The 56,450-nt window shown below is 70.8% G+C and carries 53 protein-coding genes and 1 tRNA gene; 31 read left to right on the top strand and 23 right to left on the bottom strand.

Annotated elements, in window-relative coordinates; all coding sequences use genetic code 11:
- Window positions 1-21: 21 nt before the first annotated feature.
- The 5 genes from grpE to CG740_RS05070 all read right to left on the bottom strand — a co-directional run bounded on the left by grpE (window position 22) and on the right by CG740_RS05070 (window position 5,519).
- Window positions 22-660 carry a nucleotide exchange factor GrpE gene (gene grpE / locus CG740_RS05090; RefSeq protein ID WP_100573742.1) on the bottom strand — a complete coding sequence of 213 codons (639 nt, stop codon included), beginning with the start codon at window positions 658-660 and terminating at the stop codon, window positions 22-24.
- Window positions 660-2,513, bottom strand: a complete 1,854-nt coding sequence (gene dnaK, locus CG740_RS05085) for a molecular chaperone DnaK (protein WP_100573741.1) — start codon at window positions 2,511-2,513, stop codon at window positions 660-662. Before dnaK ends, grpE begins: the two co-directional genes overlap by 1 nt.
- A 204-nt stretch (window positions 2,514-2,717) precedes the next feature.
- Window positions 2,718-3,488 (bottom strand): FkbM family methyltransferase, encoded by a 771-nt coding sequence (locus CG740_RS05080; RefSeq protein WP_100573740.1) that lies wholly within the window; start codon window positions 3,486-3,488, stop codon window positions 2,718-2,720.
- Window positions 3,489-3,611: 123 nt separating this feature from the next.
- Window positions 3,612-4,649 (bottom strand): MraY family glycosyltransferase, encoded by a 1,038-nt coding sequence (locus CG740_RS05075; RefSeq protein ID WP_100573739.1) that lies wholly within the window; start codon window positions 4,647-4,649, stop codon window positions 3,612-3,614.
- Between the two features lie 12 nt (window positions 4,650-4,661).
- Window positions 4,662-5,519, bottom strand: a complete 858-nt coding sequence (locus tag CG740_RS05070) for an NAD-dependent epimerase/dehydratase family protein (protein ID WP_159030229.1) — start codon at window positions 5,517-5,519, stop codon at window positions 4,662-4,664.
- Between the two features lie 250 nt (window positions 5,520-5,769).
- Here CG740_RS05070 and CG740_RS05065 point away from each other — a divergent pair, with 250 nt between their 5' ends.
- Window positions 5,770-8,061, top strand: a complete 2,292-nt coding sequence (locus CG740_RS05065) for a (Fe-S)-binding protein (protein ID WP_100573737.1) — start codon at window positions 5,770-5,772, stop codon at window positions 8,059-8,061.
- A gap of 103 nt (window positions 8,062-8,164) precedes the next feature.
- On the opposite strand, the gene CG740_RS05060 is transcribed toward CG740_RS05065, so the two are convergent.
- On the bottom strand, window positions 8,165-9,289 hold the full coding sequence (locus CG740_RS05060; protein ID WP_100573736.1) for a hypothetical protein: 1,125 nt from the start codon (window positions 9,287-9,289) through the stop codon (window positions 8,165-8,167).
- Between the two features lie 296 nt (window positions 9,290-9,585).
- Here CG740_RS05060 and CG740_RS05055 point away from each other — a divergent pair, with 296 nt between their 5' ends.
- Window positions 9,586-10,554 (top strand): Yip1 family protein, encoded by a 969-nt coding sequence (locus CG740_RS05055; protein ID WP_100573735.1) that lies wholly within the window; start codon window positions 9,586-9,588, stop codon window positions 10,552-10,554.
- Between the two features lie 70 nt (window positions 10,555-10,624).
- On the opposite strand, the gene CG740_RS05050 is transcribed toward CG740_RS05055, so the two are convergent.
- On the bottom strand, window positions 10,625-11,131 hold the full coding sequence (locus CG740_RS05050; RefSeq protein ID WP_189766314.1) for a phosphoribosyltransferase: 507 nt from the start codon (window positions 11,129-11,131) through the stop codon (window positions 10,625-10,627).
- A 2-nt stretch (window positions 11,132-11,133) separates the two neighbouring features.
- Window positions 11,134-11,709 (bottom strand): dCTP deaminase, encoded by a 576-nt coding sequence (dcd, locus tag CG740_RS05045; protein ID WP_100573734.1) that lies wholly within the window; start codon window positions 11,707-11,709, stop codon window positions 11,134-11,136.
- Between the two features lie 499 nt (window positions 11,710-12,208).
- Between dcd (CG740_RS05045) and CG740_RS05035 the strand changes: the two genes are divergently transcribed.
- A tRNA-Gly gene (locus tag CG740_RS05035) sits at window positions 12,209-12,282 on the top strand.
- Between the two features lie 290 nt (window positions 12,283-12,572).
- Window positions 12,573-13,277 (top strand): hypothetical protein, encoded by a 705-nt coding sequence (locus tag CG740_RS05030; protein ID WP_100573732.1) that lies wholly within the window; start codon window positions 12,573-12,575, stop codon window positions 13,275-13,277.
- A gap of 56 nt (window positions 13,278-13,333) precedes the next feature.
- Here CG740_RS05030 and CG740_RS05025 read toward each other — a convergent pair whose 3' ends face one another.
- The 3 genes from CG740_RS05025 to CG740_RS05015 all read right to left on the bottom strand — a co-directional run bounded on the left by CG740_RS05025 (window position 13,334) and on the right by CG740_RS05015 (window position 15,188).
- The gene (locus CG740_RS05025; RefSeq protein ID WP_100573731.1) at window positions 13,334-14,491 is read right to left on the bottom strand and encodes a tyrosine-type recombinase/integrase; all 1,158 of its coding nucleotides are present in this window, start codon (window positions 14,489-14,491) and stop codon (window positions 13,334-13,336) included.
- Window positions 14,491-14,706 carry a helix-turn-helix domain-containing protein gene (locus CG740_RS05020; protein WP_100573730.1) on the bottom strand — a complete coding sequence of 72 codons (216 nt, stop codon included), beginning with the start codon at window positions 14,704-14,706 and terminating at the stop codon, window positions 14,491-14,493. The genes CG740_RS05025 and CG740_RS05020 overlap by 1 nt, the downstream gene beginning before the upstream one ends.
- A 230-nt stretch (window positions 14,707-14,936) precedes the next feature.
- Window positions 14,937-15,188: a helix-turn-helix domain-containing protein gene (locus CG740_RS05015; RefSeq protein WP_100573729.1), complete on the bottom strand. Its 252-nt coding sequence runs from the start codon at window positions 15,186-15,188 to the stop codon at window positions 14,937-14,939.
- Window positions 15,189-15,823: 635 nt separating this feature from the next.
- Here CG740_RS05015 and CG740_RS05010 point away from each other — a divergent pair.
- The 5 genes from CG740_RS05010 (at window position 15,824) to CG740_RS04990 (ending at window position 21,398) form a co-directional block, all read left to right on the top strand.
- On the top strand, window positions 15,824-16,789 hold the full coding sequence (locus CG740_RS05010) for a hypothetical protein (protein ID WP_100573728.1): 966 nt from the start codon (window positions 15,824-15,826) through the stop codon (window positions 16,787-16,789).
- Window positions 16,786-17,478 (top strand): ATP-binding protein, encoded by a 693-nt coding sequence (locus CG740_RS05005; protein ID WP_100573727.1) that lies wholly within the window; start codon window positions 16,786-16,788, stop codon window positions 17,476-17,478. Before CG740_RS05010 ends, CG740_RS05005 begins: the two co-directional genes overlap by 4 nt.
- Before the next feature lie 112 nt (window positions 17,479-17,590).
- Window positions 17,591-18,943: a hypothetical protein gene (locus CG740_RS05000; protein ID WP_442802800.1), complete on the top strand. Its 1,353-nt coding sequence runs from the start codon at window positions 17,591-17,593 to the stop codon at window positions 18,941-18,943.
- A 257-nt stretch (window positions 18,944-19,200) separates the two neighbouring features.
- Window positions 19,201-19,710, top strand: a complete 510-nt coding sequence (locus tag CG740_RS04995) for a plasmid mobilization protein (RefSeq protein ID WP_100573726.1) — start codon at window positions 19,201-19,203, stop codon at window positions 19,708-19,710.
- Window positions 19,707-21,398 (top strand): relaxase/mobilization nuclease domain-containing protein, encoded by a 1,692-nt coding sequence (locus tag CG740_RS04990; protein WP_100573725.1) that lies wholly within the window; start codon window positions 19,707-19,709, stop codon window positions 21,396-21,398. Before CG740_RS04995 ends, CG740_RS04990 begins: the two co-directional genes overlap by 4 nt.
- Window positions 21,399-21,482: 84 nt before the next feature.
- Here the strand turns inward: CG740_RS04990 and CG740_RS04985 are convergent, their stop codons facing one another.
- Together CG740_RS04985 and CG740_RS04980 are read right to left on the bottom strand one after the other, a co-directional pair.
- Window positions 21,483-22,043 carry a flavoprotein gene (locus CG740_RS04985; RefSeq protein ID WP_100573724.1) on the bottom strand — a complete coding sequence of 187 codons (561 nt, stop codon included), beginning with the start codon at window positions 22,041-22,043 and terminating at the stop codon, window positions 21,483-21,485.
- On the bottom strand, window positions 22,040-23,302 hold the full coding sequence (locus CG740_RS04980) for a helix-turn-helix domain-containing protein (protein ID WP_100573723.1): 1,263 nt from the start codon (window positions 23,300-23,302) through the stop codon (window positions 22,040-22,042). The genes CG740_RS04985 and CG740_RS04980 overlap by 4 nt, the downstream gene beginning before the upstream one ends.
- A 176-nt stretch (window positions 23,303-23,478) precedes the next feature.
- Between CG740_RS04980 and CG740_RS04975 the strand changes: the two genes are divergently transcribed.
- The 7 genes from CG740_RS04975 (at window position 23,479) to CG740_RS04945 (ending at window position 29,736) form a co-directional block, all read left to right on the top strand.
- Window positions 23,479-23,916 carry an ATP-binding protein gene (locus tag CG740_RS04975; RefSeq protein ID WP_199846344.1) on the top strand — a complete coding sequence of 146 codons (438 nt, stop codon included), beginning with the start codon at window positions 23,479-23,481 and terminating at the stop codon, window positions 23,914-23,916.
- 2 nt (window positions 23,917-23,918) lie between these two features.
- The gene (locus CG740_RS04970) at window positions 23,919-25,241 is read left to right on the top strand and encodes a UDP-N-acetylglucosamine 1-carboxyvinyltransferase (RefSeq protein ID WP_234376079.1); all 1,323 of its coding nucleotides are present in this window, start codon (window positions 23,919-23,921) and stop codon (window positions 25,239-25,241) included.
- Entirely contained in the window at window positions 25,238-26,446 is a 1,209-nt protein-coding gene (locus tag CG740_RS04965; RefSeq protein WP_100573722.1) for a metallophosphoesterase, read from the top strand. The genes CG740_RS04970 and CG740_RS04965 overlap by 4 nt, the downstream gene beginning before the upstream one ends.
- Entirely contained in the window at window positions 26,443-26,982 is a 540-nt protein-coding gene (gene dcd, locus CG740_RS04960; protein ID WP_100573721.1) for a dCTP deaminase, read from the top strand. Before CG740_RS04965 ends, dcd (CG740_RS04960) begins: the two co-directional genes overlap by 4 nt.
- Entirely contained in the window at window positions 26,979-27,515 is a 537-nt protein-coding gene (locus tag CG740_RS04955; protein WP_100573720.1) for a dCTP deaminase, read from the top strand. The genes dcd (CG740_RS04960) and CG740_RS04955 overlap by 4 nt, the downstream gene beginning before the upstream one ends.
- Window positions 27,512-28,609, top strand: a complete 1,098-nt coding sequence (locus tag CG740_RS04950) for a glycosyltransferase family 4 protein (protein ID WP_100573719.1) — start codon at window positions 27,512-27,514, stop codon at window positions 28,607-28,609. The genes CG740_RS04955 and CG740_RS04950 overlap by 4 nt, the downstream gene beginning before the upstream one ends.
- A gap of 83 nt (window positions 28,610-28,692) precedes the next feature.
- Window positions 28,693-29,736, top strand: a complete 1,044-nt coding sequence (locus CG740_RS04945; protein ID WP_100573718.1) for a serine hydrolase domain-containing protein — start codon at window positions 28,693-28,695, stop codon at window positions 29,734-29,736.
- Window positions 29,737-29,785: 49 nt separating this feature from the next.
- Here the strand turns inward: CG740_RS04945 and CG740_RS04940 are convergent, their stop codons facing one another.
- The 3 genes from CG740_RS04940 to CG740_RS04930 all read right to left on the bottom strand — a co-directional run bounded on the left by CG740_RS04940 (window position 29,786) and on the right by CG740_RS04930 (window position 32,878).
- Window positions 29,786-30,904, bottom strand: a complete 1,119-nt coding sequence (locus CG740_RS04940; RefSeq protein ID WP_234376078.1) for a hypothetical protein — start codon at window positions 30,902-30,904, stop codon at window positions 29,786-29,788.
- Window positions 30,905-31,126: 222 nt separating this feature from the next.
- Window positions 31,127-31,687, bottom strand: a complete 561-nt coding sequence (locus CG740_RS04935; protein ID WP_100573716.1) for a hypothetical protein — start codon at window positions 31,685-31,687, stop codon at window positions 31,127-31,129.
- Window positions 31,688-31,741: 54 nt separating this feature from the next.
- Window positions 31,742-32,878, bottom strand: coding sequence for a hypothetical protein (locus CG740_RS04930; RefSeq protein ID WP_100573715.1), 1,137 nt, complete (start codon window positions 32,876-32,878; stop codon window positions 31,742-31,744).
- 568 nt (window positions 32,879-33,446) lie between these two features.
- Between CG740_RS04930 and CG740_RS04925 the strand changes: the two genes are divergently transcribed.
- Both CG740_RS04925 and CG740_RS04920 read left to right on the top strand, forming a co-directional pair.
- Window positions 33,447-33,773, top strand: coding sequence for a hypothetical protein (locus tag CG740_RS04925; RefSeq protein WP_100573714.1), 327 nt, complete (start codon window positions 33,447-33,449; stop codon window positions 33,771-33,773).
- Between the two features lie 155 nt (window positions 33,774-33,928).
- Complete coding sequence (locus CG740_RS04920) at window positions 33,929-35,080, top strand: epoxide hydrolase family protein (RefSeq protein ID WP_100573713.1); 1,152 nt, start codon at window positions 33,929-33,931, stop codon at window positions 35,078-35,080.
- Between the two features lie 52 nt (window positions 35,081-35,132).
- Here the strand turns inward: CG740_RS04920 and CG740_RS04915 are convergent, their stop codons facing one another.
- The 4 genes from CG740_RS04915 to CG740_RS04900 all read right to left on the bottom strand — a co-directional run bounded on the left by CG740_RS04915 (window position 35,133) and on the right by CG740_RS04900 (window position 39,673).
- The gene (locus CG740_RS04915) at window positions 35,133-35,978 is read right to left on the bottom strand and encodes a hypothetical protein (protein ID WP_100573712.1); all 846 of its coding nucleotides are present in this window, start codon (window positions 35,976-35,978) and stop codon (window positions 35,133-35,135) included.
- Window positions 35,975-37,864 carry a GMC family oxidoreductase gene (locus CG740_RS04910; RefSeq protein ID WP_100574233.1) on the bottom strand — a complete coding sequence of 630 codons (1,890 nt, stop codon included), beginning with the start codon at window positions 37,862-37,864 and terminating at the stop codon, window positions 35,975-35,977. Before CG740_RS04910 ends, CG740_RS04915 begins: the two co-directional genes overlap by 4 nt.
- Window positions 37,861-38,340: a hypothetical protein gene (locus CG740_RS04905; protein ID WP_199846342.1), complete on the bottom strand. Its 480-nt coding sequence runs from the start codon at window positions 38,338-38,340 to the stop codon at window positions 37,861-37,863. Before CG740_RS04905 ends, CG740_RS04910 begins: the two co-directional genes overlap by 4 nt.
- A 253-nt stretch (window positions 38,341-38,593) precedes the next feature.
- Window positions 38,594-39,673 (bottom strand): lytic polysaccharide monooxygenase, encoded by a 1,080-nt coding sequence (locus CG740_RS04900; protein WP_100573711.1) that lies wholly within the window; start codon window positions 39,671-39,673, stop codon window positions 38,594-38,596.
- Between the two features lie 463 nt (window positions 39,674-40,136).
- Here CG740_RS04900 and CG740_RS04895 point away from each other — a divergent pair, with 463 nt between their 5' ends.
- From CG740_RS04895 to CG740_RS40230, 5 genes are all read left to right on the top strand, one after another.
- Window positions 40,137-40,490, top strand: coding sequence for an anti-sigma factor antagonist (locus tag CG740_RS04895; protein ID WP_100573710.1), 354 nt, complete (start codon window positions 40,137-40,139; stop codon window positions 40,488-40,490).
- 251 nt (window positions 40,491-40,741) lie between these two features.
- Complete coding sequence (locus CG740_RS40760) at window positions 40,742-41,449, top strand: DUF5994 family protein (RefSeq protein ID WP_234376077.1); 708 nt, start codon at window positions 40,742-40,744, stop codon at window positions 41,447-41,449.
- A gap of 5 nt (window positions 41,450-41,454) precedes the next feature.
- The gene (locus tag CG740_RS04885) at window positions 41,455-41,685 is read left to right on the top strand and encodes a hypothetical protein (protein ID WP_159030228.1); all 231 of its coding nucleotides are present in this window, start codon (window positions 41,455-41,457) and stop codon (window positions 41,683-41,685) included.
- A 73-nt stretch (window positions 41,686-41,758) separates the two neighbouring features.
- Window positions 41,759-42,628, top strand: coding sequence for a slipin family protein (locus tag CG740_RS04880; protein ID WP_100573708.1), 870 nt, complete (start codon window positions 41,759-41,761; stop codon window positions 42,626-42,628).
- A gap of 232 nt (window positions 42,629-42,860) precedes the next feature.
- Window positions 42,861-43,535, top strand: a complete 675-nt coding sequence (locus CG740_RS40230; RefSeq protein ID WP_199846341.1) for a DUF5994 family protein — start codon at window positions 42,861-42,863, stop codon at window positions 43,533-43,535.
- An 85-nt stretch (window positions 43,536-43,620) separates the two neighbouring features.
- Here CG740_RS40230 and CG740_RS04870 read toward each other — a convergent pair whose 3' ends face one another.
- On the bottom strand, window positions 43,621-44,709 hold the full coding sequence (locus tag CG740_RS04870) for a DUF4185 domain-containing protein (RefSeq protein ID WP_234376076.1): 1,089 nt from the start codon (window positions 44,707-44,709) through the stop codon (window positions 43,621-43,623).
- A 652-nt stretch (window positions 44,710-45,361) separates the two neighbouring features.
- Between CG740_RS04870 and CG740_RS04865 the strand changes: the two genes are divergently transcribed.
- From CG740_RS04865 to menC, 4 genes are all read left to right on the top strand, one after another.
- Window positions 45,362-45,781, top strand: a complete 420-nt coding sequence (locus tag CG740_RS04865) for a TOBE domain-containing protein (protein ID WP_100573706.1) — start codon at window positions 45,362-45,364, stop codon at window positions 45,779-45,781.
- Between the two features lie 346 nt (window positions 45,782-46,127).
- Window positions 46,128-47,210 carry a M20 family metallopeptidase gene (locus CG740_RS04860; protein WP_100573705.1) on the top strand — a complete coding sequence of 361 codons (1,083 nt, stop codon included), beginning with the start codon at window positions 46,128-46,130 and terminating at the stop codon, window positions 47,208-47,210.
- Window positions 47,211-47,263: 53 nt separating this feature from the next.
- Complete coding sequence (locus tag CG740_RS04855; protein WP_100574232.1) at window positions 47,264-48,046, top strand: GNAT family N-acetyltransferase; 783 nt, start codon at window positions 47,264-47,266, stop codon at window positions 48,044-48,046.
- A 41-nt stretch (window positions 48,047-48,087) separates the two neighbouring features.
- Entirely contained in the window at window positions 48,088-49,155 is a 1,068-nt protein-coding gene (gene menC / locus CG740_RS04850) for an o-succinylbenzoate synthase (protein WP_100574231.1), read from the top strand.
- A gap of 135 nt (window positions 49,156-49,290) precedes the next feature.
- Here the strand turns inward: menC and CG740_RS04845 are convergent, their stop codons facing one another.
- Window positions 49,291-49,860, bottom strand: a complete 570-nt coding sequence (locus CG740_RS04845) for a histidine phosphatase family protein (protein ID WP_100573704.1) — start codon at window positions 49,858-49,860, stop codon at window positions 49,291-49,293.
- 162 nt (window positions 49,861-50,022) lie between these two features.
- On the opposite strand from CG740_RS04845, the gene CG740_RS04840 reads away from it, so the two are divergent.
- The gene (locus CG740_RS04840) at window positions 50,023-51,036 is read left to right on the top strand and encodes an ATP-binding cassette domain-containing protein (RefSeq protein ID WP_100574230.1); all 1,014 of its coding nucleotides are present in this window, start codon (window positions 50,023-50,025) and stop codon (window positions 51,034-51,036) included.
- Window positions 51,033-51,827 (top strand): ABC transporter permease, encoded by a 795-nt coding sequence (locus CG740_RS04835; RefSeq protein WP_100573703.1) that lies wholly within the window; start codon window positions 51,033-51,035, stop codon window positions 51,825-51,827. The genes CG740_RS04840 and CG740_RS04835 overlap by 4 nt, the downstream gene beginning before the upstream one ends.
- Here CG740_RS04835 and CG740_RS04830 read toward each other — a convergent pair.
- Window positions 51,805-54,966: an ATP-binding protein gene (locus CG740_RS04830; protein ID WP_100573702.1), complete on the bottom strand. Its 3,162-nt coding sequence runs from the start codon at window positions 54,964-54,966 to the stop codon at window positions 51,805-51,807. The genes CG740_RS04835 and CG740_RS04830 overlap by 23 nt on opposite strands.
- A 325-nt stretch (window positions 54,967-55,291) precedes the next feature.
- Here CG740_RS04830 and CG740_RS04825 point away from each other — a divergent pair, with 325 nt between their 5' ends.
- Together CG740_RS04825 and CG740_RS04820 are read left to right on the top strand one after the other, a co-directional pair.
- Window positions 55,292-55,495, top strand: a complete 204-nt coding sequence (locus CG740_RS04825) for a cold-shock protein (RefSeq protein WP_031141049.1) — start codon at window positions 55,292-55,294, stop codon at window positions 55,493-55,495.
- Between the two features lie 394 nt (window positions 55,496-55,889).
- Window positions 55,890-56,450 (top strand): DEAD/DEAH box helicase (locus CG740_RS04820; protein WP_159030227.1); only part of this gene is annotated, 561 nt, incomplete at its 3' end.

Below are 56,450 nucleotides of genomic sequence, written 5' to 3'. Positions count from 1 at the left end.
ACGGCTCTCATGACCGCTGCGTCAGCCCTCGTCGGGGCCACCGCTCTCCTCGTCGCTCGACTTCTCTTCCTTGGCGGTCGCGCCCGGCTGGGGCTCGGCCACCGCGACCCGCGCGGGGCGGATCGTACGCTCGCCGATCCGGTATCCCGGTTGCAGGATCGCCACGCAGGTCGTCTCGGTGACGTCCGGCGCGTAGCTGTGCATCAGGGCCTCGTGGACCGTCGGGTCGAAGGGCTCGCCCTCCTTGCCGAACTGCTGGAGGCCCATCTTCGCGGCGACCGTCTCCAGGGACTCGGCCACCGACTTGAAGCCGCCGGTCAGTTCGCCGTGTTCCCGGGCCCTGCCGATGTCGTCGAGCGTGGGCAGCAGCTCGGTCAGGAGGCCGGCGACGGCGATCTCCTTGACCGTGACGCGGTCCCGCTCCACGCGGCGGCGGTAGTTCTGGTACTCGGCCTGGAGGCGCTGGAGGTCCGCGGTGCGCTCGTTGAGCGCCGTCTGGGCCTGGTCCAGCTGAGCCTGAAGGGCGATGTCCTTGGCTGCGTCCCCGGCCGGGGCCGCCTTCTCCTCCTCGGAGGAGTCGGCGGCCTTCGGCTCGGCGTCTTCCTGAGCGCCGGAGGGGACGTCGGGCTTCTCCTCGAAGCCCGGGGTCTCCTCCGTCATCAGGCGGCGCCGCCCTTCGGCTTCTCGTCGTCGACGATCTCGGCGTCGACCACGTCGTCGTCACCGGCGGGGTGGGCCTGCTCGGCGCCCTCGGCACCCGGGGCGGCACCCTGCGCGGCCTGGGCGTCGGCGTACATGGCCTGGCCCAGCTTCTGCGAGACGGCGGCGACCTTCTCGGTGGCGGTGCGGATCTCGGCCGAGTCCTCGCCCTTGAGCTTTTCCTTCAGCTCGGCGACGGCGGCCTCGACCTCGGTCTTGACCTCGCCCGGGACCTTGTCCTCGTTGTCCTTGAGGAACTTCTCGGTCTGGTAGACGAGCTGCTCGCCCTGGTTGCGGCTCTCGGCGGCCTCGCGGCGGCGGTGGTCCTCCTCCGCGTACTGCTCGGCCTCCTCACGCATGCGGTTGACCTCGTCCTTCGGCAGCGAGGAGCCGCCGGTGACGGTCATCTTCTGCTCCTTGCCCGTGCCGAGGTCCTTCGCGGTCACGTGCATGATGCCGTTGGCGTCGATGTCGAAGGCGACCTCGATCTGCGGGACACCGCGCGGGGCCGGCGGCAGACCGGTCAGCTCGAACATCCCGAGCTTCTTGTTGTACGCCGCGATCTCGCGCTCGCCCTGGTAGACCTGGATCTGCACGGACGGCTGGTTGTCCTCGGCCGTCGTGAAGATCTCGGACCGCTTGGTCGGGATCGTGGTGTTGCGCTCGATGAGCTTGGTCATGATCCCTCCCTTGGTCTCGATGCCGAGGGACAGCGGGGTGACGTCGAGGAGCAGGACGTCCTTGACCTCGCCCTTGAGGACACCGGCCTGGAGGGCGGCGCCGATGGCCACGACCTCGTCCGGGTTCACGCCCTTGTTGGCCTCGTTGCCGCCGGTCAGCTCCTTGACCAGCTCGGCGACGGCCGGCATGCGGGTGGAACCACCGACGAGAACGACGTGGTCGATCTCGGAGAGGTTGATGCCCGCGTCCTTGATGACGTTGTGGAACGGCGTCTTGCAGCGCTCCAGGAGGTCGGACGTGAGCTGCTGGAACTGGGCGCGCGTGAGCTTCTCGTCCAGGTGCAGCGGGCCCTCGGCGGACGCCGTGATGTAGGGCAGGTTGATCGAGGTCTCGGTGGACGAGGACAGCTCGATCTTGGCCTTCTCGGCGGCCTCGCGGAGGCGCTGGAGGGCCATCTTGTCCTTGGACAGGTCCACGCCGTGACCGGACTGGAACTGCTTCACCAGGTAGTCGACGACGCGCTGGTCCCAGTCGTCACCACCGAGGTGGTTGTCACCGTTGGTGGCCTTCACCTCGACGACGCCGTCGCCGATCTCCAGGAGGGACACGTCGAAGGTGCCGCCACCGAGGTCGAAGACGAGGATCGTCTGGTCGTCCTTGTCGAGGCCGTAGGCGAGCGCCGCGGCGGTCGGCTCGTTGACGATGCGCAGGACGTTGAGGCCCGCGATCTCACCGGCCTCCTTGGTGGCCTGGCGCTCGGAGTCGTTGAAGTACGCCGGCACGGTGATGACCGCGTCGGTGACCTTCTCGCCGAGGTAGGCCTCCGCGTCGCGCTTCAGCTTCTGCAGGATGAAGGCGCTCATCTGCTGCGGGTTGAAGCTCTTGCCGTCGAGCTCGATCTTCCAGTCGGTGCCCATGTGGCGCTTGACCGACCGGATGGTCCTGTCGACGTTGGTGACCGCCTGGCGCTTGGCGACCTCGCCGACCAGCACCTCGCCGTTCTTCGCGAAGGCGACGACGGACGGCGTGGTCCTGGCGCCCTCTGCGTTGGTGATGACGGTGGGCTCGCCGCCTTCAAGAACGCTGACGACGGAGTTAGTCGTGCCCAGGTCGATGCCGACCGCACGTGCCATTTCGATTCCTCCAGATGACTACTTGAGTGGATCTGGCTCAAGGATGCATGACGGTTCCCGTCGCGTCAACAGAGCTGAGTGGAGCCGACTCAAGTTTTATCCTGCTCTTATCTGCAAGAGAAGCCATAAGCGCAGGTCAGGAGCAATGTCAGGGCCTACCCGCGGTGCGCAGAAGCATGCCTCATCCCGCCCCGTCCGACGCTCTCACACCACTGCGGCGACCTGCGCGGGCACCTGCTCACCGGGGGCCGGACCGTCCTCGCGCAGCAGCACCAGGCCGCAGTGGAGCAGCCGCCCGTCGCGCGGATCGGTGAAGCCGGGCTCCATCGACATCAGCGTCAGACCGAGCCCCTCGCGGGTGCGCGCCAGCAGCTCGTCGAAGAGCTCGGCGCCCTCGAAGAGCGGCACCAGCGGCGCCCCGATCCGCACCCCGCAGATCTCGTCCGCGAACTGCCCTGCCCCGTCCAGGACTTGGGCCTCGTACCCCTGCACGTCGAGCGCGACGAAGACCCGCTCGCCGGGCGCGGTGACCTGCTCCCACAGCTCGTCCAGGCGCCGCGTCTGCACGATGACGTCGCCGGTGTACGCGGTGCGCGGGGCCGCCGCGCGGTGCCGGGGCAGCATCGCGCGCAGCGAGCTCGCCGGGCCCGAGTCGCCGGAGATGTTGAGCGTCGCGGTGCCCGAGCGGTCGCCGAGCGCGTACGGCAGCACGCTCCACGTGTCGTCGAGGGCGGCGCGGTGGCGCAGCTCGGCGCGGGGCCCGCGCAGCGGCTCGAAGGAGACGATGCGGCCGCGGTAACCGGCCTCGCGCAGCCGGGCGGCGAAGTCGCCGCGGTGCGCGCCGACGTCGAGGACCAGGTCGATCTCGTACCGGGCGAGCAGCCGGACGAGTGCGTGGCCGCCGGGGCGGTGGCGGACCACGTCGATGCCGAGGCTGTGCAGCGCGCGGTGCAGCCGGCGCGGGAGGGTGGTCATCACGGGCGTACGGCTCCCTGCTGGAGGCGGGTTGCGTCTTGTTTGCCGGGTGGGGTGCTGGTGGGGCGGACGGGCGGGGGTGCTGCTGGGCCGGCCGGCGGGGCGGACTGGCGGGGCGGGGGCTCAGCCCCGGCCCGGGGCCAGGTCGACGGGGGCGCCCTCGCTCTGCGGGGTGCGGGCGTGCGGGGTGCGGCGGCGCGAGGCGGGCCCGTACACCGGGACCCGCAGGAGCAGTACGACCGCGAGCGGCACGAGCAGGGCGAGCGGCAGCGCGACCACGGGGGCGATGCGCCCGTCGTGGAACTGGAGCCCGACGATCGTGGCGGCCAGCGAGACGACCCCGAGCACGACGGCCGAACCCTGCGTGGTGAGGCCGAGTTTGCGCAGCCGGTGGGCGATGTGGTCGCCGCCGCCGCGCAGCAGCGGGCGGCCCGCGCGGTGGCGGGAGACCAGGACGAGCAGGGTGTCGGTGAGCACGAGGAGGGTGAGCGCGAAGAGTTCGGCGCCGGTACGCGCGCCGGGCGCCCCGGTGTGCACGGTGACCGCGGACGAGGCGAGCAGGAACCCGGTGAACAGCGAGCCGCAGTCGCCGAGATGGATGCGGGCCGGGTGCCAGTTGTGCAGCAGGAACCCGGTGAGGGCGGCGGCCAGCACGCTCAGGAGCAGCCCGTGTCCGGGGTGCCCGTCGGCGATGGCGCACACCGCGAGGCCGAGCGCGGTGACGGCGGCGACCGCGCCCATCGCCCCGTCGGAGTGGTCCAGGAGCTGGAAGGCGTGGGTGACGAACACGATCCACAGGACCGCGAGCACCCCGGCGCCCGGCGAGAGCCCGGCCAGCGTGACGACGACGGTGGCCGCCCCCGCCTCCGCCACGATGCGGACCCGCAGGCCCAGCGGCCGAAGGTCGCCGAGCAGCCCGAGCAGCGCGACCGCGCCTGCCGCGGCGAGCAGCGGGGCGACGCCCGGCCCGAGTTCCGCGACGCCGAGCAGTGGCCCCGCGCAGGCGACCCCGAGGGTGGCGAGCGCGACGGCGATGCCGCCGAGGTGCGGGGTGGCGGCGCCGCCCCCGCGGCCGAACCGCAGCATCAGGGTGCGGGCCAGGCCGGCGAGCAGTGCGGTCAGTACGAGGGCCGCCGTCGCGGCCGCGAGCCCGTGCAGCATGTCGGCCGCCCCTCAGCCGAGGTGCTGCCCGGCCGGCGACGCGGCGGGCGCTCGCAGACCGGGCAGGACGACGGGGGCCTCGTCGCGGGCCCGGGCGATCGCCGCGTCCAGGATGTCGTCGAGGCCGCGGGCGGGCCGCCACCCGGTCAGCTCGCGCAGCCGGCTCGCATCGAGCGGCCGGTCCGCGGCCCTGGCGCAGCTGCCGTGCGGGACGCGGTCGACGACGTACGGGAAGTGCCGCACCGGCGAGGCGGAGCCGCTGCGGGCCACGGCGCGTTCGGCGAGGTCGAGGACGGCGATCTCCTCGTCCCCCACGACGTCGAACTCGGCGCCCGCCGCGCCCGGGTGGGCGAGCAGGGCGAGCAGGGCCCCGACCGCGTCGGCGACGTCGAGGAAGCGGCAGGCGCGGGTCCCGTCGCCGTGCACGGCGAGCGGTTCGCCCGCGACCGCGCGGCGCACCAGACGGGTCAGCTGGGTGGCGTGCACGGGCGACTGGCGCGGCCCGACGGTGTCGCCGTGGCGTACGACGGTGGCGCCCGAGGCCGCCTCGCCGCGGCCGTCCGCCGCCGCGGTCAGGAGCCGGGCGCCGTGGCGCAGGGCGGCCGCGCCGATGGCTCCGGTGCCGGGCGCGAGATGGACCACCGTGTCGCAGCGGGCCACGAGTTCGTCGGCCAGCCGCTCGTCGAGGACCGAGCCGCGCACGAAGCGCAGCCGCGGATCGGACCAGGCGGCGGCGAGGTTGGCGCGGGCGCCGGTGGACAGGTCGTCGAGCACGAGCACGGTGTGGCCCTGTCCGAGCAGCGCATCGGCGAGGTGCGAGCCGATGAATCCGGCACCACCGGTGACGAGGTACGTGGCGGGAGCTGGCATGGGGACGCCCATTCGGTTCGATCGTCGTGGCCGACAACAAGTTAGTTTGTTATGTCCCCATATGTGGTGAATAACACGATGGATATCCGGCGCCGACCAAGGGCACGCTGAGCGACACAGATCACCGCCTGCGCGGCTACAGTGCGGCCATAGAAGTGGGTACGCTCAGGTGGACTGGATAAGTTACTGCTTAGTAATCCGTTCGAGCCCGTCCCCCGTAACCCACCTCGCAGGCCCGAGGAGCCCCCTCATGCAACTCGCCGCGATCATCGTGTCGCTGGTCCTAATCGCGGTCGGCGTAGCGCTGTTCGGCCGTGCCATCGTGCAGATCTACCGCTTCGTGCGGCTCGGCCAGAACGTCCCGGCCGGCACCCGCACGAACGATCCCACGCAGCGCACGATCACCGTGGTCAAGGAATTCCTCGGCCATACGCGCATGAACAAGTGGGGCATCGTCGGCTTCGCGCACTGGTTCGTGGCCGTGGGCTTCTTCTCGCTGCTCCTGACGATCGTCAACGCCATCGGCCAGCTCTTCAAGGCCGACTGGATCCTGCCGATCATCGGCGACTGGCCGCCGTACAACATGTTCGTCGAGTTCCTCGGGACGATGACGACGCTCGGCATCCTGACGCTCATCGTCATCCGGCAGCTGAACCGGCCGGGCCGCCCGGGCCGCAAGTCCCGCTTCGCGGGCTCGAACACCGGCCAGGCGTACTTCGTCGAGGCCGTCATCCTCATCGTCGGCGTCTGCATCTTCACGCTGCACGCGCTCGAAGGCGCCCAGCACCACGTCGACAGCTACGAGGCCTCGTTCTTCGTCTCGTACCCGGTGGTCGCCTGGTTCCGCGGCATGGACCTGTCCACGCTCCAGAACCTCACGTACTTCTTCGCGGGCCTGAAGATCGCGACGTCGTTCATCTGGATGATCACCGTCGCCCTCAAGACCGACATGGGCGTGGCCTGGCACCGCTTCCTGGCCTTCCCCAACATCTTCTTCAAGCGCGAGTCCGAGGGCGGCGTCGCGCTCGGCGCGCTCCAGCCGATGGCCTCGAACGGCGAACTGGTCGACTTCGAGGACCCGGGCGAGGACGACGTCTACGGCGTCTCGCAGATCGAGCACTTCTCCTGGAAGGGCATCCTCGACTTCTCCACCTGCACCGAGTGCGGCCGCTGCCAGTCGCAGTGCCCCGCCTGGAACACGGGCAAGCCGCTCTCGCCCAAGCTCCTGATCATGTCCCTGCGCGACCACGCGCACGCCAAGGCCCCATACCTGCTGGCCGGCGGCGGCAAGCAGGATCCATCAGCGCCTGGCGGCGCGGGGTCAGGCAACGAGAAGGCGACCGAGGAGCAGCTGGCGAACGTCCCGGCGGCCGCCCTCGCCGAGGCCGAGCGCCCGCTGATCGGCACCCTCGAAGAGAACGGCGTCATCGACCCGGACGTCCTGTGGTCCTGCACCACCTGCGGCGCCTGTGTCGAGCAGTGCCCGGTCGACATCGAGCACATCGACCACATCGTCGACATGCGCCGCTACCAGGTGATGATCGAGTCCGCGTTCCCGTCCGAGGCGGGCACGATGCTCAAGAACCTGGAGAAGAAGGGCAACCCCTGGGGGCTGGCCAAGAAGCAGCGCGTCGAATGGACCAAGGAGGTCGACTTCGAGGTCCCGATCGTCGGCAAGGACATCGAGGACCTCACCGAGGTCGACTACCTGTACTGGGTCGGCTGCGCGGGCGCCCTCGAAGACCGGGCGAAGAAGACCACCAAGGCCTTCGCGGAGCTGCTGCACATGGCGGGCGTCAAGTTCGCGATCATGGGCGGCGACGAGAAGTGCACCGGTGACTCGGCCCGCCGCCTCGGCAACGAGCCGCTGTTCCAGCAGCTCGGCCAGGAGAACGTGGCCATGCTGAACATGGCGTACGGCGAGGACGAAGAAGACGAGTCGACGAAGAAGCCGAAGTCCGCGAAGAAGATCGTCGCGACCTGCCCGCACTGCTTCAACACGATCGCGAACGAGTACCCGCAGCTGGGCGGCGAGTTCGAGGTCATCCACCACACGCAGCTGCTCCAGCACCTCATCGACGAGGGCAAGCTGGTCCCGGTCACCCCGGTGGACGGTCTGATCACCTACCACGACCCCTGCTACCTGGGCCGCCACAACAAGGTCTACACGCCCCCGCGCGAGATCATGTCGGCCGTCCCGGGCCTGCGCCAGCAGGAGATGCACCGCCACAAGGAGCGCGGCTTCTGCTGCGGCGCCGGTGGTGCGCGCATGTGGATGGAGGAGCGGATCGGCAAGCGCATCAACAACGAGCGCGTCGACGAGGCCCTGTCCCTCAACCCGGACATCGTCTCCACCGCCTGCCCGTTCTGCCTGGTCATGCTGACCGACTCGGTCAACGGCAAGAAAAACGATGGCAAGGCCAAGGAGACGCTCCAGGTCGTGGACGTGGCACAGCTGCTCCTCGACTCGGTGAAGACCCCGGCCGACCCGGCGGGCGCCGCCGAGGCGGAGAGCGAGCCGGAGCCCGAGCCGGTCCAGTAGTCCCCCGGCAGTCCCGCACACGGGAGCGGCCGGTTCTGCCCGAGGGCAGAGCCGGCCGCTTTCCGTTGTGCCGGGAGGCCCCGTCGCGACCGGGACCGTCGGGTCAGCGCCGGCTGTCGCGGCGGCGCAGCATCGCGAAGCCGAGGCCTGCGGCACCGGCCGCGGCCAGGCCGCCACCGGCGGCGAGCATCGGGGCCTGGTCGGACGACTCGCCGGAGACGCCCTCGGCTCCGGCCTTGACGCCGCCCTTCGGGACGACGGTGGTCGTGGTCCGGTCCGCGGGCTTCCGGTCCGCGGTGTTCGTGTCGCGCTGCGGCTGCTTCTTCTTGCCGTCCTTCTGGACGGTGTACTTCTCGATCAGCTTGCCGCCGAAGTCGTAGACCCAGCTGTTGCCGCCGCTCCTGCCGTCGATGACGACGAACTTGTAGAAGCCCTTGCCGGCGTTGACGATCTTGTACGTCCAGCCGTCGTTGAGGGCCGACGGGTCCTTGAGGTCGATCGCGCCGAGGAAGGTGCCGTTCGGCATGGAGATCTCGACGCGCGGGCCGTTGCTGGTCTTGATCAGCTTGGCGATCCGGCCGTCGGGCATCGTGATCTTCACGGCGGAGATGACGTCGGACTTCCTGTCGTCCTTCTTGCGCTCGTCCTTCTTGCGCTCGTCCCGCTTGTCGTCCTTCTTCTTCTCGTCCTTCTTCTTGTCGCCGTCGGCCCAGGAGCTGAAGGTGCCGTCCGGGTCCAGTACGACGTGCAGGCCGTTGTTCTGGCCGACGGCCGAGGAGCCCTTGGCCACGAGGGTGTCGAGCTTGCTGCCGTTGGCCCAGATCTCGGCCTCGTAGTGGTTCTGGCCGAGCTTGTAGATCTTGGCCACGGAGCCGTCGGCGAGCTTGACGGACTTCACGAAGGACCGGACGTTGGTCTGGGTGTCGTCCTTCTTGTCCCCCTTGCCACGCTGGTCGACGCCGTCCTTAGTGGCGTCGTCCTTCTTGGCGTCGTCCTTCTTCGACTCGTCGTCCTTCTTCGCCCCGTCGTCCTTGCCCGGCAGCACATCGGGCTTGGGGGTCTCGTCGCCCGCCTGACCATGCGGCTGCGGCTGCGTCTGCGCGTCGGACGGCGCGGTGGACGGCGCGGCGGGCGAGTCGGCGAAGGCGGCACCGGCCGGGAGGGCGAGGGCGGCGATGGCTCCGGTGGCGATGGCGGCGGTACGGAGGGTACGGCGGGTGGCACGCATGAGTGATCTTCCTCGTAACGTAGAAGCGTGAAGCTTGTCTGTTATGTCGCACATGCCGTGCCTGTGGGGCTTTGTGGCGGCGACATCAACAAAGTTACGAGTGCCGTGTTTGGGTCATACGTAGGCAATGTAACGGCTACCTTCTGCTTCACGCGCAGCCGTGTAAATCGGGCGGGATTCAACCAAAACGCCCCGGATTCCCGGGTCCCCTAGGGGATGTCACAGCTCAGCCGCAAAGGCGTCCGGTTCCGGCCGCCCGCCGGTTGGCGTCCGGGCGGACCAGGTACGTTCGATTCGTGGCTGGATTCAGGATCGGACGCGGCGGCCGGGACAACAACCGCCCCCCGCGGCAACCGCAACAGCAAGGGCAGCAGCAGGCACCGGCTCAGCAGTGGCCGGACGGCCGGCAGCAGCCGCAGTACGGGCATGGGCAGGGGCACGCGCAGCAGCAACCGCAGGGTTACGGGCAGGGGCAGCCGCCGCAGTACGGAAACGGGCAGCCGCAGTACCGGCAGCCCTACCCGCAGCAGGACGAGCCGGAGTACTTCGGCGACCCGTACTACCAGGGCCAGGGCCAGGGTCAGGGCCAGCCGCAGGGCTATGCCCCCGCCCAGGACCCGTACGCGAACAACCCGGGCCACACCCAGGCGTTCAGCGTCGGCGAGGACCCGTACGGCGACGGCGCGACCTACCGCGCCGGCGCGGCCCCGGCGCCGCCCAGCGGCCCACGGCTGCCGTGGAAGGAGCTTCTGTCCGGCATCGTGACGCGGCCGGGGCCGACCTTCTGGCAGATGCGGGACTACCCGGTGTGGGGCCCGGCGCTGATCGTCACCTTCCTCTACGGGATGCTGGCGATCTTCGGCTTCGACCAGGCCCGCGCGGACGTCATCAGCACCACCTTCTCCAAGGCGATCCCGGTGGTCCTGGTCACCGGCGTCGTCTTCGTGATCGGCGGCCTGATCCTCGGCGCGGTGACCCACACGATGGCCCGCCAGCTGGGCGGCGACGGCGCGTGGCAGCCCACGGTGGGCCTGTCGATGCTGATCATGTCCCTGACGGACGCCCCGCGACTGCTGCTCGCCCTGTTCCTGGGCGGCGACAACGGCGTGGTGCAGATCCTCGGGTGGGCGACCTGGCTGGCGGCCGGCGCCCTGTTCACGTCGATGGTGAGCAAGTCCCACGACCTGCCCTGGCCGAAGGCGCTCGGCGCCTCGGCGATCCAGCTGATCGCGCTGCTTTCGCTGATCAAGCTGGGCACGATCTAGCGGCGGACACGTGGAAGGGCCCCGCCGGGCTGCGGCCCGGCGGGGCCCTTCCACGTGTCCGCGGCGCGGATCAGGCGTCGAGCACCTGGCCCTCGCGCCGCACCACGGGCGGCTCGACGGACCAGGGGAAGTTGATCCACTCGTCCGTACGCTTCCAGACGTACTCGCACTTCACGAGCGAGTGGGACTTCTCGTAGATGACCGCGCTGCGGACCTCGGCGACGTGGTCGAGGCAGAAGTCGTAGACCAGCTTCAGCGTCTTGCCGGTGTCGGCCACGTCGTCCGTGATCAGCACCTTCTTGCCGGAGAAGTCGATGGCGTTGGGCACCGGCGCCAGCATGACCGGCATTTCGAGGGTGGTGCCGACGCCGGTGTAGAACTCGACGTTCACCAGGTGAATGTTCTTGCAGTCCAGGGCGTAGGCGAGGCCGCCGGCCACGAAGACACCGCCGCGCGCGATGGAGACCACGATGTCGGGCTCGTAGCCGTCGTCGGCGATGGTCTGCGCGAGGTCGCGGATGGCTCCGCCGAACTTCTCGTAGGTGAGGTTCTCGCGCAGGTCGTTCTGGTCGTTCATGATCACACCTGGGTCCGATGGAAATTGAGGAAGGACCGCGAGGCGGTGGGCCCACGCTGGCCTTGGTAACGCGAGCCGTACCGCTCGGAGCCGTAGGGCTCCTCGGCGGACGACGACAGCCGGAACAGACACAGCTGCCCGATCTTCATCCCCGGCCACAGCTTGATCGGCAGCGTGGCGACGTTGGAGAGCTCCAGGGTCACGTGCCCGGAGAACCCGGGGTCGATGAACCCGGCGGTCGAGTGCGTGACGAGCCCGAGGCGGCCGAGCGAGCTCTTGCCCTCAAGACGGCTGGCGAGGTCGTCCGGGAGCGAGATGACCTCGTACGTCGAGGCCAGCACGAACTCACCGGGGTGCAGGATGAACGCCTCGTCCCCCTCCGGCTCGACGAGCCGGGTCAGGTCCGCCTGCTCGACGGCGGGGTCGATGTGCGGGTAGCGGTGGTTCTCGAACACCCGGAAGAAGCGGTCGAGGCGCACGTCGATGCTGGACGGCTGCACCATGGATTCGTCGTAGGGATCGATCCGGACCCGCCCGGAGTCGATCTCGGCCCGGATGTCCTTGTCTGAGAGAAGCACGCCCCGAGGATACGCAAGGCGCGCGGCCCCGCCCCAATCGGACGGTCCGCGCGCCTGTGCTCCACCGCCGTTACCGGCCGGGCCCTACCTCTGCCCGACCGCCACCGGCACGGCATGCCGCAACCGCGCACACCTCGGGCACCGGATCAGCCGACCGGGCCCGATCCGCTCGGCGCCGAGCTGCTGCATTGGAAACGAATCCGTGGTGAAGACGTGCCCCTCGGCGCACCGGACGACGGTGCGCTCCAGCGAGTCCATCAAGTCGCTCAAGTCCCTTCCCCAACAAGCGTGGACGGAGAAAACACCACATTAGGGGATGAACAGGACGCCATCACACGCGGCACTCCGACCCCGCGCACGCCCTCCACCGTACGCCCCAACTCCCGGCACCCGCACGGGGATCCGGGCCCCCGACAGCACGACGGCCCCCGGCGAATCCGCCGAGGGCCGAGCATGGGGTAGAGTGAGCAACGACCGCTCCCCCATGGGGAACGATCTTGCGAGTGTAGTTTAATGGTAGAACATAAGCTTCCCAAGCTTAGAGCGCGGGTTCGATTCCCGTCACTCGCTCCACAAAGAAGGCCCTGGTCGGCGACCGGGGCCTTGTTTGTTGTCTAGACCATTTCGGGGGCGCCGTGCCCTTCGCGTGCCCTAAGTGGCATTGAGAGGCTGGCCCAGAGGGATACTTCCGGGCCCAAGCAGGGCGATCGCGCCGTCGTGTCTCGAATCGCGAGACGCATATTCTGTGACCTGCGCCACCGCACCTTGAGCGTTGTGTGAACTCGCGTTTGCAAAGCCGGAGTTGATGGGACCGCCTATCGGTTCCTGCCAGCAAGGCGAGCCGACCGGGGCACCATGGGCACATGACACTGGTGCGGGAATGGAGCTACGACGGTACGGAGCTGGCCTGGTTGCAGGCCGGGCTCATCGGGACCATGGACGAGGGGCATGTGGTCGCCGAGCTCGTGCCGGACGGGTTCGAGGCGTATCTGCGGGTCTTCCACCGGTTCGAGGCATCGGACGGGTCCGGGCGCACCCGATCGTGGCGCGGGTGGGCCGGGGACAGCGGTGTGCGGTTCCACGGAGAGCTGTCGCACTGGTCGCTGCCGGACGAGGGCCGCCACGAGGGGGCCACCCCACTGTGGCTGGCGCAGTCGGGGCAGCTCGACCAATGCACCGAGCGCGCTCTCGTCCGTGTACTCGGCGAGGTCACCGGAGATGGCCGACCCGTCTCCTTCGCGTACGACTTGGAGGCGCTGCTCTGGGGTGCGGATGCCCCGGTGGTCCGGCGCTCCTCCGTATACGGGCTCGATGAGGTGCGCAAGGAAGTGGCCGCCGAGCTGGGAAGCCTGCAGGGGCCCGAGTTCTGGTGGCCCACGGACCGCAGTTGGGTGGTCACCAGCGACTGCGACCTGCTCTCCACCTACATCGGCTGCTCGGCCGAGACCGCCGAGCGGATCCTGGCCAACCGTGAGATCGAGGCACTGCCAGTGGCTCCGCAGACCCGCGTCGACTGGTACTCGGACCGGCTCAACCCGAACCTCATGCGCGCCACTAACCGCACCTGAGTGGAACGCGCCCCGGCGCTGCGAGGTGCGTTCCACTCAGGTCTACGCCCGTGGTCCTACGCCTGGTGGGCTGACCGCTGCTCGGCAGCCTTGGCCAGCTTGGCCCGCTGGACGCGGACCATCTCGTCGATGCCGACGGCGACCTCCTTCTGCCGGTCCAGCGGGGAGTGCTGGTAGACCATGGCCGCCTTCTCCGAGGACTGGCCGGCGCGGACCATCGTGTCCCTCAGCGTCGCGCCGGAGCGGGTCGAGAGGGTGTGGCCCGTGTGCCGGACGTCGTAGAAGCGGAAGTTGTCCGGTAGGCCGACCAGGGCTCGGGCCTTGCGCCACTTGCGGCCGAAGGACGTGCGCCGGAACGGCGCACCCTTCTCGCCGACGAACAGCAGGCCGTTCCCACCCGGCTCGGCGAACCACCGCAGGTGACGGTCGACCTCCTTGTAGAGGAAGCCGGGCAGGATGATCGTCCGCTTGCCGGCCGCGGACTTCGTTTCGCCGGGGGCCCGTTGGCCGTTCGTGCGCTCGGGCTCCGCCTTGGTGACGTACACGGCGAGGGGGTCCAGGCTGACGTCCGGGCGGCGAAGGGCGGCCTGCTCCTCCGGGCGCATAGGGCCGTACGCGGCGAGGTAGACCATCAGCCGCCAGCGCGGCCCCATCGCGTCGGCGACCGCGTCCACCTGGGCGACGGTGGCGACCGGGCGCTCGTCCGGGGACTCCTTGCCCGCACCCTTGATCCGGCACGGGTTGCGCCGGATCAGCTCGTCGTCGGCAGCCGTCTCCAGGATCGCCTTCAGCAACCGGTACGCCTTCGCCACCTGGGTCGGACCGGTGGCCGTGAGCCGCTCGGCCCGCCACGTCCGTACGTCGGCGGCCTCGATCCCGTCGAGGCGCCACTCGCCGAACGTCGGCAGGATGTGCAGACGGAGGGGGAGCCGGTACAGGTCGAGGGTGGTGATCGCGAGGCCGCGCTCTTCGATCCATTTGAGGGCGAACGCCTCGAAGGGGATCGCCCCTGCATCGGGGTCGCGCCAGACCTTCCGCTCGATGTCGGCCTGAGTGAGGTTCAACCAGGTCTGGGCATCCGTCTTGGTCTCGAAGGTTTCCGGCGCCGTACGCCGTTCTCCGTCCGGTGCCTGGTACCGGGCTTGCCAACTGCCCGAAGGCAGTCGGCGCACCGTGCCGAAGTCACGCCGCCGCTGCGGCCTGCGCGGCGCCATCAAGCAGCCTTCCCGTAGCGCGAACGCCGGGTGCGGACCGGCTCGACCGTCCGCTCCTCTATGTACGCGTCCAGGACGACGTCGGCGATGCGGACGTGCTTGCCGACCTTCACGTACCGGATGCGGCGCTCGGAGACGAGGCGGCGAATGAAGCGTTCGCCCACGCCGAGGCGCTCGGCTGCCTCGGGGACGCTGAGGAGGAGGCGGTCAGCCATGCAGGACCACCTCCTTCGCAAGGCCAAGGAGGAGGCGGGCGTGGTGCGGGAGGGCAGGGGGTATGGCCATTCGGCGCAAGGAGGTTCCTTCTTCGGCACGGCGGGGCGACTTCCGCGTGGGTGTCGGTGTGGGCGTTCAGATGCGGGCGGGGTTCGCGCGATGCGCGAGGTGAAGTGGGCTGCCGGGCGAGGGGTGTTGGCGCACCCGGACGGGGCCGGCAGCCGGGCCGCTACGGGGCCTCGGCGAGAAGGGCCAGCGGAGAGATGCCGAGGGCTGCCGCGATGGCGACGAGATCGTCGATGTCGCAGCGGCGGCGCTTGCGTTCGATGCGGGAGACCGTCGTGACGGTCATGGGGCGGCCCAGCGCGGTCGCGCGGTCGGCCAGCTGACGCTGAGCGAAGCCGCGGGCAGTACGGACCTGCTCCATCGCGAGGGCAGCGCGCTTTCCGGCAGGGCCGATTTCCAAAGGGGTTCGAGGCATGCGTCAGTTGTAGCTCTGGATCGCCGGTTTCGGTAACCGGCGATCTGCTGCTATGTTGCGCCGCTTTGTTGTCAGGTTCCCTACCCCTGGCGAATGCGCAGGGCGCAACATAGACACTAATTTGCCGTTGACCAAATCACTGAGCCCGAGAGTGGCGGCCGTGGTCGAATCATGGGGCCTCCGAGGCGTGCGACCAGCACGTCAACACGTCGGGCGGTATGCGACGGAACCCTGGATCGCACCCTTCCGAGGCTTTGCCCTTTGCCCCATTTTCGTCGCGCTATTTCGGCAACCGGGATTTCGGGTCTACCCTTTTCGTCTACCACAGGGGGCGTTCGCCGTGAGCTGTTTGCTTCTTCGGCGGAATGCTGGACTTCTACCAGGCGGATGTGGCTGTGTTGGCCATACGCCCGGTCACGGCCCAGAGCGCAAGAAAAACCCCGGCGCGCCAACGCCGGGGCCAACGAGTCCCCTACCGAAATCGCCCGCATCTGAACGACTGAGCGGTGGCGGTCGCACGCCACCGTGGGAGGAACCTCTATGCCCCACAGTAGGGCCATCACGGCACTACTCGCACACCCGTCCACCAGCCCCGCCACCTTGCCGGCCTTCTCCCCGAAGGCGGGGCGATAGGCATGGCGCGCATCCGCACCATCAAGCCCGAGGCGTTCATCTCCGAGTCGCTCGCCGCGGTCAGCGTGACCGCCGAGCGGACCTTCTTCGGCCTGCTCACCCAGGCCGACGACCACGGGCGCTTCCGCGACCAGGCCGCCGTCATCACCGGCGCCCTGTGGGCCCTGCGCCCCGAACACGGCCCGCTGGAGGTCGAGGACGACCTCAACCAGCTCGACGGCGCCGGGCTGATCTGCCGGTACGAAGGCGAGGACGGCAAGCGGTACTTGCACATCGTCACCTGGGCCAAACACCAGAAGATCAACCGGCCCAGCGGGAGCCGCCACCCGCACTGCCCGCGCCACCAGGGCGGCCGGTCCGCCGGCGTCGCAGTGCGGGCTCACGACGCCGTACGTGAGCCTGCCGTGAGCCCTCACGGAAGAGGCCGTGAGGGCTCCCGCGATCCGCAGGAGTCGGCCGTGAATCACGAAATCGCAGGTCAGGCGCAATTCAGTGAGCCCTCACCGCAGCCGCAGGGGGGACGCACGGAGGGTGCCGTGAATCCTCACGGTCCGGATCTAGGACCTAGGATCCTGGATCTAGGATCTACTCCGTTGGGAGGCGCAAGCGCCCCCGCGCGCCACACCACCTCGCGTCCCGCACAGGACGCCGACTCCGGTTCGGGTTTGGTGTCGGCCAAGGATTTGGTGGGCGAGTACGTCGCCGCCTGCTCCCACCGCCCGCCCAACGCCGTACTCGGGCACCTCGGCAAGGAGGTCGCCAAGCTGCTCCGCGAGGAGATCGCCCCCGGCCACATCCGGATGGGGCTGGAGCGGCTGCGCACAAAGGGCCTGAACGCCAGCGTGCTGCCGAGCCTGGTCAACGAGGCCATGAACTCCGCACCAGGCAGTGCCGGTTCCACCGTCCACAGGACGTGGACAAACCCCGCCCCCGACGACGTCGAGGCCGCTTACGGGGGCGCGCTGTGACCACAGCCCTCCGCGAACCGCAACGCGTCGGCGCGCTGGCAGGCCGCCTCGAAGCGATCCTCGCCGGGCGCGGCATCGACCCCGCAGCCGATCCCATCGACGTGTCCGACGGGCCGGTGACCGCGCTGGAGCTGGCCGCCGCCCGCATCCCTGCTCGCTACCAACGCGCCTTTGCCGACCATCCTCAGGTCACCGCGTGGGTGGATGAGATCGCCCGTGCCGCCCGGCCGGGCCCCAGCGGCACCCGGGGCATTGCGCTCGGTCCGTCGCTGTTGCTTGCCGGCCCCACCGGGACCGGCAAGACACACCAGGCGTACGGCGCGGTGCGCTCCCTGCTCGGCGCCGGAGTGCGGCTGCGCTGGGAGGCCGTCAACACCCCTGACCTGTACGCCCGCCTGCGCCCCCGCCAGGGCCACGACCCCGAAAGGGACTTGGCCACCCTCTCCCGCTGCCCGCTGCTGATCCTGGACGACCTCGGCGCGGCCAAGCACTCGGAGTGGACCGAGGAGCTGACGTACCGGCTCATCGACCGCCGCTACACCGAGAGGCTCCCGACCCTGATCACCACCAACCTGCCGATCGACGCCCTGCGCGGCGCAGTCGGCGACCGCGTCGCCTCCCGCCTCGCCGAGATGACCCAGCGCGTCATCCTCACCGGCCCCGACCGCAGGCGACAGCCCACCGCGTAACAACCGGCCCTGCGGCCCTCGCCGCGGCCTGGCTCCTCCCTCCCCTTTCCTCGTCCGTACGCACCCGGCCCTCGCCCACCGGCGCGCGACGCCCCCCTCGGAGTACCTGCCTATGCCCTCTGCCGCTATCCCTCCACTCGCCGTCTCAGCATTGCCGTCCGGGTCCGGCACCACGCTGCCGCTCGCCGTTCTGGCCCTCGCGGTCGGCGCGCTGATCACGGGCCTGCTGGCCAAGCGCAGCCAGCGCCGCCCCCATGAGCGTCAGCGGCGCCACTCGACCGCGGTCGTCGTGTCTGCCGTGTCTGCCGTGGTGTGCACCATCTGCAGCGCCGACACCAGCTGGCGGTTCGCCGCCGACTACCTCGCCATGCGCAACACCACCGAGCGGACCGTAATGTTCGCCGCCGCCGAACTGACCCTGTTCGCGATGGCCTTGATGGCCCGCCAGAACCTGCACGGGCCCCGACGCGCCGCTGGCCTGCCCGGAACCATGGTCTGGGTCATCACCGCCATGCAGGCCATCCCCGCCTACGCAGAGTTCGGCCCCGTCGGCGGCACCATGCGCGCCTTCACCGGCCCACTGATGGCCGCAGTCCTGTGGCACCTGGCCATGGGCATCGAGCTGCGCCAGCGCACACCAGAGGCTGCCTCTCGTGGACTCGCCGCCGTGGTCGCCCGACAAGCCCGCGAGCGCCTCCTCGCCAGCCTCGGCATCGTCGAACAGGACCAGGGCGCCGCCCAGATCATCCGCGAGCGGGCGATGCAGCAGGCCGTTGCCCTCGCTGCCCGCCTCGCCGACATGACACCCGCCCAGCGCACCGAGCGGGCGGGCCGACACACCGTACGCCGCCTGTCCAAAGCCCTCGCCCGCTCCGGCATCGACAGCGACCGGCACCTGGACCAGCTTCTGCTGCGCCGACTCGCCACCCGCCGCCAAGCCGCCGCCCTGGCCACCATCGACCTGGCCCCGCGCTGGACCACGCCCGCCCCGCAGCTCGCCAGCCCGCCCGCATCCCAGCACACCCGCCCGCGGGCAGACCCCGCCGAACGACCGGGCATTGCTGGGCGGGCAGACGACAGGCCCTGCCCGCACCCAGCAGATCCGGGCGACGAGCAACCCGAGCGGGCAGCCCGCCCACATCCCGAGCCCGGCCCGAACCCGGCAGTCCGCCCGCAACACGAGAAGCCGACGCCCGCGGGCAGCGGGCCCAATCCGGGCGACGGCTCAGGCAACGAACCGGGCGAGAAGACACCGCTGGAGCCGAAGCAGACGGGCCGCAAACCGCGCGCCACCGACGAGATCCTTCGCGCCCACGCTCACCGCCTGCTCAACGAGTCCGGACGCCTTACCCGCGACCTCCTGGAGGAGACCGTGCGCGGCGAGGGATACACCGTCGCCAGCGACGACGCCGGCGCTATCGTCCGCGCCATCAAGACCGAACTGAAAGCCGCCGCCACCAACTGAGCCCCGCAGTACAGCTGCAGATCCACACGAGCGCCTCACCCAGCGACTCCCCCACCAGCCACACCCCGACATGGAGACTCATGCACGACCCGTACCACGAACTCCCCACCCTCCACCAGGAGATGCCCACTACCCCTGTCACAGCGGGAGCAAGTTGGAGGTTGGGACACTCCCCCGCTGGGGGAGCGCCCCAACCCGGCCCCACCCCGGGGGTGGCGGGGCCCGTCCAGCGCCAGGGGGCGCCGGACGGGAAGGCTGTGACCGAGGGCGGATCGCAGCCGGACGAGCAGGCCCAGCGCCCGCAGTCCCCCGCACCCGGCAAGCCGCGCAGCCGCCCTCGACAGAAGAAGCAGCGTCCCGCTGTCAGCGTGCGCCTCAGCAAGACCGAGAAAGCACTGATCGAGTCCGGCGCGAAGGCAGTGAAGCTGTCCGTGGCCGGATTCCTCGCCCACGCCGGCCTCGCCGCCGCCCGCGACCTCACCCGCATCACCGACGTCACCGCAGCGATCGCCGACAACCGAGCGATCCTGTCCGAACTCTTCGCCGCCCGCAGGGCTCTGACCCAGGGCGGCAACCTGCTCAATCAGACCGCCAAGGCCCTGAACTTTGGCGGGCAGCCCACCCAGCTCGACGACGACGTCGACCGGATGCTCGCCACACGCACCCGGGTCGACACCGCCATCGAACTCTTCATCGCCGCTCTCGAGGGAGGCAGCCCTCCCACCCAGCCGCATCCGGCCCGGGACCAGTTCGACGAGGCCGCGTGATCCCCAGCATCCACAAGCAGGGCAACAGCATCTATGGGCTGCTCAACTACCTCTACGGCAAGGGCACCAAGGAGGAACACGTCGATCCGCACCTGGTCGCCTCCTTCGACGGGACCGCCCCCGACCCCGGCCGCGACCAGGCAGCCACCCTCACCACGCTTCGGGACCTCCTCGACCAACCCCTCCATCTCATCGACGCCGACCAGCGCCCCGCCCAGCACGTCTGGCACTGCTCGGTCCGCGCCGCCCCCGACGACCCGGTCCTCACCGACGAAAACTGGGCGACCATCGCCCGCCGCATCGTCGCGGCCACCGGCATCGACCCTGGCGACGGCGCCGGCTGCCGTTGGGCCGCCGTGCGGCACGCCGACGACCACATCCACATCGTCGCCACCCTCGTCCGCGAGGACGGCCGCAAGCCCGACCATCACCGCTCCGGCCGGCGCGCCCAGACAGAAGCCCGCCGCATCGAGGCCGACTACAACCTTCACCGTGTCGCCGCCGGTGATGGCACCGCTGCCAAGCGCGCCACCAGAGCCGAACGCCACAAGGCCGAACGCCTCGGCCAGCAGGCCGCCTCCCGCGACCTGTTGCGCGAACACGTCCGCCAGGCCCTCGCCGGTGCCGCCGACGAGCAGGAGTTCTTCGACCGGCTCGTCACCGCAGGCGTACTGATCGACAAGCGTCTGGCACCGTCCGGTGACACGCTCGGCTACAAGGTTGGCCTGCCCGGCGACGTGAACGGCGAGCAGGAGCCCATTTGGTATTCCGGCTCCAAACTCGCCCCTGACCTTTCCCTGCCTCGCATCCGCAAGCGCCTCACAGCCACCCCCGACATGCCCGAGCCCCCGGCCGTGCTGGGTCAGGGGGACAGCTCGGCCTCGGCCCGTGCCCGCCGCTTCGCGACCGAAGCCACCGACGGCGCCCTGGTTGTGATCGTCGCGGGGGACGATCCGGTCGTGGCCGCCCAGCTCGTCGGTGTCGGTGAGGTGCTTGACGCTTTGGCCCAGACTTCATCCGGACCGGCGCGCGAGGAGCTGCGTACTGCGGCCCGTGCCTTCGAGCGGGCGACCCGCTCGTACATCCGGGCTCATGAAGCGGAGATGTATGCGCTGCGGCGGGCAGCCCGCCAGATCGCCCATTCCGGCACCTCTCGGGGGCACGGACCGGAGCTGACCACCACTGCCCTCGTACTGGACGTTCTGATCCTGGCCGTGATCGCCGCTGCGCGCTGGCACGCCGCACGCGGCCACGCCCAGCAGGCCGAAGCCGCCGCACGCGCCGCAGAGCATCTGCGCACCACATACCGGGCGACCGCCACCGAGCCGTTGCTCATGATGCGGGCGTACGGCGAGCAGTTGCCCGTCCGTACCCGGCAGCGGCACAGCACGACGCTCCAGTCCGTGCTTCCCCACCTCGCCGACCGCATCCAGGCAGAGCCCGGCTGGCCGGCTTTGGCGGCTGTCCTCGACCAAGCTGAGCACGCCGGCCACGACACCTCCGCCCTGTTGCAGAAGGCTGCGGCCTCCCGTGAGTTGGACAGCGCCGACGCGATCAGCGACATCCTCGTCTGGCGCCTGTACCACCTCGGCGAGACCACCGTGCCGGCCGCGAAGCGACGCCGCCCCACCCAGGCTGCGGGCATCCCGGCTCCCGTGCAGGGGGTGCCCCGGCCACGACGCCGATGATGAGCCCCGTCCGGACACGCTGGGCGTGAGCAGCCCCAGCGCCTACCGGGCCGCCAACGGTCGGGGCATGGTTGGCTACGGGCGTCACTGCGGGGCCGCAGGCAGCTCCGGAGTGAGCAGTTCTAGCGCCTCCTCCCAGCGGTAGCGGTCGGCGCCGCCCCCGGCCTTCGGTTTGTGGGGCTCGTACGAGCCGATGAGGACGCCCATCTCGCGCAGCCGGTCCAGGCTCTGGCTGTACGCGGGGTGGGCGGCCTGGGCCGAGTTCAGGTACGGCAGCACAGCCGTTGGAATACCGAAGCCGTGCGCCTCGCACAGGATGCCCAGCGCGAGGGTGTCGGAGATCCCTGCCGCCCATTTGTTGATCGTGTTGAAGGTCGCCGGCGCCACCGCGATGGCGTCCGCGGGCGGCAGAGGCCGCGGATCGCCAGGCGAGCGCCACGCCGAACGGATCGGGTACCCGATCTGCGCCTCAACCGCCTCGGCATCGATGAAGCCGAGGCCCTGCGGAGTGGCCACCACACCCACGTCCCAGTTGGCCTCCTGAGCCGCGGTGATCAGCTTCCCGACATCGCCGGCGATCCCGGAGGCGCACACGATGACGTAGAGGAAGGGCTTCGTAGTCTGCTCGTCGGGTTGATCGCTCACGTGGGGACTCCCAGTTGACGGCTGAAGTGGTGCAGTTCCGGCAGGGTACGGCGGCGGTCGCGGGCGGCCATGTCGGCGACCAATTCGCGGACGGCCGGGCGACGGACGTCCTGGGCCGCGCAGCTCTCGGCGATGCGGAGGGCCTGGTATCCGTCGGCGAGGCGGCCTTGCTGGTTGTAAGCGCGGGCGGCCTCGACCCAGAGGGCTGCCCGCCGCTCGGGGGCAGGGATGTGGCGGCGCATGAGGGGGCCGGCCGTCTCCAGGGCGACACCTGCGTCGCCGAAAGCATTGGCCGCGCTAACCGCGTGCAGCGCGACGTTGGTCGGGCTGAAGTTGGCCCAGGCGTCGGGGCGGTCCAAGGCCACGTAGCGGGCTACGTCCGTCGCTTCGGTCAGGAAGTCCTTGGCCGCAGAGCGGTCGCCTCCGCTGCTGGCCGCGGTGACGCCGCGCAGGAGCAGCAAACCCAGGGCCGCGAGGTAACGCGGGGAGCGCTGGTCGTAGGCGCCGGTGAGTTGGTCGGCGGTGTGCCGGACCAGAGTGACGGCCTGGGCGGTGTGCCTTTCGCGGGCCAGCAGGTGGGCGTGGACGCGGACGCTGGAGGCGAGGATGACCGGGTCGCCGCAGCGCTCAGCCTCGGCCATGGCGCGGCCGACGGCAAGCCAGGCATTGCCGTGGTCGCTGAGCTTGAGGAGCAGGCTGGCGGAGGTCTGGTACGCGGTGGCCAGCAGCCCCGTCGCGTCAGCCGAGCCAGGCGCCGCGTGGCGGAGGTCGGTGATCAGCGGCGGCAGGGTCCGCTCCAACTCGGCGTAGTCGCAGGTGCAGAAGAGGCGGCGGACCGTGGAGACCCGGCTGCTCAGCTCGGCGACGTCCTCAGCGCCGTCTCTGGCGGGTGGGATCGGGCCCGGCAGGAGGGAGTGGACGAGGTCGCGGTGGCCTGCGGTCGGCGGGGTGGGCGTCGCGATCGCGGCGAGGCTCGCGGCGAGGAAGGTACGGCGGTGCATGTCTTCTGTCTCAGGGTCGCAGGTGTTGGCGTCCTGGAGGGCGGCGAGGCCGACGGCGGGCAGCGGGATGCCCAGTTCCTGGGCGATCGCGCGTAACACTCGGGAGTCCTCGGTGCCCTTGCCCTGTTCGAGGCGACTCACCTTGGACTGGTGGTAGCCCAGGGTTGCGGCGACGTTCGCCTGGGAGCGTTTCGCGAGCACGCGGGCCCGGCGGATCACTTCGCCGATCCGTCTCGCTTCGTCGTGTGCATCGGCCATCTGCGCCACGGCTCCTTCCGCCGCCGCCGATCCTGCCTGCCCAACCGAGCGTAGGCGAAACGCACTTGGAGTTCATGCGCCTCCTGCATAAGCGATGCAGCACCGGCACCTGAGCTGGCCCGTCCCCCGCCCGAGCCGGTTCCTTGGTGGGGCCGCACTCGCTTGGGAGGCAGCCCGTGGATTCGCAGCACCTCAGTTTCTCTGTACCCGGCACGGCGGTCGCCGTCGCGCACGCACGGCACCAGGTCATCGCCGGGATGTGCGGCTGGGGACTTCCGGTCGGCAGCAGCGTCGTGGAGACCGTGGCGCTGGTGACCAGCGAGCTGTTGACCAACGCCGTGCAGCACGCCGGACACGGCCCCATCTCGGTGGCCGCCCGGCTGAAGGACGACACCGTACGCGTCGAAGTCAGCGACTCCAGCCCTGCCCTCCCCACGCCGGGCCTGCCGGACGAAGGCGACGAGCGCGGCCGTGGGCTGTTCATCGTGGCCGCTCTCGCCGTCCGGCACGCCGTCGAGACGACCGAGTCGGGCAAGCGGTGCTGGGCCGAGATCCCCGTGTGTGACGCGCCAACTCCCCATTCGCAACTGCACGTTCCGCTCCCGAGGAGATGACTGTGACAACGACCCAGGTCCCGGCTGTGACGTCGGAGGTGATCGCGATCCGTCCCGGCCCGCCGCTCGCCGGGACGGTGACCGTCGACGGCTCCAAGAACGCCGCGCTCCCCTTGCTGGCGGCGGCTGCCGCCCTGCACCGTCCGGTCCAGCTGGCCAAGGTCCCCGCCAATGCGGACGTGCAGGCCATGCTCACGCTGCTCCAGTACGCCGGGCACCGCATCGCCCGCCCGGTCGGCGAGCCGAACACAGTCCTGGTCCTCCCCAGCGACGGCACTCGCATCGTCCCGGAGCTCTTCGAAGCCGCTGCCCGCATCCGTGCCTCGTACTACCTGGTGCCCGCTCTCCTCGCCGCGCACGGCCGGGCCTCACTGCCCTGGCCGGGCGGTTGCCAGATCGGGGAGCGCGGCATGGAACAGCACTTCCGGGTCTACGAGACCTTCGGCGACCGCTACGCCGTCGACGACCATGGCTACACGGTCGAGGCCCGGAACCCCCACAACGGCTCGGTGTCGGTGGCGCTGCCCTTCCGCTCCCGCGGCGCCAGCATCGCAGCCATCCTCCGGGCCGTGATCGCCGGACGCCCTCTCCGGCTGGGCCACCCGAACCTCTCCCCCGAAGTCACCAGCGTCCTGGAAGCACTACGGGCAGCGGGCTGGTCGGCCCAGGCCAACGAGCGCATCATCGCCCTCGCACCACCGGCCTCCGCCTCGCAGGAGGCGGTGGCATGGACAGTCCCCGGCGACAAGATCGAAGCGGGCACCCTGGCCTGTGCGCTCGCCACCACGGGAGGCAACGGCCGCATTGAAGGCGTACGCAGCAAGGACGTTGCCCCGATGGTCGCGGCCCTGCGCTGGCTCGGCGTCCCCGTCGCCGCCCAGGAGAACGCACTCACCGTCCACGCCGCAGACGCCCAGCCCTCCCATCACCCGTTACGGGCCATCTCCTCCCTGTCCCCCGGTGGTCTGGACGCCGACTTCGAACCCCCGCTGATGGCCCTGGCATTGGGCCTACCTGGCACCCACCTCTTCGCCGACACCATCAATCCCGGCCGCCACGGCAACCTGCTCCCGCAGCTCACGCGCCTCGGCGCCGACATCCACGAGATCTCCCCCACCCAGTGCCTCCTCACGGGACCGCAGCAGCTCACGGGCGCGGGCGTGGAGGCCACGGACATCCGCACCGGCTCCGCTCTTCTCGTCGCCGGTCTCACCGCGCGCGGCGTCACCACCCTCGGCGGCCTCGAACAGCTCCGTCGGGGCCACGCCGACCTCCCAACCAAGCTGCGCGCGCTCGGCGCCGACATCTGCGAGGTCACCCCATGACCCGACAGCTCCAACGGATCATCGCCACCACCGATGTCCACTCCACTTTCGACGATGCCCTGCCGATGCTCACCCATCTGCACGCTGCTCGGCAGGACTCCCTCATCGTGGACTGCGGCGACTTCTTCGAGGGCAGCGGCTACTACCGCCTCGCAGAAGGGCGCATCGAGCGCAGCATCCTGACGACGCTGTACGACGTGATCGCCCCCGGAAACCACGGTTGGGCCCGCCACTTCGAACCCGACCTCCACCGCCTCACCGTGTGCGCCAACGCCGTGGATGACACGAGCGGAGACGCGCTGTTCCGACGCCTCCACCTGGGCGACATCGGTGGCCGGCGCATGGCGGTGACCGGGGTCATCGGCCTCCAGGCGTTCAGCACCATTCCCCGCTCGCAGCGCGCCGGGCACCGCGTGACCGAACCGGTCCACGCCCTGCGGGAGCTGATGCTCGCCCACGATCACGAGGTCGACGCCTGGGTCCTGCTCAGCCACTCCGGCTTCGACGAGGACCTCAAGCTCGCCGCCGCCTGCCCGTTCCTCGACGTGATTTTCGCCGGACACTGCCACAGCAACCAGTACGGGCCCGTCCACGTCGGCGACACTCTCGTCCTGAAGGGCCGCGAACTCGCCGTCGGCTACGCCCAGGCGAAGCCAATCGGCCAGGGCTGGGCCACTCGGACGGACCTCTTCCTCCCGACCGGGACGCCACTCCCTCCTGAACTCGCTTACGCACAGGGGGAGATCGAGGATCTCAATAACCAGCTGGCCGCCCCACTCGGCACGATCACCGAGACCTACCGTTACCGCCTCCCCGATCGTCGCGAACTCCTCGCGGAGGTCGCCGCGCGCCTGCACACCGGCCTCGGTGCGGAAGCCGTCGTCCTCAACGAGACCGCCCTGCGGCCCGTCCAGCTCGGCGACACCCTCACCCTCGGCGACCTGCTGGCGACCGAGCCCTTCGACAACCAGCTCGTCCACGCCCACCTGCCCGACGATCAGCGCGATGTCGAGGGCCTGCTCGCGCGTCTGGCCGAGGAGGTCGGCCCGCTGGTCACCACGCCCGCCCCGCTGCCGACCGGTGCCCGCACCGTGCTGACCACGGACTACCTTGCCGAAGCCTTCCTCGGTGGCCGCACCCAGCAGGCAGCCCTCCGCCTCGGCCAGGCCATCCAGCACGTACTAGTCGAAGGAGTGCAGCCGTGATCCTCACTGGCCCCGAGATCACCACAGCCGCAGCCGACGGGCGCCTGCGCATCGCCCCCTTCGACCAGAGCCAGGTCAACCCGAACAGCTACAACGTCCGCCTCGGGCCCACCCTCCTGACCTACACGACGCCGGTCATCGACGCCCACCACCCCAACCCCACCGCGGAGCTGAAGATCGGAGACGGTGGGTACGTCCTCCAGCCCGGCGAGCTGTACCTCGGCCACACCCTCGAAGAGGTCGGCTCCGACTCCTTCGTCCCGCTCCTGTTCGGCCGCTCCTCAGTCGGGCGCCTCGGACTGTTCGTCGAGATCACCGCGCCGATCGGCGACATCGGCTTCCACGGCCACTGGACGCTGATGCTCTCCCCAATCCGCCCGTTGCGGATCTACGCGGGCATGAGGATCGGGCAGATCATGTTCTTCGTCGCGGTCGGCCCCGTCGACCTCTACACCGGTAAGTACCAGGCCGCCACGGGGCCGCAGCCCTCCGCCTACTGGCGCGACCTCACACCGCTGACGGCGGTGACCGGGTGATCCTCACCGGCCCCGCCATCGCTGCCGCCCGCGCCTCCGGCGAGATCACCATCGAACCGTACGAGTCCGAGCGCCTTTCCCCCAACGCGTACGACTGGCGTCTCGGCGAGACACTGCGCATCTGTGACGGCGACCTCGACGCTGCCGCCCGGACCTGTTGCCCCGAAGTACCCGTCCCAGTAGCCGGGTTCGAGCTCACTCCTGACGTCCTCTACCTCGGCGTCACGTACGAGAGGACGGGTTCCGAGGCGTATGCCCAGTTACTCAACGGCAGCCGCACCATCGGCGCTCTGGGCATCTGGGTCCACGTGTCGGCCCCACTGGGGCACCAGGGCCACGCCATCCGCTGGACCCTGGAGATCCGGGCCGCCCGCCCCGTACGGATCTATCCGCTGATGACCTTCGGAAAGCTGGCCTTCCTCCAGACCTTTGGTGCCCCGGCCAGCTACCAGGAGCACGGTCTCAAGTACCGGTCCAGCCAAGGGATCGAGACGTCCCGCCTGTACGAGGAGATCCCCGGAGGCCGGCCATGAACCCGGCGGTCGCCACCGCGCTCGACCTCCTCTTCCCCAGCCCCGGCGGAAGCGTCGAACTCTTCCTCGACCTCTACACGGGCCCACAACCGCTCATCCCCGCGAGGGCGTTCATGCTCGCCCCGGCCGGCCCGCGCCCCCACACGCCCCACGGGCTGGACCTTCTGAGCATCGACGGGAAGTGCCTGTCTGGCCCGGCCTTCCGCCGGTACGTCTCCGACCTGCGTCACGCGCTGGTGTCCGCGGTTGACCCCGCGCAGGTCAGCGTCCTCCATCTGCACCATCTCGCCTTCGGGGCGACACCCGCACTCTTACGGGCCTTCCCCGAGCCGCCTCGCATCGCCTTCGTGCACGGCACAGACCTGCTGTTCGCCCAAACGCACCCCGACCAACTCGGCGTCCTGCAACAGTCCGCCCACGCCGCGGACCGGATCGTGGTGCCGACCAACGCCATGGCGGACCACCTGCTGAAACTCGCCCCCAGGACCGACCGCAGGAAGATCGAACAGATCCCGTGGGGCATCCCCGACCGCCTCATCGACAACCCGCCTTCACGAGCGGGACATCGCACGACGAGCCACCTGAGACTGCTCTACGCCGGACGCCTGACCGAGGAGAAGGGCGTGGAAGCGCTGCTGCACGCGGTTCTCCTGGCGCCGGCGGTGGAGCTGAGCATCGCCGCCCCTCCGACGGAGTTCCACGCCCTGTCTCCGCCGATCCGGCGACCGGGCATCCACGTCAATTACCTCGGCTGGCTCCGCCGTCCACAACTGTGGAAGACCTTCGCCGATCACGATGTTCTCGTCATGCCCTCCACCACCCTGGAGGCGATGGGCCTGGTCGCCCTCGAAGCCCAAGCCTGCGGCCTGCCCGTCCTCTACCAGCCCGTTCCCGGACTGAACGAGACGCTCGGCGCGACGGGACTGGCCACCGACTTCACGAGCCCCGCCGCCGTCGCGCGGGACCTGAACCGGCTCCGCTCGACGCCTGGCCTACTGGCCGCCCTCCGAGCGGCGGGCCGGGCGAACGTCGCGCGCTACCCCCTGAGCAGCACCGCAGCCGCTCTGTCCGACCTGGGCAGGCAACTCAGCTGACCCGTCCGTGGCGCAGCCGGACCCGCCCCGGCCACGTCACTACCCTGACCGACGGGGAACTCACGGCACACGATCGGGAGACCATGACGCTAGACACCCACCGCATCGACCAGCTCTTGCACGACGGAGTCCGCGACAAGGTCTACCCCGGTGCCGTCTGGGCCGTCGGGGACGCTACCGGCACGTCCGCGAGTGGAGCCATCGGCCTGCTGGACCCCGACCAGCCCGACGAGCCCATGCGGCTCGACACCGTCTTCGACGCCGCCAGCCTCACCAAGATCCTGGCCGTATGGTCCTCGATCGGCGCCCTATGGGAGGACGGCAAACTCGACCTCGACGCCCCGCTCGGCGCCTTCTGGCCGGAGGTCGAAGGCCACGCGCTCGGTGCAGTGACCGCCCGGCACCTGCTGACCCACACCGCCGGTGTCCCTCTGCGAGCCCAACTCAAGAACCTGTACGGCACGGACCCACAAGACATCCGTGACGGCGTCCTGCACGAGGCTCTCCACCGCCCACCCGGCGAGGCCGTCGAATACACCGACCGAGCCGCCCTCATCCTCGGCTACCTCGCCGAGCACCTCGCTGGTCAGCGCCTCGATAAGCTCGCCACGGAACGGACCTGGCAGCCACTGGGCATGGACCTCACCCGCTTCGGGCCGCTGCCCATCGAGATCGCCACGCGGTGCGCCCCGACCGAACTCGACCAAGCCACCGACATCCACCTCAAGGGCATCGCCCACGACTTTTCCGCCCGGCTCTTGGGTGGAGCGTGCGGCATCGCCGGCGCCTTCACCGTCCTCGCCGACCTCGTCGCCTTGCTGCGCTACATGCTCGACACCACAACTGTGCCCGGTCGGGCGGGATTCGGCCCCGTCTGGACTACGGAATCGTTGACCATCCAAACCGGCGAACTGGAGCCCGTACGCGGTTTCTTCTGGCACCCCGCCCCCGGCACCGGTCCTGCCGACGACGTCTGGGTTCACTACGGCTTCACCGGCACCGGCATGTGGATCTCGCCTCGTCAGCGACGATGGGCGGTCCTCCTGACCAACAAGCTGTACTACACCCGCGACCGTCAGCCCCTTACAGACGTCCGGAATGCGTTCCGCCAGCAGTCCTTCGCCTAAGAGCACAAGACCTCATCAGCGCGAGCACTAACCCAATCGGCCTGTGGCATCAATGACGCTGCGGAAAGGCGTCGCCAATCGGCCAGTCCTTCGGCAGGCCCAGCACGGCGTGGATGGGATGAGCCGGTGGCTGGCGTTCGACGTGGGCACCAACCAGTTGCGCGGCTGCCCATGCTGGGAGCACGGGAACTGGGAGCGAGTCTGGATCAGGGCTTCGCCAAAGGGCCGGCAAGTTCTTCGTCCAGGTCCACGGCGCCGGATTCTTGACGACGAGCACACCACCGACCTGGCTGTGAGCATGATCGTAGGCAGCATTCCAGTAGCCGCCAGGCCGCCGACCAAAAATCCGTGATTCGTTGTGGACATACTCGACCGAGGACCCGTACAGCGCAGTCTCGACCTCGCTGTCTTCAGGGAACAAGGCTGCGTGTCCCACTGCCACAATAAACGGCATCCCTAGCTCGCCATACTTGCTCCCCTTTTCCTTGACCGCGTCGAGCACCCGGTCCGACTCGGCACTGAACCAAGCAACCGGAGCGTGGATGCCGATAGCTCTGCTCGTTGAATCACCCCGTTTGCCCGGGCTACGAGGGATTGCCTCGAACGAGAGGTCCCAGCCAGCCTCGGCCCAAGTATGCTCGGGCAGCGCCAACTTATGTTCGCGGTCAGCGACTATCTGATCCGGATCCAGGCCGGCGAGCCACGCAATCAGACCGGTCTTCAGCCGCTTCTGCGGCGGTGTCGTCGTTCCCGCCCGGTTGACCCTGTAGGACAGGAAAAAGTTGGGACTCGGCACGCTATCGATAGCATCGACAAGAAGAGACGGCAGCGTGTCGGACACGGTTCCGCCCAGACGCTGGGTCTTCCAAATCGCCTCAACGACGAACCGTTCGCCCCCGCGCGTCACCAGGAAGTCCGGGTTCCTCCCACGATTGCCCACCCCCAGCTCGACACTCACCGTGCAGCCAGAACCCAACAGCATCTCGTGCAGGTACAACTCCCACAGAGCGGAGTAGACATTTGTGTCGGAGTTTCGGTCCAGCAGTCTGCTGCGCAGACCTGCCTGGGCCTGGCTCGGAAAATGTGACCACCAGTCGTTGATCACCTCTCGAACCTGATCCCAGAACGGACCCGCGATCCGCTCGAAGAACTCGGACTGCGATTCCACAGCCCGCTTCGGCGAAGGGTCTGTACGGTTCCTGCTCGCGTATACGCCCATGGCCAACGAGCGTAGAGTGTCTGGGCGTAACTCGCTTGCCCACCGTCACAGTTGTAAGCTCGCGGCTCATAAGCGAGAGGATTGCTCTGGATAGCCGGTTGCACCATCAGCTCGACGGTCAGTGATCACGTTCCGCCCCCACGCACAGGATGCTAGAAGTCAGCGCGTAGTTCATTGACGCCATGGCGGATTCCAGCCCTGTTCGCGACAGAGCTCGTCGAACGGTTTGTCCACGGATCGGAGCATGGGATGTTGGTAGAGGTCGTTGATGCGCATACCCAGGAAGTGCTTCTGGTCGATAGCCGTGTCCGGATACCCCATGTCCCTGCGAGCTGCAATCACAAAGTCCGCGTAGAGCCTCATCAAGATGGCTGGGGGAGGATCCGCGTAAGCCGCCTGCATGAAGTCATGGAAGGCTTTCACCGCACCATCCGAACCATAGATGCTCACCCAAGTCGCGAACTCTGAAATGCTCGCACGCAGTTCGTCCTCCGCAGGCTGCCGCCGGTCAAGGATGTCACGGAAGAGATTGATCATCGGGCGATAGACCCCATACTTCTTTTCCGCGATCCTGCCCTCTAGGTCGCGGATTCGCTGGGCCTCATTCTCCGCACGCTTCGTCGCTTTGGCAGAACGAGCAGCAACGGCCGCTGCCGCTATTGACAGCGCTCCCGAGACCACCGCCACGGAAAGAGGCAGGCCCCACGTCTGCGCAGAGCTCGCCAGAATCATACGTTTCAGTCCTCATCGTTTGGCGGGACTCCGCCTTTTGAGCCCCGTCTCTAGTCACTTAACCGTTGTTGCGCGGTATTTCACCGCATACGGATGAACGTAACGGCCAGCATTGAATGGGGTGAACCACGAGCCGATCGACATGGGCGCGATGCCCAGGGCCTCCCCGACGGGGCTCTCGTCGATCCCGTCCATCGAGTCGTCGTACAGCCACTCGTGGTCCATGTCCTCGTAGACGTTCGCAGCGAACGATTCGAGCGCGTCCGACACCCCGGAATCAAGGAGACCGACCACGTCCAAGCAGACCTTCGCCTCGCGCAACAGGAGGCGGAGAGCCAGCTCCTCCGCGACACAACTGAGCTGTCCGAAGATGCCGTTGGTGAACCGAGTCGTCATGGCAATCGCTGTCACCAGGAAGCGGCGCGCGAAATGGGCGTCGTACTGGAGGGCGTACCGCTCGGGCAAATCGTCCAGCAGCCAGAACGGCCGCTCGCACTCGGCGACGTTGGTGCGCTCCCGGCTCAACGTCTGCACGTCCTGGAAGAGCTCGTCCACCAATACGTGCATCCCGTACACCAAGGCGCCGGCAGCGAGCTTGGCATCCTCCGGCAACGCACCAAAGTCATGCTCGTCGCCTTCTTCGTCCTCGTCGTCGAGCACGCCGAACATGACGGGCGAAAAGGAGCGCAGCTCAGCCGCCATGGCCAGCATTCGGTCACGTGTGGCCGCAGCATCAGCTGCCGCGTCATAGTCGTCCCCGCCGCTCCCGGCTGCAGCCTGTGCGGCATGGCGGGCCTTGCGGGAGGCCGGATCATCGGGCGGAGCGTCCGGGCCGTCAGCGGCGGCGAGGCTCTCCTGGGCCAGGTCGGGGTGGAGCTGGACCTCGCAGCGGTCGACCGTCCACTCGGCCAGCAGCTCGGACCGCTCCAGCAACTTTCCCACCACCGAACGGACCGCCTCCTCGGCGAACTCCAGCGCCGGAGCGTCCACGAATATCCTCAGCAACGCCCCACCCGGATAGACCGCCACGATCGTCTCGTGGAGGTCGGCCTCCATCCCGTCCGGGCCTTCGATGCCCTCCACCGAGTCGAGCCCGGATTCAAGGATCGCCACCGCGCCGGCGCGTTGCAGGGGGTCCATCTCCGGAGCCCCCTCCGGGATGTGGGTTTCCACGCTCACGACGTATGTCACGACGATCAGCGTGGCAGGCCAGGACCACTCCGCGGGGGAAAACGGCCCATTCCCGAGCGCCCTTGCTTCCGCAACCCGGCTCTCCCATCACACGAGCGCGCGCACGCCACGAGTGGAGCTGAGAGGCCATCGCGCCTCCCTCCGACCGCCCCGGCCACCGCGTGCCCCAACCGTGCCCTCCAGACCGGAAAACCCCGGTCAACAACGGTGCAACCCAGTCCGCGCCAGGGAATCATCGAAGCCCCGTTTTCGCAGGTCAGGCGACACACTAGCCCCGCAGCACCCGTTGATTCCCAAGCTTAGAGCGCGGGTTCGATTCCCGTCACTCGCTCCACAACGAAGGCCCTGGTCAGCGACCGGGGCCTTGTTCGTTGTCCGGGCGGGTACGGGCCGCATGCCATTCGCGCGCCCTAGGGGACGCTCGGCGCGGGGCGTAACCCACACAGCGGGGCAGGATCGATTCGCCGTTGCTTCAACCGGGTTAAGTGGAGTGGTCGCAAGCTTGGGCGAGGCGGAACAGCGGCAGGCTCGGGCCGAATCGCTCCCCTCACCAAAGGACATCGAGCTCATGCGTCTCCACCAGACCCTCGGCGCGGCCGCCGGCGCGCTCCTGCTGGCCCTGGCCGTACCGTCCTCCGCCCACGCCACCACCGGCGACTTCCTCTACAAGACCAGCACGGGCCAGGAGGCCGGCGTCGCCGACCCGGCGAGCGGCCGCTGTATCGACCTGCCCGGCACCTCGGGGGACGCCCCCGGCCACTCGCCCCGGAACTTCACCACCTCCACCGCGACCGTCTTCCTTGAGGCCGACTGCGAAGGTGACACCTACTACGTCATGAAGCCCGGCACCAAGCTCGGCGACAAGCTCAAGCTCAGCTCCGTCGTCTTCTCCTGACGGGGGCGGCAGGGGCGGTCGCCGGTGCCCGTGCGTGACGAGCGGGCACCGGCGGCCACCCCTGGGCCCGCGATCCCGGACGTATCGCATCCGGCACGCCCCCCCCCCCCGATCATTCATGGCGGCCTGTCCGGAATGCCCATATATTCGCGATCATGTGCGCTGACATCAGCCCCTTCCGGATCCACGTCCCGCAGTCCGACCTCGACGACCTGCGTGAGCGTCTCGCGCGGACCCGCTCGCCGTATCCGGTGCCCGGCGCCGAATCGGAGTGGGATCACGGGATCCCGCCGGCCTACCTCCACGAGCTGGCCGAGTACTGGGCGGACGGATTCGACTGGCGGGCCCACGAGGCGAGGCTGAATGCGTTCCCGCACTTCCTGACCGAGATCGACGGGCAGACCATCCATTTCCTGCACCTCCGTTCCCCCGAGCCGGACGCCACGCCCCTGCTGCTCAATCACAGCTACCCGACCTCGTTCGTGGAGTTCCTGGAGGCGAGCGGGCCGCTGACCGACCCCCGCGCCCATGGCGGAGATCCGGCCGACGCGTTCCACGTCGTCATTCCGTCGCTGCCCGGCTTCGTCTTCTCCAGCCCGCTGTCAGCACGCGGCTGGAACCTGGAACGCACCGCCACGGCCTACGGCGAGCTGATGGCCCGGCTGGGCTACGAGCGCTTCGGCGTGGAGGGCGGGGACCTCGGGGCGGGCGTGACCGGCCGGGTGGTGACGCTGCTGCCCGACCGGGTGATCGGCGCGCACACCCATGGCGACCGGCTCCAACTCGGCATGGCAGGCGAGGATCTCCCGGTGCCGGACGGCTTGAGCCCCGAGGAACGGGCCGGACTGGAAGCGGCGCAGCGCCGCTGGGCCCAGATGAAGGGCTACAAGGTGCTGCACTCGACCGCGCCCAACGCCCTCTCTGCGGGTCTGGCCGATTCACCGATCCTGCAATTGGCCTGGATCGCCGAGAAGTTCGTGCAGTGGGCGAACCCCGCCACACCGATCAGCCGCGAGAACGTACTGATCACCGCGAGCCTCTACTGGTTCACCCGCACGGGCCCCGCGGCCGGCGACTTCTACTGGGAACTCGCCCACGCCGACAACCCGGGGTGGGGCAGCCCGTCGAGCGTGCCCATGGCCTCCTCGCTCTTCTACAGCGACCCACTGGTCCGCAAGGTCCTCGGGCCCGGGGACAGCCAGACCTTCTTCCGGGAGCACGCCGAAGGCGGCCACTTCCCGGCCTTCGAGGTTCCCGACCTGTTCGTCGACGACATCCGCGCCTTCTTCCGGACCCTGCGCGGCTAGGCGCCGCCGGTGCGTCAGCCCCCACGACCGCCGCGCCCGCACCCCGTCCGGCCTACGCCAGGTAGTACGGCCGATTGTGCGCGGCCACCGGAGGTGACTGGTAGGTCCAGGCGCCGGCGGCCGGGGCGTCGCCGACCAGGCGGGTCAGGTCACGGCCGACGTCGGTGGCGGGGTCGTGGACGGTCAGGCGGGTGCGGCCGGCGGCCGGGCCGGACAGGTCGTACCAGTGGTAGGGCTGGTAGAGGTTCATCGGGCCGGCCAGCGCCCGGCCGTCGGAGTCGGTTCCGTAGCCCGTGACGGGGGTGTTGTTGGCGGGGACCGCGGCGAGCCCGCCGAGGTCGGCGGAGAAGCTGAAGAGTGCGTTCTCGTGGCGGTCGACCGAACCGGCCGGGGTGATGCCGGCCGAGCGGGCCATCACCGTCCAACTCGACTTGTCCGCCTGCCCGTTGAGGGAGGGCAGCTCGACCTCGAACCAGCCCGGGTACTTCGGCTCCGCGTACAGGGCGCGGCCGGCGTCGATGGCGAGCGGGTTGTCGCACAGGACGTGGATGCGGGCGATGCCGAGCAGCCGGGTCTGGTCGAAGCCCTGGGCGTACTGCTCGTACGTCACCTCGGGCACCCGGTCCCCGGCCGCCGTGGGGAAGGCGACGATGTTGACCTCGACCTCTTCCGTGATGCCGCCGCCGAAGGGGTACTGGGCGAAGTACAGCTGGTAGTTGAGGGACACCAGGCAGCGGCCCCCGAACTCCGCCGCGCTCAGCGCCGGGTGGTGTTCGGCGAGCAGGTCGCGGACCGGGCCCGGGTCGACCGGGAAGTCCAGGCCGATCTGATGCAACGCCCCGTAGTGGAAAGGAAGTTGGAACTGGCCGGGAACCGGAGGGAGGGGCAGCGGGCTCATCGGGCGGCTCCGGAGTCGAGAAGGGCGGGGCGGTGGCGTTCGACGAGGTCGGCCTCGATGCGTTCGGCGCTGCGCAGGGCGAGGGCGGCCATGGTCAGGGTCGGGTTGGAGGTGGCGACGGACGGCATGCTGCCGCAGCCCACCGCGAACAGGCCGGGGTGGTCCCAGCAGCGCTGCCAGGAGTCGACCACCGAGGTGCCGGGCGAGCTGCCCATGATGTGGGTGCCGGCGCCGTGCCCGGCGCCCCGGTAGCCGTACACCCGGCCGTTGTGCTCGTAGCGGCCGGGCCAGCTCCCGTCGGCGGCGAAGTCGGTGTGGTCCTCGGCACCGAGCCGGGCGAAGAGCTGGTCGGAGACCGTCTTCGCGGCTGCCACGCCCTCCTTGACGTGGTGGGAGAGGTCGTACGTGGCGACGGGGCGCGGCAGCCCGAGCCGGTCGCGCAGGGCCGGGTCCAGGGTGATCCGGTTGGCGGGGTCGGCGCTCTGCTCCATCTCGAACTGCAGGGCGAACTGCCGCCCCACGCGGTCGCGTACGGCTTCGCGCAGCTCCGTTCCGAACAGGCCGCGGCCGTCCGGGCCGCCGCTGCGGAGCAGTTCGGCGACATCGCCGTCGACCGGCCCCCTGGCCCACAGCCAGCCCCAGTTGCCGATCTCGATGCGGAACGGGGCGCGGCCGCGCCGGGCCGGTCCGGCGCGGAAGCCCTCGAAGCCCGAGGTCGAGCCGGGACCGCGGTAGGGGCCGACCGGCTCCGGCATCAGCCCCCAGGTCAGCAGCACCGGGTGGTCCATCAGGTTGCGGCCGACCTGTCCGCTGCGGTTGGCGAGCCCGGACAGGAGCAGCAGCCGGGCGTTCTCGATGGCGTGCGCGGCCAGCACGACGACCGGGGCCGAAGCGGTCCGGGCCGTCACCTCGCCCGTGCGGCCCGACTCGTCGGCGGTGTACGCCAGGTACTCGACGCCCGTCGCCCGGCCGTCCGGTGCGACGAGCACCCGGCTGACCACGGCCCGGTCCACCAGCGTGACCGAACGGGCCCACCGGGACTGCGTCTTGAGCGGGGTGTACTTGGCCTGGGAGGGGCAGAGCGGGATGCAGGTCGCGCTGCCCAGACAGCGGCTGTCCGGGTCGGGGCGGCCGTGGGCCCCGACGGGGACGTATCCGCCACCGCCGTCGTACGCCGGATCGGGTACGCCGTTGCGCGCGTGCGGCGTGCCCACCACGCGCAGTTCCACCGGGTCCGCCGTGCCGGGGTCCTCGACCCGGGTGCCGTCGAGCCGCTCGGCCATCAGCCGGTCCAGCCGGCTCGCGGGGATCGCCCGCATGGGAAACACGTAGTTCTCGGGGAACGGCAGCCCGACCCGCTGCCGCTGTTCCCCGACATCGGCGGCCACCCCGATCTCGCGCTCGGCCGCTCGGTAGTGGGGCTCCAACTCGGCGTACGACAGCGGCCAGTCACGCCCGTACCCGAACGCCGTCAGGGTGGCGAAGTCCTCCGGAAGCATGCGCGGGGTGAGCCCGGTCCACACGTTTCCGGTGCCGCCGTTGGCCCGTACGTATCCGCTGCCGTAGGGAAGCCGTCCGCGCTGCACGAGGTGGCCGTCCCCGGCCCCCGCCAGGTCGGCGGCGTCGGGCCAGGGGGCGGCCGCATTCGGCAGGTGGGCCGAGCCGGGCCCCTTCGCCGACGCGGCGAAGTACCGCTCCAGGGCCTCGCGGTGCGCCTGCCCGGGGTCGGCGTCGCGCACCCCGGCCTCAAGGACCAGCACCCGCCGGCCCCGCGCGCCCAGCTGCCCGGCGACGAGAGAGCCGGCGATCCCCGCGCCGACCACGATCACGTCGTACGGCGCCTCCTGCCCGCGCGACGAGGCGGGCGATCCGGCCCCGGCGCTCACCGGGCCTCCTCCGCCCCGGCGGACGCCCCGGCGGACGTCCCGGCCCACCGGGCCTCCTCCGCCCCGTCCGGAACGGATGCCCAACTGCCGTACCCGGCAAGCTGGTTGCCCGGCGCGGGCACACCCACCGCGCGCCAGACCAGGCCCGCCGCATACGACGCCGACGAGACCACGAAGGAGCCGCCCCCGCCCTGCCCGCCCGGCCAACTGCCCGTGTACCAGAGGTGGGTTACGTCCCGGCCCAGCTCCAGGAGTTCGCCGTCCAAGGCCACCGGGGCGGCGGCCCCGGGCCCGGACAGTGCGTCCACCAGTCGGGCGCAGCGCAGCGGGCCGGCCTGTGCCAGCACCACGGCGCGGTACGCCTGCGCCATCCCGAGGGACCTGAGTTCCTCGGCCCGGAAGCCGGTGAGCCTCGCGGACGCGTCGACGAACGCGCCGACCTCGTCCTCGCCCGCATCGCCGTGCGCTGCCGTCATCCGAGCCCCCGCCCTGTCACGGCCGAGGCCCCGTGGCAGCCCTCGACTGTTCTCCGGCCGTCAACTCTGCCCGGACGGCGGGACATCGTGGACGGCGCATGTGAATCTGTCCTGAACCGGGCGTGCCAGGAAGGGAGTTCCTGGCACGCCCCGCCCCCTGGGAGAACGCCGCGCCGGGGCGGTGTCCGGGCCGGGGGCTGCTCCGCCGTGCGCCGCTGATTGGCCGGATTCCAGGTCGTCGGCCGTCCAGGCTTCAGCTGCGCAGCATCACGTCACACGTGGACGCGAAGAACTCGCCCGTCTTGCCGCCGTTGCTCCCGTCGGGGGTGTCCGGTCCGCCGTGGCCGCCCCAGATGTGCACGATCGCCGCCCGCCCGGTCCGGCGCGGGAAGGACGCGAACTCCCAGGCGCTCGACTCCTCTTCATGGTGCGAGCCCTGCACCTCGACCAGGAAGGGGATCGGCTCCAGGTCCTCCCAGCGGAGGCCGCCGGCGGCATCCCAGTCCGCGCGGGTGACGAACCACCGGTGGGACCAGGTCTCGTTCGTGTGGTACGCCGTGTAGTCGTAGCTGAAGGTCTGGGTGGGGGCCGAGGTGTCCAGCTCGGTCAGCGGCCACTCCCCGAGGGTGTCGTCCGGTGCCAGGTCCAGGCCGCGGAAGGCCTCGTTGCCCGTGGACGGGACGGTGGCACCCTCGAAGAACTTGCGGTACTCCAGATACCTCTGCCCGTTGTTCCACGGGTAGTCGTCGAGCATCCGGGCAGCTCCCGGGATGACTTCCTGCCAGGTGGTGCTGGTGTTGAGGCGCCGCGCCTCGACACAGATCCGCGACGGGTCCGAGTCCCGGATCGCGACGGCCGCGCGGCTGCGCGGGTGGTTGACCGTTCCGTGCCGCGGTCCCGCGTCGACGCTCCTCCGTTCGCCCCGGGGCAGCCGGGGGGCCGACCACGGGCGGGCGTGGTCCGAGCCGACCGTCACCTCGTCGGTGAACGCGGTGAAGCCGCCGTCGGACTTGGCCCGGATCTTCACCCGGTACTCGGCACCCGGCTCCTCACCCAGGTCCACCCAGTGCGAGTTGGACGGCGCCCAGTCCCAGGCCGGCCAGTGGAGGAAGACCGTCTGGCACACCTCACCATTGATCCACACCTCGTACTCGTGCGGATAGGGCGCTTCCCCGTTGTTCCAGTCCTCGGGAGGCGGCCACGCCCCCTGATCGGCGGCGTTCTCCCCGATCCGCCACCGCAGACCGATGCCGTACAGCGTGTGCTTGCCGTCGGTGCGGTACCTGACATCGGCACGGAGGTCGGATGGGGCAGCTTGCTGGGAGCCGCTCATGGTGTCCCCTCTCGCTGATCGATTCCACCGCCGCAGTCCGTTGCGGCACGGCGGTGCACCCGCCCGGCGATGACCTTCCGTGACGGGCTCGTCACCCTCGATCCTGGTGGTCGGCGCAGGCGTACGAACAGTGACAACACGGCCACCTTGGAACGGAGTTGGCCGGTTCCGCTCAGATCACTACGGACCCGACACTCGGGTGCCCCACGTCCGGACGGGCCGGCGGGGGCGGGGTGGCGGCCGACACGACGGGTCCGGATCGGTGCCCAAAACGGCCAGGTTGCGACAACGAGCGGATGAGCATGAGCAGTTCGTGCTCATTTCCGGCACCTGAGACGGACGGAACCGCCGCGTCAACCCGAAGCCGTACTGTGCTCATTGCGGGCGCCCCAGACTCCGGCCCTCCCCTCCGCAGACCACTCCGTCCCACCCGTACGCAGTACGTCATGAGGAGCCGGCCCACATGGGCACGACCGCCGATCTCTCGCAGGGGTACCGGGTGATCCGGGCAACCGGCGAGCTCGACATCCTGACCACCCCGCTCCTGGCAGGCAAGCTGGCCGAAGCCCAGCGGGGCAACCGCATTCCCTATCTCGTAGCCGACTTGACCGATGTGACGTTCATGGACTGCACCGCCCTCGGCCCCCTGTGCACCACGCGCGCGAGATGCCTGGACCGCACCGGATGGCTGCGCCTGGTCTACTCCGGGCGCGCCGTCGGACTGCTGCTGCGAGCCGTCGACCTCACCGGCGCCTTTCCGCGGTACGCGACCGTGGACGCGGCCCGGCAGGGGGTGGCCTCGGCCGGATGCCATTAGCCCGCGACGACGGCGTTGGCTGTCGTCCGAAGGTCGGCCCCAGAGCCGACCCGGGTCCGACCCGGGTCGGCCCCGCCTTGCGCCGGGATTCCTCGGCCGCCGCGAGCCACCCCTCGCCCGCGCCGAGGAGTACCGTTGAGGAACCGGGAGCATTTCGCACACTGGCTTCCACGCTGACGTCGTTCTCGGTTGAGCAAAAGCACCGGGTGCCGTCTGTCCGTGGACGGTGTTCCCGGAGACAGGTTCGCGCCATGTCCGCGACCGCGATCGACCGGCGTCCTCCTCTGGCCGAGCCTTCCGTACGCCCTGCGGCACGTATCGCACTGAAACCCCCCGGCAGCACCCCCGGCCTCCTGGACGGCGCCTGGTGGCCCCGGTCCCGGGACCTGCTGCGTGAACTGCCGGCACTCATCGACGCCCTGGCCCCGAGGTGGGGCCGGATCACGCGCGTCGCGGTGAACCCCCAGCACTGGCCGGTCGTCCCGCGGAGGATTCCCGTACCCGGGCACGTCGTGAAGGCGGGCTGGTTCAAGGACGAGCAGGACCCGCACAAGCTCCTGCTGCTGTCCTATACGGCCGGACGCTGGGACCTCCTCGTCATCCCGCCGGAAACCGGCCCCGCCGCGGCCGCCCGTCTGATGGCCGCCGCGACCGACAGCACCGGCCCGCAGCTCACGGCGACCGCGCTCATGACAGCGGAGGCGGCCGTGGGCGCCGCGGAGGCGGCCGTGCGCGAAGCGGAGCCGGTCCGGCACGACATGGTCCCGCTGCCTGGCCGGCACGACGCGGTGCCGTCGCCGGTCCCGCACGCGGACGACACGGCGACGGTCCCGCACGACACCTCGGCGGCCGACCGCTTGCAGGACCGGGAAGAGGCGTGGGAGTACGAGGGTGGCGCCTCCTCCACCTACGCGGCCACCGGCCAGGCGCGCCCCGACCGACCCCTGATGGGGATGTGACCGCCATGACCACGGCTCTGACCATCGTCATCACGCTGCTGCTGATCGTCATGGCGGCACGCGTGATCCACCTCCTCAACGCTCAGCACGCCGAGCGGATCGTCCTCCACCGTTACAGCCGCTTCCACCCCGGCGTCCGAGGAACCCCCAGTGACGCGACCCAGCGGGTTCCCAACCGGGCCGACCCGGCCGGATCGGCCCCGACCCGCCGACCCGACCCGCCGCGGCCCGCATGACGGGCGCCGCGCCTCGCCGACCCGAACCCCAACGCCCCGGTCCTGGTGGGGCCTCACCCGCGGGAGCGCCCCCATGCAGCTTCTGATCACGCTCATCGTCGCCTTCGCCGTCCTTCTGCTGCTCGCACTGGCCCTGACCCTCAAGATCGTCAAGCAGTACGAGCAAGGAGTGCTCTTCCGGCTCGGCCGGCTGTCCGGCACGCGGGCTCCCGGGCTGCGGACCATCATTCCCCTGGTCGACGTCCTGCACCGGGTGTCATTGCGCATCGTGACGATGCCGATCCAGTCGCAGGGCATCATCACGCGCGACAACGTCAGTGTGGACGTCTCGGCCGTGGCCTACTTCCGCGTCGTGGACGCCGTGAAGTCCGTCATCGCCATCGAGAACGTGAACGCCGCGATCAACCAGATCGCGCAGACCACCCTGCGCAAGGTTGTCGGCCAGCACACTCTCGACGAGACGCTGTCGGAGACCGACCGCATCAACCTCGGCATCCGCGAGATCCTCGACGTCTCCACCGCGGAGTGGGGCGTGGAGGTCACCCTGGTCGAGCTCAAGGACATCCAGCTGCCGGACAGTATGAAACGCGCGATGGCCCGGCAGGCCGAGGCCGAGCGCGAGAAGCGAGCCAAAATCATCAACGCCCAGGGCGAATCGCTCGCCGCGGCAGCGCTCGGGGACGCCTCCGACACCATGATGGCCCACCCTCTGGCGCTCCAACTCCGCAACCTGCAAAGCCTCGTGGAGATCGGCGTCGACAAGAACACCACCGTCGTCTTCCCCGCGCCCCTGATGAGCACGATCGGCGAACTGGGCGCCTTCCTCAGCCGGGAATCGGCGGCCGCGGGAGCGCCACCGAGTCCGCACCCGGTCGAACTGGCCAAGACCGTCCACGCCCCCGGCTCGAACAACAAGCCGGGCCCGGTCCCCCACCAGACCTGACCCGGAGGGAGCCGGCCCCGTACCCACCAGACCTGACCCGGAGGGAGCCGGCCCCGTACCCACCGAACCCGGCCCGGGGAGGAAGCCGGACCAGATCCCCCCCTGGTCCGTCCCCCCACCAGGCCCGACCCTCCGCCCCACCCCTCCCTGGCCCCAGCCCCGGCCGGACCGACCACCGAACCCATGCCGAGGCCGGCCACGCCGCGGCCGAGCCGAGGCCAAGGAGCCCACCATGAACGCCAGTTCCCTGCCGCTGCCCCCCGTCGGACCCGCGACGGACTCCTCTCGGGCATCCGACGGGCCACCGCCCTGCCCGGCCGTCGGCTCGCCCCCGTCCGCCCCGTCCGCCGGACCGCCCCTGGCCACGGCGAAGTCCGCCGCGTACGGACCCCGTTCGCACCCCGATGCAGCTTCTCTGCATGAACGGCCCGAACGGCCCGAACGGCCCGACCGGGCGGACCCGATGACCACGGCACTCCGCACCGGATCGTCCCTGCGCCCGGTACGCCTGCGCCTGACACCGGAGGGCAGCGGCCCCCACCGCATCGATGGCGCCTGGTGGCCCCGTTCGGACGATCTGACGGCCGAACTGCCGGGCCTGATCGCGGCGTTGCCCCACTCCTGGCCGCAGATCGCCCATGTGACGGTGAACCCGGCCATGTGGTCGTCCTTCCCCGGTCGGATCCTCGTCGCCAACCAGGTGATCCAACTGCACCGGGCCACCAGCCGGCACGCCCGGAACACGCTCTGCCTCCTCGCACCGGGCCGCGGGCGCTGGGACCTACTGGTCGTCCCGCCCCACACCGACAGCGCCGAGGCCCGGCGCCTCCTGGCCACCACGGCCGGCCCCCTCGGCCCGGCCCGGCCCGGCCTCTTCCCCCAGACGTCCGCCCGGGATTCCGCCTAGGGCCAGGCGGCACCACAGCGTGCGGGCACGCGGCCAGCCGCAGCGGCAGCGGGTCAGGGGGTTGGCGGGTCAGGGGGTTGGCGGGTCAGGGGGTTGGCGGGTCAGGGGTGCCGGTCAGGCCCCGGACCCGGAAGTGCATGACGCGGTAGGGCCAGCCGGCCGCGGTGTTCCACTGGCTGACCGTGAGGTGCAGGTCGTCGAGGGTCGAACCGGGGATGACATAGCCGCCGTAGAGCTGCGCCACGTGCGTGTCGTCCTCCTGGCCCCAGGCGCCGCCCCGGATCAGGGTCACGCGGTCCGCGTCGGTGGTCTCGCACACGGAGGCGGGGGTGTCGAGGACGAGGGCGTCGATGCGGTAGCCGCCTTCGTCGAACCAGGTCAGGAGCCAGCGGCCGTCGAGCGGCCGCAGGCACATCTCCCCCACCCTGCCGGACAGGACCGGGGTGGGCCGGCCGCCCCACGCCCAGCCCCGGTCCCGCCGCCCCCGCGCCCACCACCGCCCTGCCCGCCGGCCCCAGGACCGGTAGGCGGAAGGATCGGTGATCCGCTCGGCGGGGACCCGGTGCAGGAGGGCCGGCTTGTCCCGCTGGAAGCCGGTCGACAGCACGTAGACGTATCCGTCGTCGGCGAGTGCCCAGGTGAGGAGTTGGAACATCCCGCCGTGCAGGGTGCCGGGGAAGCGGGCGGGGGTGGGGTGCCAGGTCTCCCCCGTGTCGCGCGAGCGCCAGATCTCGCTCCAGCGGACATTGCCGAAGCCCTGGTGCACCGCCACGTGCAGATACATGTCGGTGCCGATGGTGATCACGTCCGTGGGCAGCACGGTCGAGAACGACGGGCCGTCGTGCGCGTACGGCCTCAGCTGCTGGGCGTGCCGCCCGCCCACGGCCCCCGTCCAGACGACCCTGCTGCCCAACTCGCCCTGTCCGGAGCCCAGTTCACCGTCCGGCGACATACGTCCGTAGAGCGCGACGGGCGAACGCCACCAGCCGCCACCGACCCTGGCTTCCTCGAAGGTGTCCCCGAACACGAACAGGAGCCGCCCGTCCGGTGCCCGGACGGGGATGCCGAGATCGGTCGCGTCCATACGGAAGCGCGTCGTGATCCCGGGTCCGGTCAGATCGGCCACCTTGCGTACGACGAGGTCGCCGCCGCGCTCGGTTCCGCCCAGCACCACAGGCCTGCCACCATCCTCGCATCCGTCCCGCACTTCCGGCCTCCCGGCGGCCCCGGATCCGCCCCGCGCCCCCGGCCTCCCGGCGGCCCGCGCGGCCGGTGGCCCACCGGGCGGCGAACCCCCGGCGGGCAGGGCAGCGGCGGCCGCCCGCAACAGCACCGATCGCCGCAGCATCTCGCTCCAGCCCGCCCGTCCGGCCCGACTCCAGCCCGCCCGTCCGGCCCGACTCCGGGCGGCTCGTCCGGCCAGACTCCGGGCGGCTCGGCCGGGCCCAGCTCGGGGCGGCTGGGACCCCGCATCCGGGGACATCGGCAGCCTCGCACACCGGCCGCGCACCTCGCGGGCGCCACGACCGCATGGCCCGCACCTCGGTCCGGTGCGCTGGGCGAAGGTCGGCCCCTTACCAGCAGCACCTGCGAGAACCGGCGCCGAACGGCCCCCATCGCACCGGGTCGCAGGTCCCGAAAAACCGGTGACCTCCGGGGTCGTATGTTCTGCGAGGCACAAGAGCCATTCGGGGTCGCGGATGCGACGCCCTCCGCGCCGAGTCCCTTTCGCGGCATTAGCGTGTGAAGCACCGCGGGCCCCCAGCCCGACAATCCCGCGCAATCCCGCACGAAGCCCGTACGAACTCTCTGTGAGGCGTTTTTTCATGAGCCTGAGCATCCGCAACCAGATCGCCGGCACCGTCACCGCCGTCACCACCGGTGAGGCCATGGCGACGGTCAAGGTCCGCCTGGCCGGCGGCCAGAACATCACCGCCGCGATCACCGCCGAGGCCGTCAAGGATCTGGGTCTCGCCGAGGGCTCCGCGGTCAAGGCCCTCGTGAAGTCCACCGAGGTGTCGCTCGCGACCGGCCCGGTCGAGGGCCTGTCCATCCGCAACCAGATCGCCGGCACCGTCGCCGACGTGGCCACCGGTGGCGCCATGGCGTCCGTCAAGGTCGACGTCGAGGGTGGCGAGCTGACCTCCGCCATCACCAAGGACGCGGTCGAGGCGCTCTCCCTCACGGCCGGCTCGTCCGTCGTCGCACTGATCAAGTCGACTGAGATCTCCCTCGCGGCCGCCTGATCCCGCGCCCACCCGTACGCCGAGGGGCCGCACACTCGCGGGTGTGCGGCCCCTCGGCGTACGGCCCCTCGGCCGGCGGGCTCGCCCTTGAGCCACGACCCCTGGCGGTCCGGTTTGGTGGCGGCGCACGAACGCGCGGCCGGGGTTCGTGCCCGAAGCACCAACTCCCGCTCGGCCGGGCCGCCTAGCGTGGCGGGGATCCCACCTTCTGGAGGCTCCCCTCGTGCAGGCCGATCCCATTGCCCGTTCCACGCCGCCACCGTCACCGTCACCGTCACCGTCACCGTCAACAGCGCCGTCACCGTCAACAGCGCCGTCTCCGTCGCCGTTGCCGTCGCTCGCCGCGATGCTCGCGGATCTCGAAGAGCTCGTGTCGTGCGAGTCGTACTCCGCCGACCACACGGCCGTGGCCCGCAGCGCCCGGGTCGTCGCCGGGCAGGGCGCGCGGCTGCTCGGGGCGCGGCCCGAGACGCTCGTGCGCGGCGGGGTGAGTCATCTGCGGTGGAGCTTCGGGACGCCGCGGGTGCTGCTCCTCGGCCACCACGACACCGTGTGGCCGATCGGCACCCTCGCCACGCACCCCTTCTCGCTGCGCGAGGGCGTCGCCCGCGGGCCGGGCGTCTTCGACATGAAGGCGGGCCTGGTCCAGATGTTCCACGCATTGGCCCAACTGCGTTCCCTGGAAGGCGTTTGCGTGGTGGTGACCGGTGACGAGGAGGTCGGCTCGGACACCTCGCGCGCGCTCATCGAGGACACCGCGCGGGCCTGCCGGGCCGCCCTCGTCCTGGAGGCCTCGGCCGCCGGCGGCGCCCTGAAGACCGCGCGCAAGGGCGTGTCCCACTACCAGCTCACCGCGCACGGGCGAGCCGCCCACTCCGGGCTCGACCCCGAGAAGGGCATCAACGCCGCCACCGAACTGGCCCACCACCTCCTCGCCCTGAGCACCCTCACCGACACCGTGACCGCCCGTACGGGTCCCGGCACCACCATGACGCCCACGGTCATGTCGGCCGGCACCACCACCAACACCGTCCCGGCCCGTGCCGAGCTGAGCATCGACGTCCGCGTGCCGACCCCGGCCGCGCAGCAGGCCGTCGACGAGCTCATCCGCTCCCTCGCACCCCACCACCCCGGCGCCCGCCTCGACGTGGACGGCGGCCCCAACCGGCCGCCGCTGCACCCGGAGAGCTCGGCCGAACTGTTCGCCCTCGCATCGAAGTTGGCGTCCGACGCCGGGTTCGGCACGCTGGCACAGGCCTCCGTCGGCGGCGCGTCGGACGGCAACTTCACGGCCGGGGCCGGCTGCCCCACCCTGGACGGGCTCGGCGCGGTCGGCGACGGGGCCCACGCCGACCACGAGCATGTGGTGACCGCCGCGATGCCGCCCCGCACCCGGCTCCTCGCCGATCTCGTGGGAGCCCTCCTGTGACCGCCCCCGAGGCCGCCCCCGAGGCCGCCCTCGCGGTCCGCGAGCTCCACACCATGGCCGAACTGGACGCCGTCACCCGCCTGTACGCGGAGATCTGGGGCACCGCGCCCGGCCGGTCCCCCATCTCCGCCGAGATCATGCGCGCCCTGGCGCACGCCGGGAACTATGTGGTCGGCGCCTATGAGAACGGCCGCCTGGTGGGGGCATCCGTGGCCTTCCTCGGCGAGCCCGCCGGGATCACCCTGCACTCCCACATCACGGGCATCGCGGGCGCCACCGCCGGCCGGGGCATCGGGCTCGCCCTCAAGCTGCACCAGCGCCAGTGGGCCCTGGCACGCGGCCTGAAGCGGATCACCTGGACATACGACCCGCTGATCCGCCGCAACGCCCACTTCAACCTCACCAAGCTCGGCGCCCGCCCCGAGGAATATCTGCGCTCCTTCTACGGCGCGATGGGCGACGCCATCAACGGCGGCGACGAATCCGACCGGGTCCTCGCCGCCTGGGACCTGACCGCCCCGCTCCCGGCCCCCGGCATCCCAGGCATCGCGCTGCCCCCGGGCGCCGTCCCCCTCCTGCGCGACAGCGACGGCCACCCCCAACTCCAGGACACGCAAGGGGAGTTCGTGGTCATCGAGCTGCCCGGCGACATCGAGGGCCTGCGCCGCGCCGACCCCGCGGGCGCCCGCGCCTGGCGGCACGCGGTCCGCCACACCCTGGGGGACCTGCTCGCCGACGGCGCCCGCGTGCTCGGCCTCCACGACCGGCGCGGCTATGTCGTCCACCGCGCCGCCACCCCCACCCCCGATCCCCTCTCCACCGGGAGCACCCCGTGACCCTGACCAAGATCTCCGGCATCGAGCTGCGCCGGATCGCGATGCCGCTCGTCGCCCCGTTCCGTACCTCCTTCGGCATCGAGACCAGTCGTGACGTCCTGCTCGTCCGCGTGGTCACGCCGGACGGCGAGGGCTGGGCCGAGTGCGCCGCGATGTCGGAGCCGCGGTACTGCTCCGAGTACGTCGACGGCGCCCAGGACGTGCTGCGCAGGTTCCTCGTCCCCGCCCTGCCCAAGGACGGCGTGGACGCGGCTGCCGTGGGCCGCGCCCTCGAACCCTTCACCGGGCACCGCATGGCGAAGTCGGCCCTGGAGAGCGCGGTTCTCGACGCCCAACTCCGCGCCACCGGCGAGTCGTTCGGCTCCTATCTCGGTGCGGCACGGGACCGGGTGCCGTGCGGGGTGTCGGTCGGCATCATGGACTCCGTCCCCGAACTCCTGGACGCCGTCGAACGCTATGTGGCCGAGGGCTATGTCCGGATCAAACTGAAGATCGAGCCGGGCTGGGACATCGAGCCCGTACGCGCCGTGCGCGAGCGTTTCGGCGACGAGCTGCTGCTCCAGGTCGACGCGAACGCCGCCTACACACTCGTGGACGCCCAACACCTGGCGAAACTGGATCAGTTCGGGCTACTGCTCATCGAACAGCCGCTGGCCAACGACGACTTGGTACAGCACGCCCAGCTCGCCCGTCTGCTGCGTACGCCGATCTGCCTGGACGAGTCCATCGAGTCGGCGGCACACGCGGCGGCGGCCATCTCGCTCGGCGCGTGCTCGGTCATCAACGTCAAGCCGGCCCGCGTCGGCGGCTATCTGGAGGCCCGCCGCATCCACGACGTGGCTCGCGCCCACGGTGTCCCGGTGTGGTGCGGCGGCATGCTGGAGACCGGCATCGGCCGGGCCGCCAACGTCGCCCTCGCAGCGCTCCCCGGCTTCACGCTGCCCGGCGACACCTCCGGCTCCCACCGCTATTTCGCCACCGACATCACCGAGCCCTTCGTCCTGGCCGACGGCCATCTGGACGTCCCGACGGGCCCGGGCCTCGGCACCGAGCCGCTGCCCGACGTACTGGACGCGGTGACCACGTCGAAGGAGTGGATATCCCTCTGAACGGACCGTCCGGACCGGTCTGAACGGATCCTCCGGACCAGTCTGAACGGACCCTCCGGACCGGGCGGCTGAGCCGGTCCCGCAGGCCGAAGGGCCATGTTCGCGCAGGTCAGGGCCGAACGAGCCGCCCCGTCCTCACAGCGGCCGCCCGGCCCGCAGATTCCAGCGCCCGGCGCGGCCGCTCAGCTCCGTGGCGGTCAGCGGCGGCACATCGATCCGCCAGAACGCGGACAACGGCGCGTCCAACGCCCGCAGCACCAGGGCCCGTACGATCTCGGGTTCCACCACCGCGAGCGCCCGCCCGCCGTCCTCGGCGGCCCCGTCCAGCCAGGCGCCTGCCCGCGCGCACAGCTGGGCCACCGACTCGCCGCCGTGCGGCGCGGCCGACGGGTCGGCGAGCCAGGCGCCCACCGCCGCCGGCTCGGCCGCGCCGACCTCGGCCAGGGTCAGCCCGCGCCAGCGGCCCACGTCCAGGGCGGCAAGTCCGGCCGGCTCGGCCACGTCCGCCGCCCCGCCGAGTGCCGCAACCGTCTCGCGGCAGCGGGCCGTCGACGAGGCCAGCAGCCGTTCGACGGCGGGCAGTGCGGCCGCCGCCGCGCGGGCCGCGGCGAGCCCGGCGTCCTCCAGCGGGCCGTCGTCGTCGAAGCGCGCCTCCCGCAGCGACCGGCTGAAGGCGGGCGAGACCACCACAAGGCGGACCGTCATGACACGACTCTCCCTCGACCTCTGTTCTGCCTGGCCGCGCCACTGTATGCCGGGCGCCCGCCCCCTCGGCGGACAGCCTCACACAGGGCGCTCTCACCCCCCGAGAGCTGCTGAAACCGGCCTGAAACCGCGTTGAACCGGGTCGGCCGCAAGCTCTGCGGCATGACAACGACGACGCACGAACTCGCCATCGAGGCCACCGGGCTTCGCAAGGCCTACGGGGACAAGACCGTCCTCGACGGCATCGACCTGGCCGTCCCGGCCGGCACCGTCTTCTCGCTGCTCGGCCCGAACGGCGCCGGCAAGACCACCGCGGTGCAGATCCTCTCCACCCTCGTCTCCGCCGACGCCGGGGCGCTGCGCGTCGGCGGCCACGACCTGGCCACCGACCCGCAGGCGGTGCGCGCCGCGATCGGGGTCACCGGGCAGTTCTCGGCGGTGGACAACCTGATCACCGGCGAGGAGAACATGCTCCTGATGGCCGACCTGAACCACCTCTCGCGCCGCGAGGGCCGCCGGGTCAGCGCCGAACTCCTGGAGCGCTTCGACCTGGTGGAGGCGGCGAAGAAGCCCGCGTCCACCTACTCGGGCGGCATGCGCCGGCGCCTCGACATCGCGATGACCCTGGTCGGCAGCCCGCGGATCATCTTCCTCGACGAGCCGACCACCGGTCTCGACCCGCGCAGCCGGCACAACATGTGGAACATCATCCGCGGCCTCGTCGCGGGCGGCGTGACCGTGTTCCTCACCACCCAGTACCTGGACGAGGCCGACCAACTCGCCGATGGCATCGCGGTGTTGAACGGCGGCAGGCTCGTCGCCCAGGGCACCGCGCACGAGCTCAAGCGGCTGGTCCCCGGCGGCCACGTCCGGCTCCGGTTCACCGGACCGCGGGAGTACGAGAACGCGGCCGCGGCCCTGCGCGAGGCGGCCCGCGACGACGAGTCGCTGTCGCTCCAGATCCCCAGCGGCGGCAGCCAGCGCGAGCTGCGGGCCATCCTCGACTGGCTGGACTCGGCCGATATCGAGGCGGACGAGCTGACCGTGCACACCCCGGATCTCGACGACGTGTTCTTCGCCCTGACCAGCCACCCCACCACCGACCCCGCCACCCCGGCCGCGACCGTCCCGGCCCCCGCCGCCGCCTCCGCCGCCCTGAAGGAGAACCTGCGATGAGCTCCCTTTCCCTCGCCCTGCGCGACTCCTCGACGATGCTGCGCCGCAACCTCCTGCACGCCCGGCGCTATCCGTCGCTCACCCTGAACCTGCTGCTCACGCCGATCATGCTGCTGCTGCTCTTCGTCTACATCTTCGGCGACACCATGAGCGTCGGCATCGGCGGCGGCGGTCCCGACCGCGCCAAGTACATCGCCTACATCGTCCCCGGCCTGCTTCTGATGACCATCGGAAGCACCGTCGTCGGCACCGCGATCTCCGTCTCCAACGACATGACCGAAGGCATCGTCGCCCGCTTCCGGACCATGGCCATCCACCGCGGTTCGGTGATCGTGGGCCATGTGATCGGCAGCGTGCTCCAGTCGATCCTGAGCGTGGTGCTGGTCGGCGCCGTCGGCGTGGCCATCGGCTTCCGCTCCACGGACGCCACCGTGATCGAGTGGCTCGCCGCCTTCGGACTGCTCGTGCTCTTCGCCCTCTCGCTGACCTGGATCGCCGTCGGCATGGGCCTGATCAGCCCGAACGCCGAGGCCGCCAGCAACAACGCGATGCCGCTGATCCTGCTGCCGCTGCTGTCCAGCGCCTTCGTGCCGCTGCACTCGATGCCGGGCTGGTTCCAGCCGATCGCCCAGTACCAGCCGTTCACCCCGGCCATCGAGACCCTGCGCGGCCTGCTCCTCGGCACGGAGATCGGCAACAACGGCTGGCTCGCCATCGCCTGGTCGCTCGGGCTCACCGTGCTCGGCTACTTCTGGTCGAAGGCCAAGTTCAACAGCGACCCGCAGCGCTGATGCCGCGCAGCACCAGAGCGGCGGCCTGCTCCAGCTCCGCGCGCCCCAGGGCGGCGTACTCCGACACCGCGTCGGCGTACGCCGCCCCGTCGGCGTCCTCGGCGGACCGCCGGGCCCGGGCCGCGGACATCGTCGGGAAGTCCCGGTGCACCCGCATCCGTTCGGCGAGCGCGAGCAGCCGCACGCCCGAGGTCTCGCCCCGCGCCAGCTCGGCCAGGCCGATGGCGAGCAGCATCGTGCCGGACACCGGAAGCGCGACCGGACCGCCCTCGTCCGGCGCCCTCGACAACAACTCCCGTGCATGGTCGGTCAGTTGATCGGCCAGGGCAGCGACCGGTTCGAGGCGGCCGTGCCGGGCGTGGGCGGCGACGGCCGTCGACTGGATCTGCATCGCCCACGTGCCGACGAACGGGTCGTCGGGATACAGCGCGTCGGCCTCGCTCAGCTGCGCCACCGCCTGCCGCCACAGCCCGAGCCCCACCTCGGTCAGCCCCCTGAGCAGGGCGATCTCCGCCCGGGAGCCCAGCTCGGTACTGAAGACCTGCGTCGGCTCCGGCGCCCGCTCCAAGGCCGCGAGCTCCAGCCAGCGCTCCGCCTCGTCGATCTCGCCGCGCTGGAGACAGGCCAGGACCAGCGCCCAGCGCACCCCGGCCGCGTCGTACCAGCCGGCCGCGTCCGACCAGTCGCCACTGCGCTCCAGGACCTGCATCGCGGCCATCAGATGCCGGTACGCCTCGTCGCCGCGCTCGGTCTGCAAGCACAGCTCGCTGATGCGGCCGTGGCCGAGCATCTCGGTGGCCGGATTGCCCAGCGAGGTCAGGGCGTTGAGGGCCCGGCGGGCCGATTCGAGGGACCGGTCCACATCGAGTTCGTACTCCCAGACATAGCTGGCGAAGCACTCGGCGACCCCCGCGAGCAGTACGTTCCCGGAGCCGCACAGCTCCAACAGCCGCTCGTAGTGCGGTGGATGCACCTCGGGCAGGGTGCGGAGCACCGTGTCGAGGGCCCGCATCAGGGTGTCGGGCTCGACGGCCGGCAGTGCCCGCAGCGTCACCAACTGCCGTACCGCGTGCGGCCCGTAGCCCATGAAGAGGCTGAGCGTGCACACCACGGCCGCGCTGCGGGCGGTCTCGATGTCGTCGGGGCCCGGCCGGAAGTGCGAGAGCGGACCCGCCGTGTCGGCGGCGATACCGGTCAGCCGGCTGTAGTTGGAGTCGGTGGCCCACAGCGAGGCGAGGACCGCGGTCAGGCCCGCCAGGGCCGGGCCGTCGTCGCGGGCCAGCGCGTGCCGCAGCGCGAGGGAGAGGTTGTCCTGTTCGGCGCGGGTGAGCTCCCAGGACCGCAGCGAGTCGGCGCTGAACAGGGCGTCGTGGTGGGCCCGCCCGAAGTCCCTCGCCCAGGCGAGGAACCGGTCGGTTACGGCCTCTTCCTCGGCGGCCCCCTCGCGGCGTCCCGCGCTGAACTCCCGCACGGTCTCCAGCATGTGGAAGCGGACGCCGGACGTGGTGTCGGCCGCTTTGATCAGCGACTGGTCGGCGAGCTGCTCCAGCAGGAACAGCGCGTCGTCGTCGCCCAGGACGTGCTCGGCCGCGGCCTCGCTGAAGCCGCCCGGGAACACCGACAGGACCCGCAGGGCCGCCTGCGCCTCGGGTTCGAGCAGGTTCCAGCTCCACTCGACGACGGCCCGCAGGGTGCGGTGCCGCTCGGGCACGTCACGGCCGCCGCCGCGCAGCAGCGCGAACCGGTCCCGCAGCCGGCGCGCGATCTCCGGCACGGACAGGACCCGTACGCGCGCGGCCGCCAGCTCCACCGCGAGCGGCAGGCCGTCCAGCTGGCGGCACAGCTCCTCGACGGCCCGCTCGGGCAGCTCGGCGTCCGGCCGGGCGGCCCGGGCCCGCTGGCGGAACAGCTCGACCGTCGACACCAGGCCCAGCTCGGGCAGCGCGTACACCGACTCGGAGGTCAGGCCGAGCGGGGCGCGGCTGGTGGCGAGCACCCGCAGTTCCCTGGAGCCGGAGACCAGGGCCCGCACCAGTTCGGCGGCGCCCCGGATGACGTGCTCGCAGTTGTCGAGCACCAGGAGCGCGGGGCCGGGACCGAGCGCCCCGACGATGCCCGCGACGACCCCGGCGGTCCCGGGCAGATTGCGCACCGCGGTCGCGCCGAGCGCCGAGGCGACCTCGGCGACCACGTCGTCGTCGGCGGTGACACCGGCCAGTGCCACGAAGTGGACCACCCGCTGGGTGGCCCGGCGGCCCACCGCATGGGCGATCCGGGTCTTGCCGAGGCCGCCGGGCCCGGCGACGGTGACGACCCGGGCGCTGTCGAGGAGCCCGCCGATCGCGGCGAGATCGCCGTCCCGGCCGAGCAGCGGGTTCGGCTCGTGCAGCACCCCGTGGCGTACGAGGGGGGCCTCGCCGCGCAGCAACTCCTGGTGCAGAGCGGTCAGTTCACCGCCCGGGTCGGCGCCCAGCTCGTCGCGCAGGGCGCGGCGGTAGAGGTCGTACCGGGTGAGGGCGGCGGCCGGGCCCGCGGTGGCGGCCTCGCAGCGCAGCAGCTCGGCCAACACCTCTTCGTCGCGCGGCAGTTCGCGTGCGAGCTGGGCCAGCGGCCGGACCGCGTCGGCCTTGCGGCCGAGCCGGGCGAGCGCGAGCGCACGGCAGCGCACCAGGGTGCGGTGGGCGCCTGCGCGCGCGAGCCGCAGCGCGGCCACGGGGTCGTGCAGGTCCTCGCCGTCCCCGCTCGCCACGACGCCGTCCCACAGGGCGAGCCCGGCCTCCGCCTCGGCGAGCGCCTCGGCGTGCGCACCGGCGCGGGCCCGCGCCTCGGCGGCCGCCGCGCGCAGCGGCAGTGCGGAGCTGTCGACCTGCTCCTCGGTGAGGGCCAGGCGGTAGCCGGCCGGGGTGCTGGCGACGACCTCGGGGCCGAGCTGCGAGCGCAGTCGCGACACCAGCACCTGGACCGCCTTGCCGGGCCGCTCCGGCAGTTCGTCGTCCCACAGCCCCTCGACGAGCCGCGCGGTGCTGCATCCGGCCCGCAGGTCCTCGGCGAGCAGCGCGAGGAGACCGCGCAGCCGCGGCGCGGTCACCTCCTGGCCGCGGTAGGCGACGCGCGTAAGCAAGGTCAACTCGGTGGTCACCCGTGCAGAGTAGTCAGCGCACGGCCCGCGGGCTCCCCCTCGGCCCAACCCGCCGGCGGCGCCGAGCCGTTGCGCCGCACCGGAAAACGCCTCGCGCCCCTCACCGCGGTACGCGTATATCTGTCGCGGCCGTACAAGAATTAATGGCTGCGGCCTCAGGAGAATTTCTTGCGCGACCGGCCGAGCAGAATTATTGACCATGCTTCCGGGATTGCACCGTGCTACTGTCGATATCAGTTGCAGTTGTGGTTCCCAGCAGGGCAATCATCACAGTGACGCGGAGTTCGCACGGTGCGGGCTCCGAAATTGCCCCAAGGAGAATGACATGGCTGCCGGTACCGTGAAGTGGTTCAACGCAGAAAAGGGCTTCGGCTTCATCGAGCAGGACGGCGGCGGTCCGGACGTGTTCGCCCACTACTCGAACATCGCCGCCCAGGGCTTCCGTGAGCTCCAGGAAGGCCAGAAGGTCAACTTCGACATCGCGCAGGGCCAGAAGGGCCCGACCGCCGAGAACATCGTTCCGGCCTGATCGTCGACACGCACTGCGCAGCTGGGGCCCGCACCTTGGGGTGCGGGCCCCGGCTCGTCGCGTTTCCGGGCCCGACCGCCCCACCCGCCGGCCCTCGCGCCCGCCGCGCCGGCTGCGCGCCCGTCCCGCCGTGAGCACCTGACCGGCGAGAACGCACCCGCCGCGCACCGCGCGGCACCGCACGCCCCGGATCCACGGCGCGCCCACCGCACGGCTCGGACCGTCCGCCCACGGCGCCCGGGAATTCCCCCGCACCTCATCACAGCGATGCGCCCCGAATATCGAATTCGGCCCGATGCGCTTTCGCATCCGCCCCGGCTCGTTCTTGCGATTCCCCGTACTGTGCTTTTTCCCGGGAATTCCTCGATGCGTGCCGTATCAAGGAAGGTTCCGCATGAACCGCACCCGTACGAACGATCGCTACAGCCGTACCAATAACTCGGGCGGCTCCGGCGCCCCCCGCGGCGGCAGCCGCTTCGGGTCCTCCGGCTCCGCCGGCCGTTTCGGCTCCTCGGGCCGCTCCGGCTCCTCGGGCCGCTCGGGCGGCTACGGCCGCCGGTCCTCCGGCCCCCAGGGCGAGTTCGCCCTGCCGGTCACGGTGACCCCGGCCCTGCCCCCCGTCGAGACCTTCGCCGAACTGGCGCTCCCGCCGCAGCTGTTGGCCGAACTCACCCAGCAGGGCCTCGGCGTCCCGTTCCCCATCCAGGGTGCGACGCTGCCGAACTCCCTCGCGGGTCGTGACGTGCTCGGCCGTGGCCGCACCGGCTCCGGCAAGACCCTGGCCTTCGGGCTCGCGCTGCTGACCCGGACCGCGGGCCGCCGCGCCGAGCCCCGCCAGCCGCTCGCCCTGGTCCTGGTGCCGACGCGTGAGCTGGCCCAGCAGGTCACCGATGCGCTGACCCCGTATGCCCGCGCCCTGCGGCTGCGGCTGGCGACGGTGGTGGGCGGCATGTCG

The sequence above is a fragment of the Streptomyces sp. CB01201 genome, assembly GCF_002803085.1.
In the GTDB taxonomy this organism is placed as follows: domain Bacteria; phylum Actinomycetota; class Actinomycetes; order Streptomycetales; family Streptomycetaceae; genus Streptomyces; species Streptomyces hundungensis.
This window is presented reverse-complemented; position numbering and strand designations above follow the sequence as displayed.

Excerpts from the sequence above, each read along its gene's own strand:
- dnaK (WP_100573741.1), bottom strand. The coding sequence starts at position 2,513 with ATGGCACGTGCGGTCGGCATCGACCTGGGCACGACTAACTCCGTCGTC.
- CG740_RS04885 (WP_159030228.1), top strand. The coding sequence starts at position 41,455 with ATGACCACGGCTCTGACCATCGTCATCACGCTGCTGCTGATCGTCATG.
- CG740_RS04900 (WP_100573711.1), bottom strand. The coding sequence starts at position 39,673 with ATGAGCGGCTCCCAGCAAGCTGCCCCATCCGACCTCCGTGCCGATGTC.
- CG740_RS04860 (WP_100573705.1), top strand. The coding sequence starts at position 46,128 with ATGCTCGCGGATCTCGAAGAGCTCGTGTCGTGCGAGTCGTACTCCGCC.
- CG740_RS04840 (WP_100574230.1), top strand. The coding sequence starts at position 50,023 with ATGACAACGACGACGCACGAACTCGCCATCGAGGCCACCGGGCTTCGC.
- CG740_RS05000 (WP_442802800.1), top strand. The coding sequence starts at position 17,591 with ATGCCCTCTGCCGCTATCCCTCCACTCGCCGTCTCAGCATTGCCGTCC.
- CG740_RS04880 (WP_100573708.1), top strand. The coding sequence starts at position 41,759 with ATGCAGCTTCTGATCACGCTCATCGTCGCCTTCGCCGTCCTTCTGCTG.
- CG740_RS05070 (WP_159030229.1), bottom strand. The coding sequence starts at position 5,519 with ATGCCAGCTCCCGCCACGTACCTCGTCACCGGTGGTGCCGGATTCATC.
- CG740_RS05030 (WP_100573732.1), top strand. The coding sequence starts at position 12,573 with ATGACACTGGTGCGGGAATGGAGCTACGACGGTACGGAGCTGGCCTGG.
- CG740_RS04935 (WP_100573716.1), bottom strand. The coding sequence starts at position 31,687 with ATGATTCTGGCGAGCTCTGCGCAGACGTGGGGCCTGCCTCTTTCCGTG.
- CG740_RS04905 (WP_199846342.1), bottom strand. The coding sequence starts at position 38,340 with ATGACGGCAGCGCACGGCGATGCGGGCGAGGACGAGGTCGGCGCGTTC.
- CG740_RS04845 (WP_100573704.1), bottom strand. The coding sequence starts at position 49,860 with ATGACGGTCCGCCTTGTGGTGGTCTCGCCCGCCTTCAGCCGGTCGCTG.
- CG740_RS40230 (WP_199846341.1), top strand. The coding sequence starts at position 42,861 with ATGAACGCCAGTTCCCTGCCGCTGCCCCCCGTCGGACCCGCGACGGAC.
- CG740_RS05015 (WP_100573729.1), bottom strand. The coding sequence starts at position 15,188 with ATGCCTCGAACCCCTTTGGAAATCGGCCCTGCCGGAAAGCGCGCTGCC.
- CG740_RS05060 (WP_100573736.1), bottom strand. The coding sequence starts at position 9,289 with ATGCGTGCCACCCGCCGTACCCTCCGTACCGCCGCCATCGCCACCGGA.
- CG740_RS04950 (WP_100573719.1), top strand. The coding sequence starts at position 27,512 with ATGAACCCGGCGGTCGCCACCGCGCTCGACCTCCTCTTCCCCAGCCCC.
- CG740_RS04855 (WP_100574232.1), top strand. The coding sequence starts at position 47,264 with ATGGCCGAACTGGACGCCGTCACCCGCCTGTACGCGGAGATCTGGGGC.
- CG740_RS05025 (WP_100573731.1), bottom strand. The coding sequence starts at position 14,491 with ATGGCGCCGCGCAGGCCGCAGCGGCGGCGTGACTTCGGCACGGTGCGC.
- CG740_RS04980 (WP_100573723.1), bottom strand. The coding sequence starts at position 23,302 with ATGGCCGATGCACACGACGAAGCGAGACGGATCGGCGAAGTGATCCGC.
- menC (WP_100574231.1), top strand. The coding sequence starts at position 48,088 with ATGCCGCTCGTCGCCCCGTTCCGTACCTCCTTCGGCATCGAGACCAGT.
- CG740_RS05065 (WP_100573737.1), top strand. The coding sequence starts at position 5,770 with ATGCAACTCGCCGCGATCATCGTGTCGCTGGTCCTAATCGCGGTCGGC.
- CG740_RS05020 (WP_100573730.1), bottom strand. The coding sequence starts at position 14,706 with ATGGCTGACCGCCTCCTCCTCAGCGTCCCCGAGGCAGCCGAGCGCCTC.
- CG740_RS05050 (WP_189766314.1), bottom strand. The coding sequence starts at position 11,131 with ATGAACGACCAGAACGACCTGCGCGAGAACCTCACCTACGAGAAGTTC.
- CG740_RS40760 (WP_234376077.1), top strand. The coding sequence starts at position 40,742 with ATGTCCGCGACCGCGATCGACCGGCGTCCTCCTCTGGCCGAGCCTTCC.
- CG740_RS05080 (WP_100573740.1), bottom strand. The coding sequence starts at position 3,488 with ATGACCACCCTCCCGCGCCGGCTGCACCGCGCGCTGCACAGCCTCGGC.
- CG740_RS05075 (WP_100573739.1), bottom strand. The coding sequence starts at position 4,649 with ATGCTGCACGGGCTCGCGGCCGCGACGGCGGCCCTCGTACTGACCGCA.
- CG740_RS04915 (WP_100573712.1), bottom strand. The coding sequence starts at position 35,978 with ATGAGCCCGCTGCCCCTCCCTCCGGTTCCCGGCCAGTTCCAACTTCCT.
- CG740_RS04945 (WP_100573718.1), top strand. The coding sequence starts at position 28,693 with ATGACGCTAGACACCCACCGCATCGACCAGCTCTTGCACGACGGAGTC.
- CG740_RS04920 (WP_100573713.1), top strand. The coding sequence starts at position 33,929 with ATGTGCGCTGACATCAGCCCCTTCCGGATCCACGTCCCGCAGTCCGAC.
- CG740_RS04865 (WP_100573706.1), top strand. The coding sequence starts at position 45,362 with ATGAGCCTGAGCATCCGCAACCAGATCGCCGGCACCGTCACCGCCGTC.
- CG740_RS04825 (WP_031141049.1), top strand. The coding sequence starts at position 55,292 with ATGGCTGCCGGTACCGTGAAGTGGTTCAACGCAGAAAAGGGCTTCGGC.
- CG740_RS04835 (WP_100573703.1), top strand. The coding sequence starts at position 51,033 with ATGAGCTCCCTTTCCCTCGCCCTGCGCGACTCCTCGACGATGCTGCGC.
- CG740_RS05010 (WP_100573728.1), top strand. The coding sequence starts at position 15,824 with ATGGCGCGCATCCGCACCATCAAGCCCGAGGCGTTCATCTCCGAGTCG.
- CG740_RS04895 (WP_100573710.1), top strand. The coding sequence starts at position 40,137 with ATGGGCACGACCGCCGATCTCTCGCAGGGGTACCGGGTGATCCGGGCA.
- grpE (WP_100573742.1), bottom strand. The coding sequence starts at position 660 with ATGACGGAGGAGACCCCGGGCTTCGAGGAGAAGCCCGACGTCCCCTCC.
- CG740_RS04965 (WP_100573722.1), top strand. The coding sequence starts at position 25,238 with ATGACCCGACAGCTCCAACGGATCATCGCCACCACCGATGTCCACTCC.
- CG740_RS04925 (WP_100573714.1), top strand. The coding sequence starts at position 33,447 with ATGCGTCTCCACCAGACCCTCGGCGCGGCCGCCGGCGCGCTCCTGCTG.